The following is a 54,199-nucleotide window of genomic DNA, read 5'->3' as shown; positions in this document are numbered from 1 at the left end:
ACAGCCGGTCGTTTCGAAACATCTCGGGGTGCTGAAGCAAGCCGGCCTGGTGCGCGACCGTCATGAGGGGCGGCAGACGCATTATAGCGCGCAGCTCGGCGCGCTTGCGCCGCTCATCGACTGGACGAGCGAGATGGCCGGCTTCTGGCAAAGCCGCTTCAATGCCCTCGAAGATTTGTTGAAGAGGATGGATCAATGACAGACATATCGACCGAAACACGTTCCGTCGTCATCGAGCGGGAGATGCCTTTTCCGGCGGAAAAGATCTGGCGGGCGCTGACCCAGCCGCACCTGATTCAGGAGTGGTTGATGAAAAGCGACTTCAAGCCGGTCGTCGACCATCGCTTTAACTTCAACGCCGATTGGGGTGCGGTCGACTGCCGCGTTCTGGAAGTCGAGCCCCACAAGACCCTCGCTTACAGCTGGGGCGCCTATGGCCTCGAAACCGTCGTGACCTGGACGCTCACGTCCACGGGCGCGGGTACGCATCTGCGCATGGAGCAGTCGGGTTTCCGGTCGGATCAGCGGCAGGCCTATGGCGGCGCCAGGAGCGGGTGGCCGCAATTCTTCGACAAACTGGAGCAGGTGTTGGCGCGGATTGACTGATCCATCGCCGAGCGGGCGAGGCCGTCGGGCTGATTTCGAGGAGGCTTCATTGAACTTGAGCAACTGGTTTCGGCAGGTCCACCGTTGGCTGTCCATTGCCTTTACGCTGGTCGCCATCGCCAATATCATCGCCATGGTGCAGGAGGAGTCGGCGGTCTGGATTGGGCTCTTGGCGCTGCTGCCGCTCGGGCTGCTTCTCGTTACCGGTCTCACCTTGTTCGTACTGCCCTATGCCGCGGCACGGCGCGAGGTGGGAGGCATCGGCGGTTAGGAGGAAATCTATGGCGGGCAGAACGTCGAAAGGCGCGGAGAAGGTCACGAAAAAGACCGCCAAACTGGCGGGGGCGGCGCCGAAGCTTCTGTCGGGCGGCAACCCGCAAATCCCCAAGGGTTACGGCGATGCGCCCGTGCAAGCCTACATCGCCGCCATGCCGGACTGGAAAAGTGAGATCGGGCGTCGCCTCGATGCGCTGATCACCAGAACCGTGCCCGGCGTCTGCAAGGCGGTCAAGTGGAACTCGCCCTTTTACGGCATGGAAGGGCAGGGTTGGTTCCTCGGCGTCCATTGCTACGCCAGCTATATCAAGGTGGCCTTCTTCAAGGGCGCGTCGCTGCATCCTCTGCCGCCGGGCGAGTCCAAGCAGAAAGAGGTGCGTTACCTCAATATCCGCGAGGACGATCCCTTCGACGAGGCGCAGATCGCCTCGTGGGTAGAGCAGGCGAGCCGGTTGCCCGGCGAACGGATGTGAGGTTTTGATGCGCGGCGACGGGAGAACGACAAAGATGAAGAAGGCGACGGCAAGCATGAAGAAGACCGATTCCAAGGAAGGGAACGGGCAAGCCTCTCCCTCTCAACTGATTGATGCGAGGATCGAGGAGCTCAAGGATTGGCGCGGCGACATGCTCGCGCGGGTCCGGGCACTCATCAAGCAAGCCGAACCCGAGGTGGTCGAGGAATGGAAGTGGCGAGGGGTTCCTGTGTGGGAGCGCGCCGGCATCATCTGCACCGGCGAGACCTATAAGAGCGTGGTCAAGCTTACCTTCGCCAAAGGAGCGTCGCTTGAGGATCCGAACGGGCTTTTCAACTCCAGCCTCGACGGGAATACCCGGCGTGCCATCGACTTTCATGAAGGCGACGAGATCGACGAGGAGGCGCTGAAGGCGCTCATTCGAGCCGCGGCAGCGCTGAATACGTCGGTGCGCGCGGCCGGCTCGCGGAAGATCAAGCAGCGCGTGACGGGTCATCGGCCGCGTTAGTGAATTGGGCTTGCCTTGCGTTCGAGAAAGAGCTCGAGATTGTCGAGGCCGATCTCAGTGCCCTGAAGGCGAGCGCCGTTGTCGGCGTAGCCGTCGAGGAAAACCACTTGCTCGGTGAAGACCATTCTGGTGCCGCTGGGTTCGACGTTGAAGGCGACGGTGACGAGCGAGGCTGAGATGCGGGTTTGGCCGAGCTTCATCTCATAGGCATAGATGATGCGGGTATCCGGCACGATATCGATGTAGTGGGCGTCAAAGGCGTGCAGAAGCCCATCGGTGTCGGCGGTATAGTTCCTCTCTGTGCCGCCCGGCCTGAAATCGAGCGCATATTCCAGCGGCACCCATTCGCCGTGGCAGGCAAACCATTGCCGCTTCGACTCCGGCGTCGACCAGGCGCGAAAGACCCGGGCGACGGGCGCCTTCAGGCGGCGCTCGATGACGAAGGTGGTATGTTCGGCAGAGCGTGTCGTCATTCGGGGAGGGTCTCCGGCTCATCGGCGAGAAATTGATCCAGCCTGTCAAAGGCGGCGTTCCGGCGGGTCTTTCGCTGTTCCACCCAGCGCTCGACAGCGGCGAGCGCATCCTGCTGCAGGCGGTAGGTTCGCACCCGGCCGGATTTTTCGGACAGCACGAGCCCGCTCTCCTCCAGCACCTGCAGATGTTTCATCACCGTCGGCAGGGCGACGGCGAGCGGTGCGGCCAGTTCGGTGACCGAGGCCGGGCCGCGGCCGAGGCGGTCGATCATCCCGCGGCGGCTGCGGTCGGAAAGCGCGTGGAACATGCGGTCGAGATCCGCCTGGTTTTCGATCATTCCGCCGCATCCCGAAAGCGGGCGGGCAGCCTGTCCTGATAGGGATAGAACTTGAAATAAGGGCGGGCCTCTTCCAGCGCCCTGGCAAAGGACGGGCGCGCCAGCAGCCTGTTATAATAGGCGCCAAGGTTCGGCTGCTCCTGTGAGAACGGGACCAGCGTCTCGGCATAGAAGAGCGCCGGGGCTGCAGCGCAATCGGCCATGGTGAAGGCATCGCCTGTTATCCAAGGGCTTTCGCCCAGCTGCTTTTCGATCATCGCATAGGCAGTGGTGAGCGTCGCTTTGCAGGCGGCCATCTCTATTTCGTCTGCCGTGCCCTCTGGACGCCGGCGATGGCTGACGAGGGTCTGCATCGGCACTTGGACATATTGGTCGAAGAAGCGGTCCCAGAGGCGGACCTGCAGCGCCCGATCGATCTCCAGCGGCAGCAGGCGCACGGGGCCGGGGTAGTAATGGTCGAGATATTCGATGATGATCGTGGTTTCGGGAATGGTGCTGTCGCGCGCCTCGTCTCTCAACAGCGGCATCTTGCCGATTGGCCAGAAGCGGAAGAGATCGGCGCGCGAAGCCTCGTCGGACAGATCGACGAGGCGATTTTCGAACGGAGTCGTGTTTTCATAAAGCGCGATCAGCACCTTGTGGCAGAAGGAGGCGAGCGGATGCCCATAGAGCACGAGCGACATACGGCGACCTTTCTTATCCGGTAGAAAACTTTACCGAAAGACTAAGTATCAGGTTAGACAGCGCCGCGCAATAGATACTTCGCTGGTCATGCAACTATTCTCTCAGCCGATGTATCGAGCGATCACCAGGTGGCCCGGTGTCGGCTGACCGTCTTCCATGCGGACGTTGATCTCCGATACCTCGACGAGTTCGAAACCGGTCGCCGTCAGACGTTCCCTGACATAGGCATCGGCATGGGCGAAGCGCTGATGCGGTCCGACCATATAGGCGCGGCCGGCAAGCGTCTCTTCGGGAAGGGTTTCGGAGGAGAAGATGAACAGGCCGCCCGGTGTCAGGTTTTCGGTGGCGCCGAAGAAGAGCGGCTCGAGCGCGCCGAGATAGGGGAGCACGTCTGTGGCGGTGATGAGGTCGAACGCCTCCTCGTCGTTGTCGTCGAGGAAATCCTCGACCTCAGCGACGAATAGCGTCTCGTAAAGATCTTTTTCATGGGCGATCTCGACCATGTTCTCCGATATGTCGATGCCGGTCATGTCCTCGCACAGGTCCCGCAGCGCGCCGCCGGTGAGACCGGTGCCGCAGCCGAGATCGAGCAGCCGCTTGAACGGCCCGAGCTTCAATGCCTGCAGGCGCTGGCGCACCAGCATCGGCACGTGATAGCCGAGTTGCTCCACGAGTACGTCCTCGAACACCTCGGCATGCTGATCGAACAGGGTTTCGACATAGGCGTCAGGCGCCTTGACCGGGATTTCGCCGCGGCCCATCGCGGCGATGCGCACGGCGGCTCCGCCGTGATCCTCGGGATCGATCGCCAAAACGTCCTCATAGGCCGCCACCGCCGCGTCGACATCACCGGATTTCTCCAGCGCCAGCGCGCGGTTATAGGCCTCGGCAAGGGCTTCTTCGTCGATCTTCTTTGCCATCGCGGTTCATGTCCTTCTGTTTTCAGGCATGGCTCTAAGGCGGCTTTCGATGTTTTGCAATGGCGCGGCTACAGGCGCAGAATGACCGAAAAGAAGACGACGGGAGGAAATGCCATGAAAGCGGAGCAAGACAGGATACGACCGGCAAGGGAAGAAGAGGGTGAGCGCCCTTTGCTGCTGCCCACGACGCCGGGCGAGATCACCAATACACTTAGCCACTATTACCGCGGTGAGCTCGGGCGGATGACGAGCTGGCGCGACCGCATCGACCGGACGTCCAACTGGGCGATCACCGTGGTGGCGGCGCTGCTTTCGGTGTCGTTGTCGACGCCCACCTCGCATCACGGCGTGCTGTTGTTCGGTATCATGCTGGTGACGCTGCTTCTGATGATCGAGGCGCGGCGCTACCGCTTCTTTGATATCTACCGTGCCCGAATCCGGCAAATCGAACGAAATTATTTCGCGCAGATCCTGGCGCCTGACGCGGCGGCCCGGGGCGAATGGGCGACGGTCATCGCCAACAGCCTGCGCAAGCCGCGTTTTCTGCTCAGCTATCATGAGGCGATGCACCGGCGGCTTAAGCGTAATTACGGCTGGATGTACTTCATCCTGTTTCTGGCATGGTGTCTGAAGATCACGACGCCGAAGCTACAGACCGAGGGCATGCCAGCGCTGCAGGCGCAGTCTTGGACCTATGTCATCGACAACGCAGTGCTCGGGCCGGTTCCCGGCCTTGCCGTCATCATCGGCGTCGTCGTCTTCTACCTCGGCATCCTCGTCTTCGCGCTGCGCCCGGACCGTGACGAAGGCGAATTCGGCCACGGCGAAGCGCATGTCTGACGCGCTCAGATCAGTGCAGGATGAACTCGCCCTTCAGCGCCCGCCACTCGGTGGCCGAGATCAGCTTGCGGTGGACGTAGCGCACCGAATGCAACGGTCCGTCGAGCTTTTCCTGCCAGAACTTCAGAAAACCCCGCATTTCGGGAAAATCAGGGGCGAGGTCATAATCCTGCCAGACATAAGTCTGCAGAATCGTAGGGTGATCCGGCAAGCGGTAGAGGATCTGGGCGGTGGTCAGACCGTAACCCTGCAGTTGCTTTTCCATGTCCTTGTGCATCGTATTCAGCTTCTTCTCGTTCCCACTCGCGCTTTATTAGCGCTGGATGAAATGGAAGCATGCGAATGGTTAACGCAAGCTTAACAGATACGTTGCAGAGGAAGTATTCTTTTTTATTTTCAAGTGCTTGGCAGCATCACGGAGCGAGTGCTGCCAGGCCGGTTTGAGCAATTCCTGTCCCAGAAACGATTATACTTTTCGGCGTTATGCCTTACCGTTTCAGATGCCGCGTCAGGCGACGCTCAATCCAGGCCCAGAGATGGCGCAGCGCCTCGACGATGGTGAGATAGAAGATCGCCGCCCAGAGATAGGTCTGGTAGTCGAAGGTGCGGGAGAAGGCGTAGCGCGTTTCGCCCATCAGATCGAGTACTGTGATGATGGCCACCACGGCCGAGCCTTTGATCAATAGGATGATCTCGTTGCCGTAGGGGCGAAGCGCCACGATGAAGGCCTGCGGCAGGATGATCTTGCGGAAGGCGATGCTCCTATGGATTCCGAGGGCAGCCGCTGCTTCGCGCTGCCCGTGCGGTACGCTTTCGATTGCGCCGCGCAGAATCTCCGCCTGGTAGGCCGCGGTATTGATGGTCATGGCGAGCAGGCCGCAATACCACGCGTCTCGGAAGAACCACCAGAGGCCGACGGCTTCCAGCTGGGGGCGGAATACGCCGAGGCCGTAATAGACCAGGAAGAGCTGGGCAAGCAGCGGTGTGCCGCGGAAGAAATAAATATAGGCATAGGAAAGCCAGTTCAGCAGCTTGTTTTTCGACAAGCGCGCCATAGCAAGCGGCAGCGACAGGAGTGCGCCGCAGACCACGGAAATGGCTACAAGACTGAGCGTCACCCAGAGGCCGTGCAGATAGCGGGGGCCATAGCGGGTGAATTTCTCGATATCCCAGCCATTGATGACGGTGAAGATCAGCAGCGCTGCCAGCAGGCCCCAAAATGCGACGAAGATACAGCCGGCAAGACGTGCCGCCGTCATCGGCTTCGCCACCTGGCGCGGCGCGGGCTGCGGCGGGATCAATGTTTCGGCGTAGCTCATCGACGGACCTCCGAACGCTTGGCCCAGCGGTCGACATAGGCGAGCAGGAAGGAGGAGAGGATGGCGAGCACCAGATAGAGACAGCAGGCGATGCCATAGAAAAAGAAGGGTTCCTTGGTCACCCGCACGGCGACATTCGTCTGGCGCAGGATGTCGGCAAGGCTGATGATCGAGACGTAGGATGTGTCTTTCAGAAGCACCATCCAGAGATTTGTGAGGCCGGGTAGCGCGATGCGTATGAGCTGCGGCAGAACGATGAGGCGCAGAGTGCGGCCGCGATGCAGGCCCAGCGCGTCTCCGGCCTCATATTGGCCCTTGGGAATGGCGCGAAAGGCCGAGAGCAGTACTTCCGAGCAATAGGCGGAAAAGACGACCGACAGCGCGATGACGCCGGCGAAGAAAGCATTGATCTCGACAGGCGGCCCGACATAGCCGGCAAGCTCCAGGAGAGACTGGATGAGCATCTGCATGCCGTAATAGATGATGAAGAGCGTCAGAAGCTCCGGCAGGCCGCGAAAGATCGTCGTATAGATACCGGCCGCCAGCCGCAGGGACTTTTCGTCCGACTGCTGGCCGAGCGCGACGAGGAAACCGATGACGAGGCCGATGGGCAGGGTGACGATCGCCACCGATACGGTGACCTGCAGCCCAAGGGCGATCTCGTCGCCCCAGCCAGTATCGCCACAGGCAAGTATCGTCGACTGACCCAACCAGGTGAAGATGCCGACGGGTCCGCATAGCGGATCGAAAATGTGCACAAGTGAGCTCCAGAAGGAGCCAAGCGCGGAAAACAATCCGCCCATGCGAGAATTCCCCTCACGGCTTTTGCCGTTTTGATCTTGCCACCTTTGTCAAACAAAAATGGCGGAAGAGCAAGCCTTCCGCCATTCGCTTGATCGGCCAGATACTGAATTTCTTATTCGCCGTAAACGTCGAAATCGAAGTACTTGTCCTGGATCTTCTTGTATTCGCCGTTGGCGCGGATCGCTGCGATCGCTGTGTTGAGCTTTTCCTTCAGCGGATCACCCTTGCGGATGGCGATGCCTGCGCCTTCGCCGTTGATTTCCTTGTCGACCGGCAGGGTCGTCAGGATCTTGCAGCAGGCGCCGGCGTCGGACTTGACCCATTCGGAGAGAACGACGACGTCGTCGATGACGGCATCGACGCGGCCGCTGGAAACGTCAAGCTTGTATTCGTCGGCGGTGGGATAGAGCTTCAGCTCGGTATCGGCGAGGTGCTTCTCGGCGTAGTTGGCATGCGTCGTGGAAGTCTGTGCGCCGATCACCTTGCCCTTGAGGCCGGCAACGTCAGTGATCTTCGAATCCTTCGGCACGGCGATGGCCGGAGGCGTGTTGTAGTACTTGTTGGAGAAGTCAACGAGCTTCAGGCGCTCCGGCGTGATCGACATGGAGGAGACGATCATATCGAACTTCTTGGCGTTCAGAGCCGGGATGATGCCGTCCCAATCGGTGCTGACGAAGGAGCATTCCGCTTTCATCTCGGCACAGAGCGCCTTGGCGATATCGATGTCGAAGCCCTGGATGGTGCCGCTGGCATCGACGAATTCGAAGGGCGGATAGGTCGAATCGGTGCCGATCACGTATTTCTCGCCATCGGCCATGGCCGAACCGGCAAAGAGCGACATTGCCGCGATCGAGGCTGCCGCGAAGATACGGGTAGAGATATGCATGAGGATCCTCTCTGTTGGTAGCCATCGCGCTTTTTTCTCTTGGGCTGACGGCTGCTGTTCAACGGTGACGGGCACCGCCTTGCGGCGATAATCAGACTTTTTTTCACGGAAATGCAACAGAAATTCCCACCAGTTGTGCGGTGCAAATAACAGGTGAGATGAACGAAAGCAGACTGCAACATTCACCGGAGGTTAATCCGCTGATTCCTAGAAACGGAACAAATCGGCGGTTTGGCACTTTGCCAATTCGCCGTTTCGCCTCATTGCGAAACTAGGGCGAACCGAGGCCTGTCGGCCTTCAGGAAGCTCAAACAGGATCGAGGAAACCCGATGGGCAAGAAATCAAGATTGTTTGCAAGCGCAGCTTTCCCGCTGCTTTCTCTCTCATTGGCGCTGCAGCCGGCATCGGCAGTGGCGGCCGCGCGCGGCGCTACGACCGAGGCTGCGGCCGTGCGGCAGATCGAACAGGGCAGCTTCGAGGTGGCGCAGGACGCGCCCTCCGAAGAGGAACTCTTGAAGAAGAAGCGCAAGCAGAAGGGGGAAGCCCCGGCCGAACAGGCGCCGGCCGCCGAGCAGCCGAAGGAGGCGCCTGCCGAGAAGCCGAAGGCCGAGCGCAGGGAGGCGCCTGCGCCCGAACCCAAGGCGGAGCCGGAGCCGCCGAAGGCCGAAGCGCCGAAGGAGGAGCCCGCGCCGAAGGCCGAGAGCAAGCCGGAGCGGAAAGCCAAGCAGGCAGCCCAGCCGGAGGCCGAGCCGCAACAGGAAGAACAGCGGCCGGTAACGCAGGAAAAGCCGAGAAAGCCGAAGAAGCAGCAGACTGAGCAGGCCGAGCCGGAGGCTCAGCCGGCCCCTGAACAGCAGCCGGCGGCAAAGCAAGCCCAGCCGGAGACCGAACAGGCCCAGCCCGAGGTCAAGCCGGAAGGCGGCAAGAAGGGTCAGGACAAGGCCCAGAGCCGAGATAAGAGCAAGGCTAAGACCGAGACCGCCGCTCCCGAGGCGGTGACGCCCACCGAGGAACAGGCCAAGCCTGCAGTTGAGCCGGAAGCAAAACCCGCTGCCGAAGCGCCAGCCAAGAAGCCGAAGAAGGGCGAGGCTGCAGCCCCGGCGGTGAAGCCAGCCGAAGACAAGGCGGCCGCTCCTGAAGCTGCGCCCGCCGAAGCGCCGACGGAGGGCACAGCTGCAAAGCCTGCCGCCAAACAGCCCGCCGGTGAGCAACCCGTCGCCAAACAGCCCGCCGGCGAACAGCCCGCTGGCGAACAGCCGGCTGCGCCCGCCACCGACACGGCCCAGCCGCTGCCGGATGCCAGCGGCGGACAGCAGGTGGAGCAGGCCATTCCGGCACCGGAAAAGGTTTCTCCCGAGGAACTGGAGCGCCGGAAAAAGATCGCCGCAGATCCGGCCAAGAGCAACGAGACCGTCGTGCTGCCGGTCGAGAACGGTGCCGCCGTGCTTGACAGCGACAAGGATGCCGATCGCAGCAAGGGGCGGGAAGGTCGCCGTGACCGCGACAAGCTGCGGGCCGAAAGTCAGGAGGTGAAGGTGCCGACCTCGGATGCGGATGCGCAGGCTCCTGCCGCCGCTGCGGCGCCGGCGATCAAGCTCGAGGCGGTCACCAGCGAGAAGGGCACGAGGCTCGACACCCGGCCGCAATTTGCCCGTCCCGAGGGAGCGCGCATCGAGGATCAAACGGACGATAACCGGGTGATCATCCAGTACAACAATCAGGTGATCGTGCGTAGCGACGACGACAGGCGGTTCCTGCGCGACGGTGAACGGCCGATCTATGAAGAGCTCCCGGACAATCGCTATCGCGAGATCATCACCCGGCCGGAAGGCTATCGGATCGTCACCATCCGTAACCGCTACGGCGACATCATCCAGCGGTCGCGCGTCGATTCCCGCGGGCGCGAATACGTGCTCTACTACTCACCTGATCTCTATGAGGATCCTGATCGCGGCTATTTCGATGACCCGGGCGCTGATCTGCCGCCGATGCGGCTGCGTGTCCCGCTTAACGACTATATCATCGACACCAGCAGCGATCCTGACCGGGACTATTACGAATTCCTCAGCGAGCCGCCCGTCGAGCAGGTGGAGCGTGTCTATTCGCTTGACGAAGTGAAGTATTCTGCCCGCATTCGCGACAAGGTGCGCCGCATCGACCTCGATACGATCACCTTCGCGACCGGCAGCGCCGAGGTCCCGATGACCCAGGCGCGCACATTGCGCAAGGTTGCCGACGCGATCAGCCAGGTTCTGAAGAAAGATCCGAGCGAGACCTTCCTGATCGAGGGCCATACGGATGCCGTCGGTTCCGACCAGAGCAACCTGGTCCTCTCCGACCAGCGGGCGGAATCGGTCGCCAATGTGCTCTCCGACGTCTATGGCATTCCGCCGGAAAACATGGCGACGCAGGGCTACGGCGAACGTTACTTGAAGGTCAACACGCCAGGCCCCGAACAGGAAAACCGCCGCGTCACCATCCGTCGCGTCACTCCGCTGGTGCGTCCGGTCGCCGCCAACCAGTAGCTGATCCGCCCCTCCCTGGCGTCAGGGAGGGGCGCTGACCTCCTCTTCTCTCGCCGGGAGAAGGGGAAGTGGCCTTCTTACCTTCTCTATCGGCCGGCTTTCGTAGCCGCGTTTTCGATCACGTCGGCGACTTTCTCCGGCTGGGATGCGAAGACGGCGTGGCTGCCCTTGATCTCGGTCATGTCGCTGCCGGCTCGTTTGGCCATGTCACGCTCCAGCTCGGGATTGATGGAGCGATCCTCGGTGGCGACTACCGACCAGCTCGGCTTCGTCCGCCATGCCGGACTTCCGACTTTGGCCGAAAAGGCCTGCTTGGCGGCGAAGACCTGCGATCTTGCCAGGAAATCGGCCTCGGCCTTCGGCAGATCGGCCGCGAAAGCCGCGGCGAAGGCGCCCGGATCGAGATAGAGATATTTGCCGTCCTTCGTTTCCTTGATATCCATACTGCCGGCCGGCCTCGAGCTGGCGAGGCTCAGCAGGCTTTCCCCCTTGTCGGGCTGGAACGCTGCGACATAGACGAGGCCAGCGACATGTGGATCGTGACCAGCTTCAGTGATTACCATGCCGCCATAGCTGTGGCCGACGAGCAGGACCGGTCCCGTCTGGAGGTCGAGAACCCGCTTCGTTGCCGCCACGTCGTCGTCGAGCGAGGTGAGGGGCTCCTGGACGACGGTGACGTTGAAGCCGCGCTTTTCGAGGATCTCGGTCGCTTTTCGCCATCCCGAGCCATCGGCCAGCGCGCCGTGGACGATCACGATGTTCTTGACCGCCGCAGCCTCGGCAGCAAAGGCGATTCCGGCGGTGGCAAATGCAAGGCTTGCGATGAAAATCAGATGCTTATTCATGGGGTCACTCCTTTTGGTGATGTTGAAGGGCGGGATTTGAAATTCTTAGGGTTCAGCCGAAGGTGAAGGCGTAAGCCTGGACGCCCGGATCGAGGAAGCGGATTTCGAAGGTGCGGGCGGTGACGGCGCCGGACTCGCGAACGAGCTGGTAAAGCCGCGTTGCGGTGACCGTGCCATTGCCGTCGGCGTCGATGTCAGAGCCATGATCGGCTCCGGGCGCCTTGCCATCGAGCCTCACCTGGAAACGGACCGGTTTGGCGTCGGCGCCGGGTCCGAGCACGAGGTGCAGATCGCGGGCGCTGAAACGATAGGCGATGCCGCCCCCCGGCTGGTCGAGCGTTGCGTGATCCTTACCGACGGTCCAGGCGCCAGACAGGCCCCATGCATTGATGCCGGGCTTGGCGATCGAGTAGTTCTGCGTCGTATCGGCCTGCAGCCCTTCGGGAGAGACGAAATTTTCGGCCTGTGCGTAGCCGAGATAGGTCTCGGCGGAGCCGATGTTGGCTAGGTCGGGACCCGCTTCCACACCCTTGGCATCGGGCGCAACCGGGGCCGTTTCCACCATCTGGTTGCCCGTTTCGCGCAGCAGGTCCTGGATGGCCTTTTCAGTCCTGCCGTAATTGCCTTCGCCGAAATGGTGATAGCGGATCTGACCTTTGGCATCGATCAGATAGGCGGCAGGCCAGTAGCTGTTCTCGAAGGCGCGCCAGATTTTGTAGTCATTGTCGATCGCAACGGGATAGCCGATCTGAAAGTCGCCGACAGCCTTCTCGACGTTGTCGATCTTCTTTTCGAAGGCAAATTCCGGCGCGTGCACGCCGATGACGACCAGGCCCTGATCCGCATATTTTTCCGCCCAGGCTCTGACATAAGGAATGGTGCGAATGCAGTTGATGCAGGAATAGGTCCAGAAGTCGACGAGCACCACCTTGCCCCGCAGCTGCTCCTTGGTCAGAGGCTTCGAGTTCAGCCATTCGACCGCGCCGTCGAACGAAGGCGCGTAAGCTTCGACGGGCAGATCACTGTGGAAAGGCTTGCTTCCATCGGCCGCGGGAATGATTGTGTCGCTGCTCGCCACCTCAGAGGGCGTGCCGGCGACGGGCTTGGCATGCAGCCTGTCCAGCAGGGTCTGTTCCAGCGAGGCGGTGCTGGCATAGGAAAGGCGCGCCAAGAGGCTGGTGTCGAGACCGAGCGCGATCACCGCCACGCCCGCCAACACGGTAGCGCCGACAGCTTGGCGGATTCGATCGCCAACGCCGAGCGAGCGCTTCATCGCGGCGAAGATTTTACCGCCGATCAGCAAGGCGACGGCAAGCGACGTCGCAGCACCGGCGGCATAAGCAATCAAGAGGGCGGTTGTCTGCAGGTTGGCGCCCTGCAATGCCGCGCCGGTCAGCACAAGGCCGAGAATTGGTCCGGCGCAGGGCGCCCAGAGCAGGCCGGTGGCGACGCCGAGGATGAGCGCGCTCCTGACCGACGGCGCAGTGCGTCCGCCACCGCTGGCGTTCAGAAGATTGTTGCCGAGGTCGACGATCGGGCGGGCCAGCGTGCTCGCGAAGCGCGGCGACAGCAGGCTCACTCCGAAGAGCCCGAGCAGGACGATCGCGGCGAGGCGGCCATATTCATTGGCGCGAATGGCCCAGCTACCGCCGACGGCGGCAAGCGTGGCGACAAGCGCGAAAGTGGCGGCCATGCCGGCCAGCATTGGCAGTGTGCTCTTGACGAAGGGCTGACCGGCGCGGGCGAAGACGAAGGGGAGGATGGGGAGAATGCAGGGGCTGAGGATGGTCAGCACGCCTCCAAGATAGGCAATGATCAGAAGTGTCATCATCGTTTCCTTTGAAACCGATTGATCGGGCTCTGGACGGCGATGCGCCTGAACCAGCAACGGCTGGGAGATAGCCTGGCGGAGGTATCTCCGATGTGTCTGGTTTGATGCGAAAATGTACCGAACTATCGCGCTGGAGTGCCCGCGATACAAAAGAATACAAACTGCCTTTCCGCACAGGCGGCGGTGAAAACGGCCATAGCCCGCCGGATGCCCTGCCGAGGCGGCGCTTTTGTATCAGAATGTATCTCGGCAGGCGGAGGTTACACTCGCATTCAAAATCCGCAGCCTGTGACATATGGGCGATACAAGCCGAACGTCATCTGAGCGCCGTGATCCATTCGACAGGAGAGACAGATGTCAGAGCAAATCAATCATCACCGCCGCCGTTTCTTCGGCATGACGGCAATCGCACTTGCAGCCGTCGAATTCGGCGTGGCCGGAGCGGCCGCAGCCCAACAGCCGCAGTCTTCTAGCGCAGCGCTGCCTGGCGTAAAGGCCGGGACCAATACGTCGTTCGAAGCGCTGAAGCAGGTCAGAACCGATGTGCTCGATATCGGCTATGCCGAGGCTGGAAAGGCGGATGGCCCGGTCGTGCTGCTGCTTCATGGCTGGCCCTACGATATTTACAGTTTCGTCGATGTCGCGCCGCTGCTTGCCTCGGCCGGCTACAGAGTGATCGTGCCTTATCTGCGTGGCTACGGCACGACCCGCTTCCTCGATGACAAGACACCGCGCAACGGCCAGCCTTCGGCGCTTGCCGCCGACATGATCGCCCTGCTCGATGCGCTCAAGATCGAAAAGGCTGTCATTGCCGGTTACGACTGGGGCGGACGGACCGCCAATATCATGGCCGCGCTGTGGCCCGAGCGCTGCAAGGCGATGGTATCGGTGAGCGGCTACCTGATCGGCAGCCAGGAGGCCAACAAGAAGCCGCTGCCGCCGAAGGCGGAACTTGCCTGGTGGTACCAGTTCTACTTCGCCACCGAACGCGGCCGCCTGGGCTATCAGAGCAACACACACGACTTTGCAAAGCTCATCTGGCAAACGGCGTCGCCGAAGTGGAATTTCGACGATGCGACCTTCGACAGATCCGCTGCCGCCTTCGACAATCCCGACCACGTCGAGATCGTCATCCACAATTACCGCTGGCGCCTGGGGCTTGTCGACGGCGAGGCGAAATACGATTCCTATGAGAAGAAGCTTGCCGCTCTGCCGATGATTTCGGTGCCGACGATCACCATGGAAGGCGATGCAAACGGTGCGCCGCATCCGGAACCTTCCGCCTACGCCGGAAAATTTTCCGGCAGGTACGAACATCGCACGATCGGTGGCGGCATCGGCCACAATCTGCCGCAGGAGGCGCCGCAGGCCTTCGCCCAGGCGGTCATCGACGTCGACCGCTTCTGATTGGCGGCAAAGCTTCGTTGCTCGCGCGGGCGGAATATGCGTAGGTCGCATCTGGCACTTCGATAAGAGCGAGGCGGCGGGCGCGGCCGCAATCGTGAGGAATAGGCAATATGGATCATGTCGATCACATCCTGATCGTCGACGACGATCGTGAAATCCGCGAACTGGTCTCGGGCTATCTGCAGAAGAATGGCCTCAGGACCAGCGTTGCCGCGGATGGGCGGCAGATGCGCAGTTTCCTGGAAGCCAACGCCGTCGACCTGATCGTGCTCGATGTTATGATGCCCAGCGACGATGGGCTGGTGTTGTGCCGGGAACTGCGCGCCGGCCGGCACAAGGCGATACCAATCCTGATGCTGACGGCCCGTACGGACGAGATGGACAGAATCCTCGGGCTGGAGATGGGCGCCGACGATTATCTCGCCAAGCCCTTTGCCGCGCGCGAGCTTCTTGCCCGCATCAAGGCGGTGCTGCGGCGTACCCGCATGCTGCCGCCCAACCTGCAGATCAGCGAGGCGGGACAATTGCTGACCTTCGGCGACTGGCGGCTCGACACGGTCGCACGTCACCTTCTAGACAAGGAAGGGACCGCGATTGCCTTGAGCGGTGCCGAATACCGCCTGCTTCGTGTCTTCATCGACCATCCGCAGCGCGTGCTCAACCGCGACCAGCTTCTGAGCCTGACGCAGGGCCGCGACGCCGAACTCTTCGATCGCTCGATCGATCTTCTTGTCAGCCGCCTGCGGCAGCGCCTGGGGGACGATGCGCGCGAGGCGACCTATATCAAGACGGTGCGCAGCGAAGGTTATGTCTTCTCGGTGCCGGTCGAAATTTCTGAGCCGCGCCGATGAGAGCCGATATTCCCATCCTGGCGAACCTGACGTGGCCGAGAACTCTGCGATCGCGGATATTTCTCATTCTTTTGATCGGTTTGGCCTTCGCCTATGGGCTCTCCTTCAGCGTTCTCTATATGGAGCGCTACATGTCGGCCAAGGCGGTGATGCTCGGCACGCTGGAGAACGACGTTGCGACATCGATTGCCGTTCTCGATCGGCTTCCGGCAAGTGAGCGCGGCGACCTTCTGGACTGGCTGAGCCGCGGCAACTACCGTTTCGAACTTGGGACTGGCCTTGCCGGTGCGCCCGACAGCTCCAGCAAGGCGAGGGAGATCGCAGGAAAGATAGAGGCGGCCGCCGGGCATCGCTTTCCAATCCGCGTCGAACGGATTCCGGGTGAGGTGAGCCGGCTGCAGGCGCACCTTACGCTGAGCGACGGAACTCCTCTGACGATCGATGTCACACCGAGAGGCGTGATGCCGATCGCCGCATGGCTGCCTTATGTTTTCGCGATCCAGATGGCGCTGCTCATTCTCTGCACCTGGTTTGCGGTCCGCCAGGCGATCCGGCCGCTCGGCGAGCTCGCCGCTGCTGCCGATGCGCTCGATCCTGATAAGGACGGTCAGGCTTTGAGCGAGGCCGGTCCGAGCGAGGTGGCGCATGCGGCAAGAGCGTTCAATGCGATGCGGGAGAGGATCGCCGATTATCTCGAGGAACGGGTGCAGATACTGGCGGCGATCTCGCATGATCTGCAGACGCCGATCACCCGCATGCGGCTGCGCGCCGACATGGCGGAGGATTCACCTGAGAAGGACAAGCTGGTGCATGATCTCGCCGAGATCCAGCGTCTCGTCCAGGACGGCATCGCCTATGCGCGCAGCGCCCACGGCAGCGGAGAGAAGAACGCCCGCATCGATCTCGCCTCGTTCATCGACAGTATAGCCTACGACTATCAGGACACTGGAAAGGCCGTTACGGTCGTCGGTCTGGTTGAAGGCGCCGCCTTCACCAGGCCGCACGCCCTTCGCCGTATCCTGTCGAATTTCATCGACAATGCCTTGAAGTTTGCCGGCGCCGCCGAGATCAGCGTCGAGCGAGGCGCTGACAATTCCGCCGTCATCAGCGTTATGGATCGCGGACCCGGCATTCCGGATGATATGCTCGAAGCCGCGATGCAGCCCTTCTTCCGGCTCGAGCAATCCCGCAACCGGGAGACGGGCGGCACAGGTCTCGGGCTGGCAATCGCCCAGCAACTGACGGCCAAGATCGGCGGATCTCTGAGGCTCTACAATCGCTCCGGTGGCGGACTGGCGGCGGAAGTCACCATCAGATGATGTCCGCGTATGCGTGAAAATTGCATGATATTTGTAAGGCAAGATGTATGGAATAGCCGACGCTACATTCTGTGACATTTCCGAAAATTTCAGAAACATGGGCGATACATCCGCCGGTCACACCACCCTCCGTCAACCCTGCCGCACAAGGCGGCCCAGTCGCTGAAAGCGACGCAACACAAGGAGTGTTCCATGACAAAGATCGACAGGGTGCTTTATACCGGCAAGACCCACACCACCGGCGGGCGCGAAGGCGCTTCCCACAGCGACGACGGTGAACTGAGCATCAAGCTGTCGCCTCCCGGCAGCAAGCGCGCCGGCACCAACCCAGAACAGCTTTTTGCCGCCGGCTGGTCGGCCTGCTTCATCGGCGCGATCGGCTTTGCCGCCGCCAATCGGAACGTCAAGCTGCCGGCAGACCTTGCCGTCGACGCGGAGGTCGATCTCGGCACGGGCAATGGCGGCTATTTCCTGCAGGCCCGGCTGAAGGTCAGCATGCCCGGCATTGAAACCGATGTCGCGAAGGCGTTGATCGAGGAAGCCCATCAGACCTGCCCCTACTCGAAGGCGACACGTGGCAATATCGATGTCGATTTGATCGCCGCCTGACTGGTTGTAACGGCTCGCCGAAGGCTGCCGGCAAGTAAGACAACAAGGGCGAGGCCGTCGGCCTCGCCGATGGAGGGTTTGATGAGATTGATGATCATCTGCATTCTGGGAGCGGCGGTTTTTGCGGCGCCCTGCATCTACGACGTAAGCTCGCAGGAGCCGTCGCCGCTCGCGGGCCTCGTGGCCGCGACGTCCCCGGGCCAATAAGGAGAAAGAGTATGAGGCTCTATCAAAACGAGATTTCATCGGCGACATCGAGGGTCCGGATCGCGCTCGCCCTGAAGGGACTGACGGCCGAAGCGCATCCGGTTACCATCCTCGGCGAAGAGGCCGAGAGCCGGCAGGCCGGATATCGCAGCGTCAACCCGCAGGGGCTGGTACCGGCCTTGCTGACCGATGGCGGTGTTCTTATCACCCAGTCGATGGCGATCGTCGAATATCTCGACGAGGTTCAGCCTCAGCCGCCGCTCCTGCCTGATAACGCCGAAGACAGGGCGCAAGCCCGCGCGATCGCACTTGCGATCGCAGCCGAGATCCATGCGCTGCTACCGCCGCGGATCGGCCTGCATCTCAAGACGGCCTTCCAGGCGGATGCTGATACCATTGCCGCCTGGAACCGTCACTGGATCGGCGAGGGGATGGGCGCCGTCGAGAGGATGATCGCCGGCCGCAGGAAGGGCGCCTTTGCCGTCGGGGATCGGCCTGGTATTGCCGATATCTTCCTCTTCCCGCAGGCAATCAGCGCTCGTCGCCAGGGCTTCGATCTCGTCCAATGGCCCAATATCGCGGAAATCGTCGCAAAGCTTGAGACAATACCGGCATTCCAGGAGAATGCGCCGGCGCCGAGGAAATGATGCGAATCATGAAAGCGGCCGCAGGGAGCGGCTGCTTCTCAAATCAACGATCGACCCTTGCCTGCAGATGCGGGGGATAACGATCGCCTTCGACCTTGATCGTGGCGAGGGCGCTTTCGATGCTGGCGAGATCCTCGGACGTCAATTCCACTTGCACGGCCCCGATGTTCTCCTGGAGGCGATGCGACTTGGTGGTGCCGGGGATCGGCACGATCCAGGGCTTCTGCGCCAGCAGCCATGCGAGTGCTACCTGAGCGGAGGTGGCCTTTTTCCGCGCGGCGATATCCGCGAGCAGATCGACGAGGGCCTGGTTGGCCTTTCGCGCCTCCTGCGAAAAGCGCGGCACGATATTGCGGAAATCCTTGCTGTCGAAGGTGGTCGTCTCGCTGATCGCGCCGGTGAGGAATCCCTTGCCGAGCGGGCTGAACGGAACCAAGCCGATGCCGAGTTCTTCGAGCGCCGGCAGGATGTCCTGTTCAGGGTCGCGCCACCAGAGCGAATATTCGCTTTGCAGCGCAGCCACCGGCTGAACGGCATGGGCGCGGCGGATCGTCTGGACGCCTGCTTCAGAGAGGCCGAAATGCCGGACCTTGCCTTCCGTGATGAGCGCTTTAACGGTGCCGGCGACGTCCTCGATCGGCACGTCTGGATCGACGCGATGCTGGTAGAACAGGTCGATGGCGTCGGTTTTCAGGCGTTTCAGCGCCTGGTCGGCAACCGCTCGGATGTGCTCCGGCCTGCTGTTCATGCCGCTCTGGCCGCCATTGGCATCGAAGTCGAAGCCGAATTTCGTGGCGACGACCACTTCGTTGCGGAATGGCGCCAGAGCCTCTCCCAGCAGCTCTTCGTTCTTATAGGGGCCATAGGCCTCGGCCGTGTCGAAGAAGGTCACGCCGCTTTCGAAAGCCTGCCGGATCAACACGATCGCTTCCTGAAGGTTGGTCGCCGGGCCGTAGCCGTAGCTCAATCCCATGCAGCCGAGACCGATGGCCGAGACCTGAAGTCCGCTCTTTCCGAGTTGACGGATCTGCATCGCCGTTTCCTTTCAGCCTTGATATTCAGTGTCGGTGACATGCTCCAGCCAATCGACGACCTTGCCGTCGAGCTGTTCCTGGATGGCGATATGAGTCATCGCGGTCGTCGGCGCCGCGCCGTGCCAATGCCGTTCGCCCGGCGCAAACCAGACGACGTCTCCCGGACGGATCTCTTCGACGGGGCCACCTTCGCGCTGGACGCGGCCGCAGCCCGCCGTGACGATCAGCGTCTGACCGAGCGGGTGGGTGTGCCAGGCGGTGCGGGCGCCGGGTTCGAAAGTGACGCTGGCGCCGGCGGCGCGAGCGGGACCGGTGACGGAAAACAGCGGGTCGATGCGCACCGTGCCGGTAAACCAGTCTTTCGGCCCCTTGGCCGAAGGCTGCGAACCGTTTCGTTTGATTTCCATGATCGTGCTTCCTGTGTCTGCGGTCCGGACAGGATTGTCCGCGTTCTAGAACAGGTAGCGCGTGGCTTTGGCTCGGATTAGATGGTAACAGCGGCAAGGACCTATGAGAAAGTTTCATAAATGCCGCGCCCAGCCATTGATGATCTCGTCGTCTTTCTTGCCGTTGCCCGCGCACAGAGTTTCACGAAGGCGGCAGGGAAGCTGGGCGTATCGCAATCAGCGCTCAGCCACACGATCCGGGGGCTGGAGGAGCGGCTTGGGCTGCGATTGCTGACGCGCACGACGCGCAGCGTCTCGCCGACGGAGGCCGGTCAGCGCCTGCTCGCCACCATCGGTCCGCGGATGGACGAGATCGAGGCCGAACTCGCAGCTCTCAGCGCTTTCCGCGAGAAGCCGGCAGGCACCATCCGCATCAATGCCGGCGAGCATGCCGCGGAGACGGTGCTCTGGCCAGCTTTTGAAAAGCTCCTGCCTGACTATCCCGATATCAATGTCGAGATCATCGTCGATTACGGCCTGACCGACATCGTCGCCGAACGCTACGATGCGGGCGTGCGGCTGGGGGAACAGGTGGCGAAGGACATGATCGCGGTGCGCATCGGCCCTGACATGCGCATGGCGGTGGTCGGCGCTCCCGCCTATTTCGAAAGAAGGCCGAAACCTCTAAGGCCGCAGGATCTTATGGACCACAACTGCATCAACCTGCGCCTGCCGACCTATGGCGGCATCTATGCGTGGGAGTTCGAGAAGGACGGACACGAGCTGAAGGTTCGCGTCGAAGGACAGTTGGTGTTCAACAATATTGCGCTGCGGCTGAACGCGGCGCTCGCCGGAGCGGGGCTGGCCTATATGCCGGAGGATGCCGTGGAATTGCATGTTGCCAGCGGCCGGCTCACGCGCGTGCTAGAAGACTGGTGCCCGCCGTTTCCCGGCTACCATCTCTACTATCCGAGCCGCCGGCATGCTTCGGCGGCTTTCGCGCTGGTCGTGGATGCCCTTCGCCTTCGGCGATAGAGGCCTGTTTCCCGGCCGACAGCCCACGCATGCAGATCAGCGCCGACGACCTTCCCAAACGGACCTCCATAGCTCTTTGAAGCCGCGGCAAATGGGACTGCGCGGCCGATTTGACATTCTATCGGTCGCCGCTACTTCAAATAAAAACTGAAGGAAACAATGAATGAATACTGCTGTGCCTGCCACGAAAGCTCGGACCGGAGTGTCCGGTTTGGACACAATTCTGGCGGGCGGACTTTCCACGGGCCACGTGTTTCTACTGGAAGGGAATCCGGGAGCGGGCAAAACCACCATTGCCCTGCAGTTCCTGATCGAAGGCGCACGGCTTGGTGAGCGCGGACTCTACATCACCCTTTCGGAAACGGAGAGCGAATTGCGGGCCGGCGCCGCGTCGCATGGGATGCTGATCGACGGCAATATCGAGGTCTTCGAGGTCGTGCCGCCGGAAAGCCTGCTTGATGCCGATCAGCAGCAGAGCCTGCTTTATTCGTCGGATCTCGAACTTGGGGAGACGACAAAGGAGATTTTTGCCGCTTTCGAACGCGTCAATCCTCGCCGCGTGGTTGTTGATAGCCTTTCCGAGATAAGGCTGCTTGCACAAAGCTCGCTTCGCTACCGTCGCCAGATCCTGGCGCTCAAACATTATTTTGCCCGACGGGGCGCGACGGTCCTTCTGCTCGACGATCTCACCTCCGACGTGCTCGACAAGACGGTGCACAGTGTCGTTCACGGCGTCATCCATCTCGAGGAACTGGCGCCGAGTTACGGTTCCGAGCGCCGACGTCTAAGGATCATAAAATATCGCGGACAAGCCTTCCGGGGCGGTTATCACGATTTCATCATTCAGACCGGCGGCGTCATGGTGTTTCCCCGTCTTGTTGCCGCCGAACACAGATCGACGTACCTCCGTGATCAGATTTCCTGCAATATCCCGAAGCTGGACCTTCTTCTTGGGGGCGGCCTTGAACGAGGTTCCAGCACGCTTATCCTCGGTCCTTCCGGCACAGGCAAAAGCACGTTTTCGTTTCAGTTCCTGGCGGCGGCGGTCGCACGGGGCGAGAAGGCGGCGGCCTTCATCTTCGACGAGGAGCTCGGCTTGCTCTTTGCGCGCCTGAAGGCGCTCGGAATCGATCTCGAAGCGATGAGGGATGCGGATCAAATCCACATCGAACAGCTCGATGCCGCCGAACTGTCGCCGGGCGAATTCGCCCACCGGGTGCGCGACTGCGTCGACAAATCGGGAGCAAAAACAGTCATCATCGACAGTATCAACGGATATCAGTCTTCAATGCCGGATGAGAACTCGCTGATCCTTCACATGCATGAGCTGCTGCAATATCTGAACAGGCGTGGCGCCAACACCTTTCTGACCGTCGCCCAACATGGATTGGTTGGTGACATGAAGGCACCCGTCGACGTTACATATCTCGCCGATACCGTCATTCTGTTGCGCTACTTCGAGGCTGCGGGAAAGGTACGGCGGGCGGTTTCGGTGATCAAGAAGCGGACCGGCTTTCACGAAGATACCATCCGGGAGTACCGCATCGACGCTTCCGGCCTGACGCTTGGAGAGCCCCTCATCGGGTTCCAGGGCGTTCTTCGCGGCGTGCCTGAATTCATCGGCACTTCGGCGCCGCTGCTGTCGAGCGATGGTGGGGATAGCGGCAATTCCTAATTCCGGCAAACCGAAAGCACTGATCTACGCCCCCGCCGGGCGTGACGCCTGGGTGGCTATTTCGCTGATCGAAGAGGCCGGACTAGCATCCATTGCCGCAGCCGACCTCTCCATGTTCGCCTCGTCACTCAGCGATGACATCGCGTTCGGCGTTCTGACGGAAGAAGCGGTTCGCTCGAGCGATTTGAAGGCGATCGCCGCCTGGGTGTCGGCACAGCCGAGCTGGTCGGACCTGCCGTTCATCGTGCTGACCACGCGGGGTGGCGGGCCTGAACGAAATCCGGGTGCCGCCAGGCTTTCCGAGGTACTCGGCAACGTCACCTTCCTCGAAAGGCCGTTCCATGCAACGTCCTTCATCAGCGTTGCCCGGACTGCCCTGAAGGGACGTCAGCGCCAGTACGAAGCGCGCGCGCAGCTCGAGGCCCTCAGCGAGGGAGAGCGGCGGCTGCAGACGGCGCTCGCCGCTGGTCGTCTCGGGGCATGGGAGCTGGAACTGTCCTCGACGGCCTTGTCCGTCTCGGCGACATGCAAGGCGATTTTCGGCCGAGATCCAGACGATGAAGTGACTTACGACGATTTGATCGCAAGCATCCATCCCGAGGACCGGAATCTGGTGCAGGCAAGCCTGCGCCAGACGATCGACACCGGGCGGGACTATTCGATCGAGCACAGGACGATTTGGCCGGATGGATCCTTGCATTGGACAGAGGTCCACGCGCAACTCTATGCCGACAGATATGGTTCCGCCAAGAAGCTCGTCGGCGTCTGCTCCGACACCACGGCTCGCAAGACCGCCGAGGAAAATCTGAGACGGCTCAACGAAAATCTCGAAGAACGCGTCAGGGAGCGGACGAGGGAGGTCAACGCTGCCCATCAGACCCTGATCGAGGAGGTTGCCCAGCGTGAACGCGCCGAGGAGCAGCTTCGCCAATCCCAGAAAATGGAGGCAATCGGCCAACTCACGGGCGGCGTCGCCCATGATTTCAACAACCTGCTGATGGTCGTTCTTGGAAATCTGGAGCTGCTGGGAAAGCATGTCGCCGGAGATGCCAAGGCGACGCGTCTGGTCGAGGGTGCACTGCAGGGCGCACGGCGGGGAGCGGCGCTGACGCAGCGATTGCTGGCTTTTGCAAGACAACAGGATCTGCAGGTCAAGCCCGTCGATCTCGCCGAGCTGGTTTTTGGGATGAACGACCTGCTGCGGCGCTCGGTCGGCCCCTCGGTCAGCATCGAGACCATGCTGCCGGCTGCGTTGCCGCCGGCGCTCGCCGATGCGAACCAGCTGGAACTGGCGCTGCTCAATCTTGCGGTCAATGCCCGTGATGCGATGCCGGAAGGAGGCACGCTGTGCATATCCCTGCGCGAGGAACAGGTGATAGGTAATGATCGCGATGTCGGCGAGGGCAGCTATCTTGTGCTTGCGGTCGCCGATAGCGGCATCGGTATGGATGCGGACACGCTGAAGAAGGCAGTCGATCCGTTTTTTTCGACCAAGGAGCTCGGAAAGGGGACAGGTCTGGGCCTGTCGATGATCCACGGGCTTGCCGTCCAGCTCAACGGCGCTCTTGTTCTGAAAAGTGACGTCGGGGTAGGAACGACCGCGGAATTGTGGCTTCCGGCGACCGGACTGCGCCCCGAGCGGCCGGTCGATGAATTGCCTGCACCTCAAGCCGCGTCGAGGTTGAGGATTCTTTTGGTTGATGACGATGCGCTGATCGCGATGAGTTCGGTCGACATGCTGGAAGATCTCGGCCACGAGGTCGTCGAAGCAAATTCCGGCTCCGAGGCGCTCGAGCTCATCAGGAGCGGTGAGCATTTCGACCTGATGATCACCGATTATTCGATGCCCGGCATGACGGGCGCGCAGCTCGCCCAGTCGGCGCGGGGCCTGTACCCGCACCTGCCGATCGTTCTGGCGACAGGTTACGCCGATCTTCCCGCCGGCACGGACATTGATCTTCCGAGATTGGCAAAGCCCTATAATCAGACTCAACTCGCCAAGGAAATTACCAAGGCAATGGCAAGCGCGGCGCCTCCGATTTTGAGACCTGGCCGCAATGCAGGTGCTTCAGGCGCTAACCTGTCCAAGGCCGACGACAGCCGCGATGAAATCGGCGATGGCGCCTGTGTTGTCTAGATCGAAGACCGGCAGGGACGTATCTGGTACGGTGTGATCGGCGGCGATCGCGCAGATATGAGGATCGGTCGGCGCCAGCGGCTCGCGATTGGCGGCCTCCAGGCGTCGCGCCTCGATCTTCGGGATCGGCTCGCGCTTATAGCCTTCGATCAGAACGAGATCGCAAGGGGCAAGCCGCGCGAGGATTTCCTCGAACGCGGGTTCGGGGGCGCCGCGGAGCTCATGCATGATGGCATAACGAGTGCCGGAGACTATGGTGACCTCATGGGCGCCGGCCTGGCGGTGGCGATAGCTGTCGGCCCCGACCTTGTCGATATCGAAATCGTGATGGGCGTGCTTGATCGTCGAGATCCGGTAGCCGCGGTTGGTGAATTCCGTCACCAGCCGGACGGCAAGCCCGGTTTTGCCCGAGTTCTTCCAGCCGGCGATGCCGAAGATTTTCGGTGCGGTCATGTGCGCAGGGCCTCCAGCCAGCGTTGCGCCTCGATGAGATCGTCAGGCGTGTTGATGTTGAAGAAAGGGTCGAGCAGGCTGGCGCGGGTCGGATGCAGCGGAAACGCCACTTCCGTAACGTCATGCCGCAACAGGAAGTCACGCACGCGGCGTTTCTCGTCGGAAGCGATCCAGGCTTCCAGATCGGCGGCCAGTGTCACCGGCCAGAGACCGAAGACCGGATGGCTGCGGCCCTCGGAGGCGGCAATGGCGATCTGCGACGGGCGCTCCAGGGCTGCGGCCAGACGGGCGACGAGATCGATGGGAAAGAACGGGCAATCCACAGAGACGGTTACGACATAGGAAATCGCCGGAAGGCCAGCGCCGTAGACCATGGCCGCGTGGATGCCGGCCATCGGCCCGGCCTTGCCAGGAATGCGGTCGGGAACCGCGGCCACGTCCTCGGCGACTGCGTCAGCGTTGACAGCAACTGAGATGACCTGCTGCGAGAGACGGAGCAGCACATGGCGAAGCAGGCTCTCGGTTCCGAGCATCAGCTCCGCCTTGTCGCGGCCCATTCGCTGCGAGCGGCCGCCGGCCAGCACGACGCCTGCTATAGCGGATCTGTCCAACGAGAACTCAGCCATCATCCTGCCTCGGAATTCTTCACACCGGCACGCGCGGTTCGGACTCCTGCGCGACCGGCGAAACGTGGCGCTTGGCCTCACGATAGAACGTATAGAGGCCGGAAGCGATGACGATTGCAGCACCGGCGAGCGTCCAGCTGTCCGGCACTTCCGCAAAAAAGAAGAAGCCGAGCAGCGAGGAGAAGATCAGGCTTGTATAGCGGAAGGGCGCCACGAAGGAGATTTCGCCGGTCCGCATGGCAAGGATAACCGACTGGTATCCCACGAGCACGAGCACCGAGGCGAGCAAAAGATGCCCGAGCGAGGTCAGGCTGACCGGCTGCCAAGCGCCGAGCACCGGGATGAGCAACGCGCCGAAGAAGGAAATTGAAGTCGCCGTGATGACGGTGATCATCAGCGATGGAATCTGCGGATCGATCGACCGGGTGGCAAGATCGCGGCCGGCCGTCGTCATGACCGCACCGACGCAGAGGAGGGCGGCGGCGGTGAACCCTTCGGGGCCGGGGCGGATAATGATCATCACGCCGACGAGGCCGACGATGATCGCCGACCAGCGCCGCCAGCCGACAGGCTCCTTGAAGAAGAGCGCGGCGCCGAAGGTGACGACCAGCGGCAGTGACTGCAGGATCGCTGAGGCATTGGCGATCGGCATCATGCCGAGCGCGGTGATATAGGTGACGGCAGAGAGCATCTCGCAGATGATGCGGAGAATGATCATCGGCTTCAGCACGACGCGCCAGGAGCGCAGCGCGCCCATTTTCCTGGCGATCAGGTAGACGAGCAGGCTTGTGAAAAGGCCGCGCAGGAACATGATCTCGCCCGCATTCATATGGGCGATCACCGATTTGGAGAGTGCGTCGCTCGCGGAAAAGCCGGCCATCGCCATGCTCATATAGATGGCGCCCTCGGTATTGCGTGACCGCGACATGAAGAGATTCCCTTTACCTGTGCGGTCCTTCTTAGTCGGGAAGATACATGAAGGGAATCGGATGAATGTCACACCCGGGATAAATCGATGATGCAGCGCACAATGACGCTGACGTTACGGCAGGCGACTATTTGGAACTTGCGTCAAATGCCGATCTAGCTCGCGAATCCGATGTGGCCATTATGATTTCCTTCCCAACCCGGTTGCGAAACTGATCGCCGATCAAGACCATCGCATTCGGCGAGTTTTGCCTTTGCGCGCGGGAAACGGGTGGCTGTATCGACTGATGTCTGAGATCTGGGATGCCTCGACAACTGAGGAGAAACGGACATGACACTTCTGAACGACAAAACCGCGATCATCACCGGCGCAAGCTCGGGCATCGGCCGTGCGGCCGCGAAGGTCTTTGCACGCCAAGGCGCGAGACTGGTAATCAACGGCCGGCGGCAGGAGGCACTCGATGCCGTCGTCGCCGAGATCGAGGCAGAGGGCGGGGAGGCTGTCGCCATTGCCGGCGACGTCAGGGACGAGGCGCTGCAAGCAAGGCTGGCCGAAACAGCGGTTTCGCGGTTCGGCAAGCTCGATATCGCCTTCAACAATGCCGGTGGACTCGGCGAGATGGGGCCGGTCGGAGGAGTGTCACTGGAGGGCTGGCGCGAGACGATCGAGACCAATCTGACGGCCGCCTTCCTCGGCGCCAAGCACCAGTCGGCGGCGATGGGAGAGGGCGGCGGTTCGCTGATCTTCACCTCCACCTTCGTCGGCTACAATGCCGGCATGCCCGGCATGGGCGCCTATGCGGCGAGCAAGGCCGGCCTAATCGGTCTCGTGCAGGTGCTGGCCGTTGAACTCGCGTCCCGCAAAATCCGCGTCAACGCGCTGCTGCCTGGTGGGACCGATACGCCTGCCAGCATCACTAACGCGCCCGATGCCACCGCGGAACTGCTCGCCTTCGTCAATGGGCTTCATGCGTTGAAACGCATGGCGCTGCCAGAAGAGATCGCCAATGCGGCGCTCTTCCTGGCGTCCGACCTGTCTAGCTTCGTGACGGGGACGGCGATGTTGGCGGATGGTGGGGTGTCGATCAGCCGGACGTAATTGGGTGAGGGGCGTTCATTTTGTCTTCGCTGGTGCTCAGCGAAGTCAGGCAATGAAGGGCGTGCCGTGTGGCCCCCTCATCTGCCTGCCGGCATCTTCTCCCCGAGGGGAGAAGGGACTCGTGGCGGCGCCTTGCTCCCTCTTCTCCACAGCGGAGAGAAGATGCCCGTCAGGGCAGATGAGGGAGCGAGGAGCGTCGGCGGCAAGCGAAAGGTATATGGCTGCTTCAGGTTCCAGCTTCAATGCCTTCCCAGCCCGCCTAGGACATAATCAACCCGCCATCCACATTGATCGTTTGGCCGGTGATGTAAGCGGCGTCGTCGCTGGCGAGGAAGGTCACCAGGCCGGCGACGTCCTCGCCGGAGCCGGCGCGTTTCATCGGGATGCCCTCGACCCATTCCTTCATCAGCTCGCCCGGGCCGTAATTGCCGAGCAGCTTGCCCCAGGCCAGGTCGTTGTAGGCCCACATGTCGGTCTCGATGATGCCGGGGCAGAAGGCGTTGACGGTGATGTTATCGGTCGCGACTTCCTTGGCGAGGCTCTGGGTGATGCCAACGACGCCCATTTTCGAGGCGGCGTAGTGCGGCGTGAAGATGAAACCGTCGCGGGCCTGGCCGGAGGCGGTGTTGATGATCCGGCCTCCGCGCTTGTGCTTGCGCATTCTTGCAATGGCCTCCTGGGCGCAGAGGAAAACGCCCTTGGTGTTGACGGCCATGACCTTGTCCCACTCGTTTTCGGTCAGATCCTCGACGCGGGCGATAGTGATGACGCCTGCGTTCTGGATAGAGACGTCGACGGTGCCGAATTCCTTTTCGGCGGCATCGTAGAGCGCGATGACGCTCGCCTTGCCGGTAACGTCACCGATGAAGGAGATCGCCTTGCCGCCTTCGGATCTGATCCCTTCGGCAACGCCATGGACCAGATCCTCATTTGCCGAAACGACGAGATTGGCGCCTTCGCGCGCAAAGCGCCTGGCGATGGCGGCGCCGATACCGCGGCTGCCCCCGGTGATGACGACAGTCTTGTTTTCGAAGCGTTTCATGCTCTTTCCTCGTATTCTGACACAAACAACAAATCTGGAAGCGGACGACGGCTGCTCGGCGTGAAGGGCGGGCAGACGACGATATCGCGCGCCGTCGTGCCCGTTGGTCCCTTCAGCGCCTCGGTCTCAGCCAGGGAGGGAGGCGAGACCGTTCATTTTTCAGCTGCCGACTCTTCGTTGTATCACCAGCAGCAGAAACCGCCGTCGACGAGAAGATCGACGCCGGTCACGAAACTCGCCGCATTCGACAGCAGGAACACCGCCGGACCCACCATCTCGTCAACCGTTGCCATGCGCTGCATCGGCGTCTGCTCTTCGAAGAGCTTGGCCTGATGGACCATCTCGGGGCGGGTGTTCATCGGCGTTGCCGTGTACCCGGGGGAAATGGTGTTGACACGAATGCCGCGGCCGACCCATTCCATGGCCAGGGATTTCGACATGTGGATGACGCCCGCCTTGGAGGCGTTGTAATGCGCCTGGCTCAGCCCGCGGTTGACGATCACACCAGACATGGAGGCGATGTTGACGATGGAGCCGCGTCCATTCTTCAACATGGCGCGGGCCTCGGCCTGGCAGGACAGGAATATGCCCTTGAGGTTGATATCCATCAGCGTCTGATATTGATCCTCCTCCATTTCTTCCGCCGGATTGGCGTTGGCGATGCCGGCAGCGTTGACGGCAAGCGTCAGGGCGCCGAGATCGGCTTCGGTGCGTGCGACGGCATCTGCAAGAGAGGATTTGCTCGTGACGTCAGCCGCGATCTGGATCGAGCGGCGGCTGGCGGCGCGGATATATTCGGCTGTCCTCGCCAGTCCGTCGTCGGTCCGGCGGTCGAGCAGGGCTACGTCGGCGCCGCACTGCGCAAGGCCGATGGCAATACGCTGCCCGATGCCGCTCCCTGCGCCGGTGACGATGGCAACCTGGCCGCTGAGATCGAAAAGCTTCGGGGCGTTCAGAGTGATGTCGGACACCGCTCTTCCTTTCTCTGTTGTTTTGTTTTCACGCAATTCCTGACGCAAAACCGCTGCACACTTTTGCTGGAATTGCTTTAGATGGTAGCGAGCTCCATGACCGAAACGTCATTCGCCTGGTCACGATCGAGGATCCCTGCTTGCTTGCCTTGTGCGAGCACGAGAATGCGATTGGAGACGCCGAGCACTTCCTCGAGGTCCGAGCTTACAACGATGACCGCCACGCCCTGTTTGGCGAGATTTACGATAATGTCGTAGATGCCGGCGCGGGCGCCGACATCAATGCCTCTCGTCGGTTCGTCGAGCACGACGACCTTCGGATCGCGCATGAGCCACTTGGCGATCACGACCTTCTGCTGATTGCCGCCTGATAGGTCCGAGGCGTATTGCTCGGCCCGGCCCTTGACGCCGAACTTGGCGACGGCCTTTTCCGCAAAGGAGCGCTTGATGCGCGGTGTGATCCAGCCGCCGCCCAGTTTGTCGAGATTGGCGTAGACGATGTTCTCGCTGATCCGGTGCCCGACGACGAGGCCTTGCTCCTTGCGGTCTTCGGGAACCATCACGATACCCCTCGCGATCGCGTCCGCGGGATCGCGCAGGCTCAGTTCCTCGCCTTCCAGCCTGATCGAACCGGCGCTGATCGGATCTGCGCCCGAAATCGCACGCACCAGTTCGGTGCGGCCGGCGCCGACCAGCCCGGCGATGCCGAGAATTTCGCCGGCCCGCACCTCGAAGGTAACGTCACGGAACGAGTCGTCCGGCGAACTCAGGCCGGAGACTTGAAGCACTGGGCGATCTGTCGGAACGGGCAGGGCGGGGAACAGGCGGTCAAGCGGGCGTCCGACCATGCTCTCGACAATGGTTCGCACCGGGGTGGCGCTGTCTGCGAATTCCTGCACCCGCTCGCCGTCGCGAAGGACGACGATGCGGTCGGTGATCTTCTTGATCTCTTCCATACGGTGGGAAATGTAGACGATGCCCACGCCTTCTGACCGAAGCTTGCGAACCTGTTCGAACAGAGCTTCCGTCTCTGCGCCGCCGAGGGCGGCTGTCGGCTCATCGAGGATCAGCAGCTTTGCGTTGAGCGCCAGCGCCTTGGCGATCTCGATGAGTTGCTGATTTGCGGTGGAAAGGCCGGCGACCTTCCGCGTTGCTGGTATGTGAAGGTTCAAGCGAGCGAGCTGGTCCTGGGCGCGGCGAACCATCTGGGCACGATCGACGACGCCGTTTTTCATCGGCCAGCGTCCGATGAAGACGTTTTCGGCGACCGAGAGTTGTGGCAGAAGCTGCAGTTCCTGGTGGATCAGGACAATGCCCTTGTCGATCGCCTCCCTGGGATTGGCCGGGGCATAGGGCTGCCCCAGCCATGTCATCGATCCTTCGGACGGCGTGCGGGAACCGGCTATGATGCCCGACAGCGTGGACTTGCCTGCTCCGTTTTCACCCAGAAGAGCAACCACTTCGCCGGGATAGACGTCCAGGCTGACATTCTTCAGCACTTGGAGCGGCCCATACCACTTGGATATGCCCCTCAGGGAAAGAACGGGATCAACCATGGCACACCTCCTCAAGACCTCGGCTTTATCAGGGATGGTTGGCGATGAAGCCTGCGACGTTTTCCTTGGTTGTCAGCGTGGCATCCATGAGCTGGACCGGGGGTACCTTCTCGCCGGCGACAAGCTTGGCGGCATTTTCAACGGCGTCGCGGCCCATCTTCTGTGTCTGCTGAGTGGCCGTAACGTCGAAGACGCCCTTGCTGAGGGCTTCGAGCGCTGCGGTGTCGCCGTCGAAGCCGCCAACCACGATCTTCTGGGAAGGTTTCGCGACCTTGATCGCCTGGGCGGCGCCGAGTGCAAGAGCATCAGCCTGAGCGAATACGATCGAAACGTCCGGGTTGGCCTGCAGCATGTTCTGCATGATCTGGAAGCCTTCATCCTGGCTCCAGATGTTGGAGTACTGCTCGGCGACGACCTTCACATCCGGGTTGGCCTTAAGAGATTCACCGCAGCCCTTCGAGCGATCGACTTCCGGGGTCGTGCCCTTCTGGCCATGAATGATGACCATCTTCCCCTTGCCACCGGCTTCCTTCAGGATATAGTCGCAGACGGCCTTGGCAGAGGCGACGGAATCCGTTGCGAGGAATGTGTCGCCCGGGGCCCCCTCCGCGTTTCGATCAACGTTAACCACCGGGATGCCGGCATTCTTGGCGAGCTTGACCGGAACGCTCGCAGCGGCCGCACCTGCCGGAATGTAGATAAGCGCGTCGATTTTCTGGGTCAGAAGATCCTGGATCTGGTTGACCTGTGTCGGCCCGTCGCCCTTGGCGTCGACCGTGATGACCTCGATGCCGCGCTTCTTGGCTTCGGCCTCGACCGATTGCTTGATCTGGTTGAAGAAGTTTGCCTGCAGGTTGGCGACGGCGAGGCCGAGCTTCTTCAGTTCCGCCGCGTGTACCGGACCGAGCATGAGACCGAGCAGTGCGGCAGATGCGAGCATGGTGCGCGCTATTTTCATTGTAGTTCCTCCGTTGTTAATGGCACCCTCGGGTATGTCCTCCCCCTCGGGTTATTGATCCGCCCCGATCTTTCAGGGCGGAATTCCGGGTCCGCCAAAGCGGCGGAGCCTGCTCGTCAGGCTCGACGCCGACGAATGGTTTCAGCGCCGACCGCAAGCACGATGACGATGCCGATGATCACCTGCTGAAGAAACGGTGAGACGTTGAGAAGATTGAGACCGTTGCGCAGCACTCCGATGATGAGAACGCCGATCAGAGTTCCTCCGATGCCGCCCGCACCGCCGGAGAGCGAAGTCCCGCCGATGACAACTGCGGCGATGGTGTCGAGCTCATAGCCGAGGCCGCTGGAGGGCTGGACGGAATCCAGACGGGCGGCGAGCACCACGCCTGCAAGTCCCGCAAGGACCGCACTCACGACATAGACGCTGATCGTTACGAGCGGGACGTTGATGCCGGCCAGGCGCGCGACTTCGGGGTTTCCGCCCACCGCATAGAGCATGCGACCTTCGGACCGGAAGTGCAGGAAAAGCCATGCCGCCAGAACAACCGCAAGCATAAGAAAGACTGTGGCAGTCATGACGCCAAAGTGGCGATCGATCGCCAGCATCATGAACCAGTCGGGGAAGCCGACGATTTGCTGGCCGTCGGTGATCATGTTGGCAACGCCGCGGGCCGCCGACATCATTGCCAGAGTGGCGATAAAGGCCGGAACCCTGAACTGCGTCACCAGAAGTCCAACGATCAGTCCGCAAACAGCCGAGGCGACCAGCGCAAAGGCGATGCCGACGGGCAGGGGCAGGCCGGCGACGTTTGCGGTCCAGCCCATGACCATCATCGCCAGGGCGAGCGCCGAGCCGACGGAGAGATCGATGCCGCCAATCAGGATGACGAAAGTCATGCCGACCGCCATAATGCCGAGAACGGTGATCTGGTCGAGAATGTTCAGGCCGTTTCGAACCGACAGAAACGTGTCCGTGCTGAAGCTCAGAAAGATGCATAGCGCGAGCAGACCCACGAGCGGGCCGGTAGCTCCCTTGAGCTTGCCCAGCCACGCACCGGACGAAAGCCTGTGTTCATTGATATCGAGCGCCACCATTGCTCCTCCCTATGCTTTAGGCCTGTATCCGTTATTCGTTCAGTGCAGAATAAATATTCATGCCTGCTGGAAAATTCATTAACAACTTGCTTTCCGGCTGTCAATAACATTTCCGGTGATGTACTCTCTCGAGAGCTTCGCCAGAGGGGTTGACTAATCGATCTGTTGTGCAAAAATATTGGTGACTGAATATTTATGCACATGAGGAGCCCATGGATACGACAGAACTCGAGCGCATCGCCCGCGAAATCCGATTGCGCGATCTCCAGGCGGTTTTTGAAGCTGGCGCCGGCCATATTGGTGGAGAGATGTCGGTCATCGACATTTTGACCGCCCTCTATTTTCGTGTGCTGAATGTCTGGCCTGATCAGCCCAAACACCCCAACCGCGACAGGTTCGTGCTTTCAAAGGGGCATACGGCTTGCGCTCTCTACGTGACGCTCGCAAAACGCGGCTTCATTCCGGAAGAGGAGATTTCCACCTTCTTGCAGCCGCATTCGAGGCTGAACGGACATCCGAATTGCAATAAGGTTCCTGGCGTCGAGACGAACACGGGGCCGCTCGGCCACGGTCTTCCGGTCGCAGTCGGAATGGCGAAGGCCGCCAAACTCTCGGGCGGGAAGTTTCACACCTACGTCGTCACCGGAGACGGTGAGATGCAGGAGGGGTCCAACTGGGAAGCGATCATGGCGGCCGCCCAGTTCAAGCTCGATAATCTGACGCTGGTCATCGATCACAACAGGTTCCAGCAGGGAGCTGCACTCGCCGAAACCAATGATCTCGCCCCTCTTCGTCCGAAGCTTGAAGCCTTCGATTGGGAAGTCACCGAAATCAATGGGAACAAGATGAGCGAAGTCGTTCCTGCTCTCGAACACCGGGGATCAAGGCCACATTGCATCGTCGCCCACACCAACAAGGGCCATGGAATCTCGTTCATGCAGGACCGGGTCGAGTGGCACCACAAGGTTCCGAGTAGGGAACAATACGAAATCGCATTGGCAGAATTGTCGGAGGCACTGTGATGAACGCGCCAGTAAACCCACCCAAGCTTCACGATTGCCGCGACGCATTCGCCTCCACGCTCGAGCGGCTGGCTGCCGAAAACGAAACGATCGTTGCCGTCTGCAATGATTCCGTCGGTTCCTCTAAGCTCGGCGGCTTCAAGTCGAGGTTTCCGGAGCGCCTCGTCAATGTCGGCATCGCGGAGCAGAACATGGTCGGCGTCGGTGCAGGGCTTGCCAATGGCGGACGGCTGCCCTTCGTGTGCGGCGCTGCTCCGTTTCTCACGGGCCGGTCGCTGGAGCAGATCAAGGCCGACATTTCCTACTCGAACGCCAACGTCAAGCTGGTCGGCATTTCGTCCGGAATGGCATATGGCGAACTCGGTCCGACTCATCACTCGATCGAAGACTTCGCCTGGACGCGCGTCCTGCCCAATCTCCCGGTCATCGCGCCCTGCGACCGGATCGAAACCGCCGCTGCCGTTGCCTGGGCGGCAACCTACAGCGGGCCCTGCTTCCTGCGTCTGTCACGGGTCGGTGTGCCTGACCTTCTTCCGGAAGGGCATACGTTCGAACTGGGCAAGGCTAATCTCCTTCGCCAGGGTTCCCAAGTCACTCTGATCGCCAATGGGACATTGACGCATCGCATCGTGAAGGCTGCCGAGATTCTTGCAGACCGTGGCATCGATGCCAGGGTGCTCAATCTCGCAACGGTTCGTCCCATAGACGAGGAGGCCATCATCGCCGCCGCCAGGGAAACCGGAGCGATCGTCACGGCCGAAGAGCACTCAATCTTTGGCGGGCTCGGCTCCGCGGTGGCCGAAGTGGTGGTCGACCATGCTCCAGTGCCGATGAAGCGTCTCGGGGTTCCCGGCGTCTACGCCCCGACCGGTTCAGCGGAGTTCCTGCTCGACGAATTCGGGATGGCGCCGTCCGCAATCGCCGACGCCGCGCAGTCGCTGATCGAGCGCAAGTAATTGGGATCACGTGACCGGCCGGAGCGCATTTTTTGCCGCGGCGTCACCTGATCCGGGGAGGATAGAATGCGGGCAATTCTGGCAATCGACCAGGGCACGACCAATTCAAAGGCAGTTCTCGTTTCCGAAAAGGGAGAGATCGTCGGCAGAGGTTCGGCTCCTGTCGGCATCTCCTATCCGAAGCCGGGGTGGGTCGAACAGGACCCGCGCCGGCTCTACGCATCGGTCTGCGAAGCGGTCGATGCCTGCCTGAAGACCGGCCTTGATGTGGTTATCGAGGCCGTGGCAATTTCCAACCAGCGCGAATCCGTCACCGCCTGGGATGCCGATACCGGAGATGCGCTTGGGCCGGTGGTCAGCTGGCAGTGCCGCCGGACGGCGCAGGATTGTGAACGTCTGAATGCCGAAGGCCACCTTGACCGGGTGCAGGCGCTGACCGGCCTGCCATTGGATCCGATGTTCCCCGGTTCGAAATTCCGCTGGTTGCTCGACCGTATTCCGGCCGGACGATCGGTGCGGCTGGGAACGATCGACAGCTGGCTCGTCCACTGCCTGACAGGCGGGCGCCGGCATGCCTGCGATGCTTCCAATGCCGCCAGGAGCCAGCTGTTCGATCTCAGGGAGCAGAGATGGAGCGAGGAGCTCGGCGGGATATTCGGCGTCGATATCGCGCTGCTGCCCGAGGTGCTCGACAGCTCCGCCGATTTCGGCAGAACCCAAGGATTGCCGGGAGTGCCTGACGGCACGCCCATCATGGCCGCGATCGGCGACAGCCACGCTGCCCTCTTCGGTCACGGAGCCTTCAAGCCGGGCGACGGCAAGGTGACCTTCGGGACGGGCTCCTCGGTCATGACGACGCTCTCGCACTTCATTCCCCCACGCAACGGCGTCACGACAACAGTCGCATGGCGTCTCGGGGGAAAGCCGACATTTGCTTTCGAAGGCAATATTCTCGTTTGCGCCGCCAGTCTCCCCTGGATGGCCGATATTCTCGGCCTTGAGGATGTTGCGGCCCTCGTCGACCTTGCGGCGAGCGCCGAGCCGGGCGGACCCGGCTTCGTACCGGCATTCGTTGGACTGGGGGCGCCTTACTGGAATGCCGATGCCCGCGCCCTGTTCTCCCAGATCAACTTCAACACGACTCGCGCGCAAATGGCCCGGTCGGTGACCGATTCCATCGCTTTCCAGGTGCATGACGTGATTGCTGCCATGCGAACGCAGAGCGGCGGCGAGCTGGGCGCGCTCTATGTGGATGGCGGACCGAGCCAGAACCGCTTCCTGATGCAATGTGTTTCGAACCTCATTGAACATCCGGTGATCCAATGCGAAGCACCCGAGGCCTCGGCTCTGGGCGCTGCCTATCTGGCGGGGCTGTCACTCGGCTTTTGGAGCGATCTCGACAGTGTCGCGGAACTGCCGCGGAACACGCAAACCATCGAGCCGCAACCCGTCGATCGCGGGGTGCTTCTCGATACCTGGAATGATGCGCTCGCCCGCTCGACGTCCCGCGAAACACAGGCTAAAGGTGAATAAAAATTCAATCTGGGATTAGCGATGACTCGCCTCAACGAACTCCGCCTCATTTCAAGGGTCGCCCAGATGTACCACATAGAGGGGCGGCGACAGGCGGAGATCGCAGAACACCTTCGACTGTCGCAGGCGACCGTGTCGCGCATGCTGAAGCGCGCCGAGGCCGAAGATATCGTGCGAACCAGCGTGATCCCTCCCGTCGGCACCTATAGCGAGCTTGAGGGCGCGCTTCGCGAGAAATACGGTCTGCCGGAGGCGATCGTCGTCGAGTGCACGGAAGATCGGGACGGGGCCATCATGGCCCGTATCGGAGAGGCAGCGGCTCATCTCTTGGAGGTGACGCTGGCGCCAGGGGAGATCATCGGCGTTTCGAGCTGGAGCCAGACCATCTTCAAGATGGTCGAGAACATCCATCCCCAGAAGAGCGCTCAGGCGAAATTCGTCGTCCAGACCCTTGGAGGCATGGGCGATCCTTCGGTGCAGACGCATGCGACGCAGCTGACCACGCGGCTTGCGCGGCTGACCGGCGCCGAACCGAAGCTGCTGCCCGTACAGGGCGTTACGACATCAAGGGAAGCAAAACTTCTGATGCAGGCCGACCCATTCGTGCGCGAGACGATGGACCTGTTCGGCAGCATAACGCTTGCGATCGTCGGCATCGGAGCCGTCGAACCGTCCGAACTTCTCGCGCGGTCCGGCAACATCTTTTCGTCCCGCGAGCTCTCCGATCTCGCGGAAGCGGGAGCTGTCGGCGATATTTCGCTTCGCTTCTTCGATAGGAACGGCAAGCCGGTGAAGACGCCGCTTGACGACCGGGTCATAGGGCTGCCGCTCGAGGATCTCGAACGGGTGGACCGGGTGATTGCTCTTGCCGGCGGGGCCAAAAAGACCGACGCGATCGCAGGCGCGCTCCGCGTCGGGGTCATCGACATGCTTGTGACCGACAAGTTTACCGCGCAGCGATTGATCGACTGAAGGGGTGGGGTGGAGTGCCCGCCTCGTCCTTCGAGGCTTCGCCCGATGGGCTGCGAGGCTCTCTTGGCGTGACGGCGTGCCGTGTGGCACCCCTCTGTCCTGCGGGACATCTCCCCCACAAGGAGGGAGATCGGCTGGGCGTGACGACTTCCCAAATAACGAAAGCAACGTGTTTGTCGCTGTCGAATGAGAGGGAGCGACGGTCAGGCCACTTGCCAATCTCCACCCTTGTGGGGGAGATGGCCGGCAGGACAGAGGGGGGTGCCACACGGCATGCCCATCCACTCTCATCCTGAAATTCACATCCGCGTCGCACAACCCCACTACACAGCAACGGCAACGTAGAAGGATGAGGCTCTCTTGGGTGTTGGCGCCTGAGGACAGGCTCCCTTAGGTCAATGCGCCGTTCCATCGACGATCACATGATCGTGGTCCAGCGAGCATTTCTCAATCCGGGCTTCGACCCTGTAGATCTCCCGCAGCATCTCGGCGGTAACGACCTCCCTCGGCGCGCCGCAGGCGCGCATGCGGCCACTAGCGATGACCAGCACCTTGTCGGCGAAGCGCAGTGCCTGGTTGAGGTCGTGGATGGCGATCAGTACGAGCATGCCCTTGGCGCGCGCCCGGCGGCGCATGAAATCGAGAACTTCAATCTGGCGGTGGAGGTCGAGGGCGCTGGTGGGTTCGTCCATCAGCATGATTTCGGGCTCGCGGACGAGCGCTTGGGCGATCGAGACGAGCTGGCGTTGGCCGCCAGAGAGGGCGCCGAGATCGCGGAAGGCGATGGGGGTGATATCGAGCGCTGCCATGATCTCGTCGATGTAACGCAGGTCGCTGTCGCCGACGGCCCAGGACTGGCCCTGCTTGCGGGCGAGCAGGATGGATTCGTAGACGGTCAGTACCGCATTGGCCGATGTATCCTGCGGCATGTAGCTGATGGCGTTTTTTGCCTTCGAGCCTTCGACGACGACATGGCCCGGGCCCTTGAGCAGGCCGGTGATGCGCTTGAAAAGCGTCGATTTACCGGCGGCGTTCGGGCCGATCACCGCGACAACCTCGCCCGATGTCATGACCGGCGTCGTCACGTCTTCGACGAAGAGCTTGCGGCCGTGATAGGCGCCGACCGATTGCAGTTGAAGCGCTACCATGACCGGCTCCTGTTCGAGAGGATGAGCGAGAAGAAGAAGGGCACGCCGACCAGCGCGGTGATGATGCCGATCGGGAAGACGACGCCCGGGATGATCGACTTCGAGACGATCGACGTCAGCGACAGCAGCAGAGCGCCCGAGAGGATCGAGCCCGGCAGGAAGAAGCGCTGGTCCTCGCCGAGGATCATGCGGGCGATGTGCGGCCCGACGAGGCCGACGAAGCCGATCGTGCCGACGAAGCTCACGGGGACCGCGGCAAGCAGCGAGACGACGAGCATGGTTTCCAGCCGGATGCGGCGGACATTGACGCCGAAGCTTGCGGCTTTGTCTTCGCCGAGGCGGATGGCGGTCAGCGCCCAGGCATTGCGGGCAAAGAGCGGCAGGGCTGCCAACAGGACGGCGAGCGTCACCCAGATCTTCGGCCACGTCGCCTTGGTGAGGCTGCCCATCGTCCAGAAGACGACGGCCGACAGCGCCTGTTCGGAGGCGAGATATTGCAGGAAGGCGAGGGCGGCATTGAAGGTGAAGACCAGGGCGATGCCGAGCAGCACCACCGTCTGCACCGAGACGCCGCGGGCCTGGGAGACGAAATGGATGAAGAGCGTGGCGATCAGCGCCATGACGAAGGCATTGACCGGCACCAGCAGGCCGGCCGCGACGGGCAGAAGCGGAACGCTGGTGACGATCGCCAGCGCCGCGCCGAAGCTTGCCGCCGCCGAAATGCCTAAGGTGAAGGGACTGGCGAGCGGATTGGCGAGGATCGTCTGCATCTGCGCGCCGGCGACGGAGAGCGAGGCGCCGACGACGATCGCCATGACGGCGACCGGCATGCGGATGTCCCAGACGACGGCGCGGATCTGATCGGAAACGGAGGCGGGGTCGAGGAGGGCGGACACGACCTCACCGAGGCTGTAGCGAGCCGGGCCCCAGGCGAGATCGACGGCGAAGGACAGGCAGAGCGCTGCAGTCATGGCGAATAGGATCAGCAGCTTGCGCCGGGCAAGCGCGCGATAGCGCTCCCGCCCGGCTTCGGCTTCGATCGATATGGCGGCGATCTCGGCCATCGCGGATTACTGTCCGGCCTTGGCGTCGACCCAGTAGCCCGGCTGATAGGCGACCGGCAGGAATTTCTCATGGAATTCCTTGAAGGTGGCATCCGGATCGAGATCGGCGAAGAGGTTCGGATGGAACCATTTGGCCAGCTGCTGGACGGCGACGAACTGGTAGGGGCTGGTGTAGAACTGATGCCAGATCGCGTGCACATTGCCGCCGGCCACCGCCTTGGAGCCGGTGAAGGCCGGGTTTTCCATCAGCGTGATCAGCGCCTTGCGGCTGTCGCCGAGGGTGGCTGCGGCATTCGGGCCGACATTGACGAAATCCTTGGCGTCCTTGGTCTGGCTCCAGTTGGAACCGGTGACGACGATGACCTCGGGATTGGAGGCGACGACCTGTTCGGCGTTGATGGAGCCGGTATAACCGGGCAGGAAATCGGAGCCGAGATTGTGGCCGCCGGCCAAATCGACCATCAGGCCGAAATTATCCGGGCCGAAGGTGCCGCAGCACTCCACCAAGCCGGCGGCGCGATACATGAAAACGTTCGGCTTCGGCGGGTTGGTGGCCTTCAGCCTGTCGGTCACGCGCGCCATCTGCTCCTTCCAATAGACGGCAACGGCTTCGGCGCGGTCCTCATGGCCGAAAAGCCTGCCGAGGATCTTCAGGCTCGGCTCGGTGTTGGCGAGAATATGCTCGCGGAAATCGATGTAGACGATCTTCACGCCGATGCCGGCGAGCATGTCTTCGAGCTTCACTTCGTCGGCGGCCGTCTTGTTGCCGATCGGCAGCAGCAGCACATCGGGATGAAGCTTGACGACAGTCTCGGTCTGCAGCGTGCCGTCGGTCAGGTTACCGAGGAAGGGCAGGTCCTTGCCCTTGGGAAACTTCTCGACATAGGCGTTGAAGCCATCCTTGTCGGTGGTCCAGAGATCGTTGCGCCAGCCGACGATCTTGGCGAAGGGGTCGTCCTTCTCGATCGGCGCGACGGCGTAGAGCATGCGGCCTTCCCCGAGGATCACACGCTCGACCGGCTTGTCGAAGCTCACTTCGCGGCCCGCCACATCCTTGACGGTGAAGGATTGGGCGACCGCCGAAAGCGGCATCAGGCTCGCAATCGCGGCAGCGGAAACTGCGAACATTTTCACGAAATTCATCTGGAAATTCCCCTGGCCTCTGAATAATGTCCGCAGGCATAAGAAATATGACTTTGTGAATCAAGTTATATGTTTTAGAGCATTTCCAAACTGATACGACCCGGGGTGCCTCCGATGAATTCCATGAACACGAACTACACGATCCGCGATGAAATCCGCGACTTCTGGTCGGAACGAGCGGCGACCTTCGACCAGAGCGTCGGCCACGAAATCTTTTCCGAAGCGGAGCGGAAGGGCTGGCGGCGCCTGATCCGAAAGCATCTCGGCGAGGGGCAGGGGCGCGCGGCCCTCGATCTCGCCTGCGGCACGGCCGTGATCTCGCATCTGATGAACGATGCCGGCTTCAATGTGACAGGGCTCGACTGGTCGGATGCGATGCTGGCGCAGGCGCGCGCCAAGGCGAAGAAGCGCCGCACCGATATCCGCTTCGTCTCCGGCGATGCCGAGAATACGTTGGAGCCGCGGAACAGCTATGACGTTATCACCAACCGGCATCTCGTCTGGACACTTGTGGACCCGGCTTCTGCCTTCAAGGAATGGTTCGCGGTGCTGAAACCGGGCGGCAAGGTGCTGATCCTCGACGGCAATATGGGCAAGGAAACGTGGGTCAAGGGCTTGCAGAAGCTCTGGACCAGGATTACCGGTAAGCCGGTAGCGAGCCACATGTCGCCTGAGATGATGGCGCGGCACCAGAGCATACGTTCACGCGTGCATTTCGCCAAGGAGATGCCGGCCGAAGCAGTGGTCGATCTTCTCCGTCAGGCTGGCTTTACGGACATCGTGGTCGACCGCAAGCTCGCGGATATTCACTGGGCGCAGGCGCGCAAGATGCCGTTCCTGCGGGGGTTGGAGCGCATGGTGCAGGAGCGGTTTGCGATTTGTGCGCGTAAGCCGGGGTGATTTGGGAGCGTGGCGTTGCGGCAATTTCCCTCGTCTCCCCAGTGGGGAGAAGATGCCCGGCAGGGCAAGGGACGCGACGAAGAGAGCGAGTGCGCTGAGCGTTAGCGGAGGGCAATACAGGGCGTGCCGTGTGGCCCCTCATCTGCCTGCCGGTATCTTCTTGCTGGGGAGAAGCGGAATCGCCGCAGCGCCTCGCGTCCTCTAGAACTTGGTTGTGGAATGGCGGTCGTGCCACCTGATCCCTTCTCCCCTCGGGGAAAAGATGCCGGCAGGCAGACGAGGGGGCTGCATGGCATGCCCTCTCTTCCCTCATTCCTGTGACGAGCACAGGAATGAGGGAGGGTGAGGTGGGCGTCTCGCCAACTTATCATCCCCCGGTGACACTCATATGCCGGGCGACCGCCGGTCTGTTATGCGTGCGGTCGATGATGAAGTCGTGGCCTTTCGGCTTGCGGGTGATGGCCTCGTCGATGGCGGCGTGGAGGAGGGCGTCGTCTTCGGTGGCGCGCAGTGCGGCGCGGAGATCGGCGGCGTCGTTCTGGCCGAGGCACATATAGAGCGTGCCGGTGCAGGTGAGCCGAACGCGGTTGCAGCTCTCGCAGAAATTATGGGTCATCGGCGTGATGAAGCCGAGGCGGCCGCCGGTCTCGGAAACCCTGACGTAACGCGCCGGGCCGCCGGTCTGGAAATCAATGTCAGTTAGCGTGAACTGACGTTCGAGGTCGGCGCGCAACTCTGAGAGCGGCAGGTATTGATCGGTACGGTCCTCTTCGATCTCGCCCATCGGCATGGTTTCGATGACGGTGAGGTCCATGCCGCGACCATGGGCGAAGCGCAGGAGATCGGGCATCTCGGCATCGTTGAAATTTTTCAGCGCCACGGCATTGAGCTTGATCTTGATACCAGCGTTCTGCGCCGCGTCGATGCCTTCCAGGACCTTGTCAAAATCGCCCCACCGGGTGATCTTGCGGAACTTGTCGGGATCGAGCGTATCGAGCGAGACGTTGATGCGGCGCACGCCGCAATCATAAAGCTCGGCGGCATGGCGGGAAAGCTGTGAGCCGTTGGTCGTCAGCGTCAACTCATCGAGACCGGAGCCGATCTTTTCGCCGAGCTTGCGCACGAGATACATGATGTTCTTGCGCACCAGCGGCTCGCCGCCGGTCAGCCTGATCTTGCTGACACCCTTTGCGATGAAGGCCGAACAGAGGCGGTCGAGCTCTTCGAGCGTCAAAAGATCCTTCTTCGGCAGGAAGGTCATATTCTCCGCCATGCAATAGGTGCAGCGGAAGTCGCAGCGGTCGGTGACGGAGACGCGGAGATAGGTGACCGCCCGGCCGAAAGGGTCGATCATCGGATGCGCATCTGCCGTGAGCGGCGATGCGTTGCCTATCGTTCCGACTCTCTTATTCACCAATTCCTCCGCGGCGGGGATTTGAAGCGCGCCGAGCGGGATGGGCCCCGTTTTCAAGCGACATCTTTCTATTTGTGCATATGTGATTGCCCCGTCAAGGGAAACGGATTTCGCACACGCCAATTTGCGCTTGCCTCGAAAAAGCCGAACGCCTACTTCTCCAAGGGAAAGAGGGTGATAGAGATGAGCGATATCTGGCCGAGCGAACTTCGCGTTTCTAAGGACCGGCAGCGGCTGGTGGTGACCTTCAACGACGGCCAGAGCTTCGATCTTTCGGCCGAACTCCTGCGCGTTCTGTCACCGTCGGCCGAGGTGCAGGGCCACGGGCCGGGACAGAAGGTGACGGTGCCGGGCAAACGCAATGTCGCGATCGTCTCGATGACGCCGACCGGCAATTATGCGGTCCGAATCGGTTTCGATGATATGCACGATACCGGCATCTACACCTGGACCTACCTGCGCGAACTGGGCGAACGGGGGGCGGAGCTGTTTTCGGCCTATGAGGACGAACTCCGGGAAAAGGGCATGAACCGCGACACGGCGGAAAAGCCGCGCTGAATCTCAATATATTGCCATCGGGGGACACATGGCGAAAGCGAATCGAAAGAACTGGCTGCGCGCCAAAGGCAGCGCCGCCGGCAGCAAGGTGACCTTCCTCGAACTGTTCTTCGATCTGGTCTTCGTCTTTTCGATCTCGCAGCTTTCGCATGCGCTTGCCGCCCATTATACGCCTCTCGGCGCTGCCGAAGCGGCAGTGATGACCTTCGCCGTCTGGTGGGTGTGGATATTCACCGCGTGGGTGACGAACTGGCTCGATCCCGACAAGATGCCGGTGCGCGGCATGCTGGTCGTGCTGATGATGCTGGGCCTAGTGCTTTCCGCCTCCATCCCCGAGGCCTTCGGCGACAAGGGACTGCTTTTTGCCGGCGCCTATGTGACGATGCAGGTCGGCCGCTCGCTGTTTGCCACCTATGCGATGACGCGTGTCGACCGGGCCAATACGCTGAATTTCGCGCGCATCACAAGCTGGCTTGCGGTCGCCGCCGTCTTCTGGATCGCCGGCGGGCTCTTGGAGCATGAAGCCCGGCTTATCGCATGGCTGATAGCACTTGCGATCGAATATGCCGGGCCAGCCGCGGGCTTTGCGGTGCCTGGGCTTGGCCGATCGAGGCCTGGCGACTGGGACGTTTCCGGCGCGCACATGGCTGAGCGCTGCGCGCTCTTCGTCATCATCTGCCTCGGAGAGGCGATTCTCGTTTCAGGCCGCACCTTTTCCGAGCTGGCGATTTCGGGTCTGACCAGCCTGATCTTCGTGACTGCCTTTATCGGCACGGTCGCCATGTGGTGGCTCTATTTCCGCTTCGGCCACGGGCGCGCCGCTCATCGCATCGAGCATGAGGAGACGCCGGGGGCTCTGGCGCGGCAGGCTTTCACCTACGCGCATATCCCGATCCTGGCCGGCATCATCGTGCATGCGGTGGCGGTCGAATTCATGTTCTCGCATCCGCACGAGACGGGTGACTTCGGCGTCGCGGCGGCGGTGCTCGGCGGCTCCGGTCTGTTCCTCGCCGGCAATCTCTGGTTCAAGGGCGCGACCAGCGGGCAGATGCCACTGTCGCATCTTGCCGGCCTCGTGTTGGTGATCCTGCTAGCTTTCGCAGCGCCCTTCCTCGAGGTCTATCTGCTCGGCATCCTGGCGACGCTAGTGCTGATCATCGTCGCTGCCTGGGAATATCGCTCGCTGAGCGGCACATCGACGGCGCCGTCGCTGCATTGAACCTCAAGCGCCTCGCCTCGAACTTGGTTCATGCGAGGCGCTTGAGGGTCTTTTATGCATGTCGTCCTTCTAAAACCGCTGCCCACTTTTGGGCGACATGCATCAGTCATCGTCGCGCAGATCTTTCAGCAGCACGGTGATGATGCGCTCCATCGAGGTGGCCGTCGCCATGCATTGTTCGATCGGCTCCTCAGAGAGGGTGCGTTCGATGAGATCGGTCTGGATCGCCATCGCCGCCTCGGTCACTTTGCGGCCTTCGCCGGTGAGATAAAGGCGCAGCACCCGCTTGTCGCGATCGTCGCCGCGCCGCTCGATCAGACCCCGTTGCTCCATCTGCGGCAGCAGCATGCTCATATTGGAGCGGCCGACGAGGAGCTTGCGCGCCAGTTCCTGCTGCGAAATGGCCTCGAAACGGTAGAGATTGACCAGAATATCGAGGTGTGGCGGCTTGATATCGAGATCGGCAAGCGAGCGGGTCAGGGACTGCTGCATCAGCTGGCAGGCGCGCGCCACCGCGATCCAGCTGCGAAAACGCGGATGATCCCAGGGCAGGGATTGATTTTTGTTCATCGTTGTACTTTATTGTTCAGTGTTGAACAGTCTTTTGGATTCCCACTATGGCAAATTTCGCGCTTGAGGTCACCCGCCTCGGATTTCGGGTTCTGCAGGCGATATCGCCGCGGCTGGCGGGCAGGGCGGCATTCATGCTGTTCTGCCGCACACCATCGCCGCGGCCGAAGGGAGAGAAGGCAAAGACGGCACATGCGGCTGGTGCGGCGCGGCTTGCCGGCGCGGAACGCTTTGTCCTCAGGCTCGCGGGCGGCACCAAAGCGCATGCCTATCGCCTCAACGGCGGAGCGATCGGTCAGCGCAAGCGCTACCTCGTCACGCATGGCTGGGGCTCGAGCGCCGTCTACATGGCAGATCTCGTCTCGATGCTGGCGGCGACAGGTGCCGAGGTGGTGGCGCTCGATTTTCCCGGCCATGGGCACGCGGGTGGCCGTTTCCTGCATATGGGGCTTGCGGTCCAGGCGATCGCGGCAGCAGGGGAGCGCTTCGGTGCATTCGACGCGGCGATTGGCCATTCCTTCGGGGGCGCGGCGCTGATGGTCTCGGCGGCGGGCCTGATCCCGGATGCTGCGCCCGTTACCGGGGAGCTACTGGTGCTGATCGGCGCGCCGAGCGAGATGGCCTGGCTTTTCACTGATTTCGGACGGATGATCGGGCTTCGCGCCGCCGCGCAGGCTGCGTTGGAGAATGAGGTTCATCGTGTCACTGGGCGAAGACTCGGAGATTTCGACGCCAACAATACGGCGGGCTCGACCGGCCGGTCGGTCCTGGTGATCCACGCCGAGGACGACAAGGAAGTGCCAGCGGCCCATGCCCGGCGTTACGGCGCGGCGAGTAAGAGAGTGCGGCTGTTCTGGGCGAAAGGTTTCGGCCATCGGCGCATCATCGGCGCGCCTCCGGTGCTCGGCGCGATCGCGGCCTTTCTCGCAGGCGGCGCGGACGAGGGAACCGACGAAAGCATCAAAAAAGATGCGGAGATCATTCCGCTATTTGAGCTTCCGGCGAGACGCGCGGCATTGTAGCGTCCGTGGCAAAGATCAGCCGCGGCGGGACGCTTCATGAAAATCATCAGCAGCATCGAAGAGCTCAATACCATCTATGGCGCCGGCCTATCACAGGCTTCGGTCGACAAGGTGACCAAGCGGTTGACGCCGCTTTACCGTCAGATGATCGAAATCTCGCCGTTTGCGGCGCTTGCGACCGTCGGGCCGGAAGGGCTTGATTGTTCGCCACGTGGCGATCTCGGCGGCGTAGTGCGCGTCGTCGACGACGAGACGCTGTATCTGCCGGATTGGCGCGGCAACAACCGTGTGGATTCGCTCTCCAATATCGTACGTGATCCCAGGCTCGCACTGATGTTTCTGATCCCCGGCTCCAACACCACGATGCGCATCAACGGCCGCGGCGTCGTCTCGAACGACGAGGCGCTCCTTTCGAGTTTCGAGATGGACGGCAAACATCCGCGCACCGTCATCGTCATTTCGATCGACGAGGTCTATTTCCAGTGTGCGCGCGCCGTGATACGCGCCGAACTCTGGAATGCCGGGCATTTTACCGATCCGGCGAGCTTGCCGACGCCGGGCCAGATGCTGAAGGCTGCCGTCAGCGATTTCGATCAGGAAACCTACGACCGGGAATGGCCGGGACGGGCGGCGAAGACGATGTGGTGAACCGCTGTCATCTCATTGTGACGGGGCAATTTTGACAGAGTTCGCCCTTTACTCGATGTTATCCTCGGCCTTGTGCTGCCTTGTGCCGAGGATCTGCTGCACCGGCGGCAGATGCTAGGGCCAACCCGAGCACGACGAAAGAAGGGTTGTCACCTTGTGGCGACAGCGTGCTTATCATGGGGGTTCCGCGTCAGGCCTTGTAGATCAGCCAGCTCTTGCTGAAGTCCTTCTGCATGCCGTCCTGATAGAGGACGATACAGTTGCGGCCGGCGTTCTTAGCGCCGTAAAGGGCGATGTCGGTCTTGCTGTAAAGCTCGCCGGCATCCTCCGCATTCGAGGCCATGCAGATGCCGATCGAAACGGTGATCGGGCCGTAATTCACCCGCGTGCGGGAATTCTTGAACGGCGTAGTTTCCAGCGTGCGGCGGATGCGTTCGGCGATCGCCGTCACTTCCTCGGCTGTGTTGCCCTCGATGATCAGGGCAAATTCCTCGCCGCCGGCACGGGCGACGAAGACGTCTCGCCGGACATTGCTGCGGATGACGGAGGCGACGGTGGCGAGAATCTTGTCGCCGACGGGATGGCCGTAGGTGTCGTTTATCTTCTTGAAGTTGTCGATGTCGGCGAGCAGCAGGGCGGTTACCGGCCGCATGCCGGGATTGTTGAAGACCGCTGACAGCCGGTCATCGAAGGCGCGGCGGTTGGAAAGGCGCGTCAGTGAATCGGTGTTGGCGATGCGCTTGTATTCATCGAGTTCCTTGCGGACTTGGTCCATCTCCTGCGAGCGCTGGACGACGTCCTCGACGGTGCGTTCGCCATGCGCCATGGTATCGCCAGTCGCCTGGCTCAAAAGTTCGATAGCGCTTTCGATCAATTCGGCGCTGGCATTGCTCTTGGAGGTGATGCGCTTATGGGTCTCGCCGAGCAGCCTTGTATAGCTTTCGAGCGAACTTTGCTCCTGCCTCAGGATTCGCAGCAGGCCGTCGAGTTCGCCTGATATGCGCGTATGGGCATCGTCGAAGACGCGTGCGGGGCTGCTGGTGAAATACTGCGCGCCCAGCGCATCGAGTTCGGCCTGGGTCGCCTGGCTGCCGAGAGCTGCGAGTTCACGGGTGAGCGCCGGATTGGAGCCGATATAGGCCTCGTAGAAGAGTTCGTAATTGCGGGGTATCGGCGCGACGCCCATCGAGCGCATTGCGTAGGTGATCTGGCCCGCTACGTCGGGAACCTGCACCTTGGGCGCGACAGCCGTATTCATCCGGCAAACTCCTCATTTCTTCGAAGGCAATATTTATTTGTTAGCTTAAATTTCTTGGGAAAAGATTAAAGCGACATATACCAAAGATTACATATGAAAACTTCGCGGTCGGTCAGTACTTCAAGTACGTCTATGATTTTTCAAGGAAAAACGTATCCTTATCGGGACAGTGCATACCCGTTGCGCGGGAGGCGGTATTTAAAAAACTTACAGTTCTTTTCTCCTATCTTGTCGACAGCAAGTTTTGGTTGTTTCCTATTTCCGGAAGCAATGCGGAATGACAGTTCACCGCCAAACCCGACACCGCCAAAAAGCCAGGACGTAAGATCATGGAAAGCGGCCGCGCCATTTTTTCGCCATCCTCGTTTTCATCGTCTTCGCAGGCGGTGCCTTGCTGCTGGAGCATGCCCGTCTCTTTGCCGGCCGGCGCATTCCGGACGGAGATTCTGGCGCGGGTGGATGATGGAGATGTGATAAGCGCCGCAGATAATCAGTAAGCGCGCAAATATCGGAAGGTCGCGCCGTGCGGCGCCTTATCCGGCAGGCGGATGAGGGGCTTTACGGCAAGCCGTCAGCTTCCCCTTCACCTGACTTCAAAGACACACCAGACATCACCCCAAATTCAATTCCTGGAAGAAATCATTGCCCTTGTCGTCGATGACGATGAAGGCGGGAAAGTCTTCGACCTCGATCTTCCAGACCGCTTCCATGCCGAGCTCAGGATATTCCAACACTTCGACCTTGCGGATGCAGTCTTTGGCGAGGCGGGCGGCGGGGCCGCCGATCGAACCCAGGTAAAAGCCGCCATGTTTCTTGCATGCCTCGCGCACGGCGCGCGAGCGGTTGCCCTTGGCGAGCATCACCATCGAGCCGCCGAAGGACTGGAACTGGTCGACGTAGCTGTCCATGCGGCCGGCCGTCGTCGGGCCGAAGGAGCCGGAGGCATAACCGGCCGGCGTCTTGGCGGGGCCGGCATAATAGACCGGGTGATTTTTCAGGTAGTCGGGCATGCCTTCGCCCTTCTCCAGCCGTTCGCGGATCTTGGCATGGGCGAGGTCGCGGGCGACGATAATGGTGCCCGTCAGCGAAAGGCGCGTCTTGACGGGGTGCCTCGATAGTTCGGCGAGCACTTCGGCCATCGGCTTGTTGAGGTCGATATGCACGGTCGATTCCGACAGTTTCGCTTCGTCGATCTCCGGCATGTATTTCGACGGATCGGTTTCGAGCTGCTCGACAAAGATGCCATCGCGGGTGATCTTGCCCTTGGCTTGGCGGTCGGCGGAACAGGAGACGCCGAGGCCAATCGGCAGCGAGGCGCCGTGGCGGGGCAGGCGGATGACGCGCACGTCATGGCAGAAATACTTGCCGCCGAACTGAGCGCCGACGCCCATCTGCTGTGTCAGCTTGTGGATTTCCTTTTCCATTTCGGTGTCGCGGAAGGCATGGCCGCTCTCGGAGCCTTCGGTCGGCAGTTCGTCGAGATAACGGGTCGATGCAAGCTTGACGGTTTTCAGGTTCATCTCCGCCGAGGTGCCGCCGATGACGATCGCCAGATGATAGGGAGGACAGGCTGCCGTCCCCAACGTCAGGATCTTCTCCCTGAGGAAGTCGATCATCCGGTCGTGGGTCAAAAGCGAAGGCGTACCCTGATAGAGGAACGTCTTGTTGGCTGAACCGCCGCCCTTGGCGACGAAGAGAAAGTCGTAGGAGTCCGTGCCTTCCTCATAGATATCGATCTGCGCCGGCAGGTTATTCCTAGTGTTCTTCTCTTCGAACATCTTGATCGGCGCGAGCTGCGAATAACGCAGGTTCTTCTTTTCATAAGCGTCGAGCACGCCTCTCGAAAGCGCCGCCGCATCACCGCCCTCTGTCCAGACCCTGCGGCCCTTCTTGCCCATAATGATCGCCGTGCCGGTGTCCTGGCACATGGGCAGCACGCCGCCGGCGGCGATATTGGCGTTCTTCAGCAGATCATAGGCAACGAAACGATCGTTGTCGGTCGCTTCAGGATCGTCGAGGATGGCGGCAAGCTGCTTCAGATGGCCGGGGCGCAGGAGGTGGTTGATGTCGGCAAAGGCGGTTTCGGCAAGCAGCCGGATTCCCTCGGAATCAACCGTCAGGATTTCCTGGCCCTTGAAATTGTCGACCGAGACGTAATCGCTGCTGATCTTGCGATAGGGGGTGGCATCCTTGCCAAGCGGGAAGAGATCGTCAGCCATCCAAGTGACCTTTCTGGTGGGCGTGCGTCGCTAAAATTGGACCCGGTCTAAATCTGCTGCGAAGCAAATGCAATTAGGATGGGGCGGAGTCTGGAGCTGGGGCCATATCGTGCCACATTTTGCAACCTGCCCGGCACACGCAATAAGCGAGGCGAAAGCGAGATCTGTCGCGAAGCGGCCGACTTCAGGTTGCCTTCAGTTCAAGCCCGGTTCATATTCCCGGCAGCGTTAACCTGCCGGGGCTTCCAATGACAAATGCAAAGCCAACTGCTGTCGACGACCTTCTCGTTTTTTTCGAACATGACTGGATCAGGGGCGATCTGCTGCGCCTCGCCAGCGATCCCGAAGGAGCGGCCATGTATGTTCGCTTCGTCAATGGCGTCCGCATCGACGCCAAACATGGGCCTGACCACGAAACGATCATTGAGGGCAAGTACGGAACCTTCAAAGTGACACCTGACGGTCACTTCACATATGAGCTGGATTACACGCTCGACGTGGTGAAGAATTTGGGTAAGTCCGATCAGCTCATCGAAAAGCTGAATTACAAGATGTCCGATGGCTCCGGGGGCACGGATCTCGGCGTGCTGACCCTGGCGATCGACGGCGTCAACGAAGACGAAAAATACCACGAGGTCCTGGATTTCGATGATATGGGAGTCTTATCCAGGGCAGATGATTTCTCTCTTCCCAATTACCGTGGCTTTGCGCTCTCCGTGAACGGCAGCCACGACCTGACGCTTCTGAACGGCATCGTCTATGATACCATTCCGGGCGTCGACGCCATTACCGAGGACGGTTTCAGCGATACCGTTCTGTCGCCGGGTTCTGCGCCCGTAACCCTGAAGATGGTCGATGGCGGGGAGTTCACCTTACAGAGCGTTTCGATCGCCGAATTGTCGGCGTCGCCCTTTCACCTGACGCTCACAGCCTTGAGCGACGGCCAGATCGTCTATCAGCAGGAACTCGAGGTTACCGGGCCCAATCTCGAGGTCGATATCGAAGACATCGAAGAAATCCGCTTCGACTTCATGGGCAATTCGGTGGTGATGGACAATTTTTCGCTGTTGGTTTGAGGCTTGTCTGGTGTGCCGTGTGTGCCCGTCACCCTAACCCTCTCCCCGTAAAAACGGGGCGAGGGGACGTGCCCTGCGAGAGATTGGCGAGGGACGAAGGGGTTGCGGCTACCTCCCTTAGCCCCGCAAGCGGGAAGGTGCCGGCAGGCGGATGAGGGGCTGCGTATCGCGCCCTTTTACTTCGGCCCGATCATCGTTTCCGGGCGCACGATCGCGTCATACTCTTCCGACGTCACCAGGCGGCTGGCAAGCGCTTCTTCCTTCAGCGTCGTACCGTTCTTGTGCGCCGTTTTGGCGATCTTGGCGGCGGCGTCGTAGCCGATCTTGGGGGCGAGGGCGGTGACCAGCATCAGCGAGCGCTCGAGGCCGGCCTTGATATTGTCCTCGCGCGCCTCGATGCCGACAACGCAGTTGTCGGTGAAGGAGACGGCGGCGTCGGCAAGCAGTTGCACCGACTGCAGGAAATTATAGGCCATCATCGGATTGTAGACGTTGAGTTCGAAATGGCCCTGGCTATCGGCAAACGTCAGCGCGGCGTGGTTGCCGAAGATATGGATGCAAACCTGCGTCAATGCTTCGCACTGAGTCGGATTGACCTTGCCGGGCATGATCGACGAGCCTGGCTCGTTTTCCGGCAGTGCCAGTTCACCCAGGCCGGCGCGCGGGCCGGAGCCGAGCAGGCGGATATCGTTGGCGATCTTGAAGAGGGCGGCAGCCGCCGCATTGATGGCGCCATGCGAAAAGACCATGCTGTCATGCGAGGCAAGCGCCTCGAATTTGTTCGGCGCGCTGACGAAGGGCATGCCGGTGATATCTGCAATCTCTTCGGCGACTTTCTCAGCAAAGCCGACCGGCGCGTTGAGGCCGGTGCCGACGGCGGTGCCGCCCTGGGCCAGCTCGCAGAGGCCGGGCAGGGTCATTTCGATGCGCTTGATGGCCGAGCCGACCTGGGCGGCATAGCCGGAGAATTCCTGGCCGAGCGTCAGTGGTGTGGCATCCTGAGTATGGGTGCGGCCGATCTTGATGATGTGGCTGAACTCCGTGACCTTCATATCCAGGGCGGCATGCAGGTGCTTCAGCGACGGCAGCAGGTGATGGGCGATCCGTTCGGCGCAGGCGATGTGCATGGCCGTCGGATAGGTGTCGTTCGATGACTGGCTCATATTGACGTGATCGTTCGGATGCACCGGCTTCTTGGAACCCATGACGCCGCCGAGCATTTCTATGGCACGATTGGAGATCACCTCGTTGGCATTCATGTTGGACTGTGTGCCGGAACCGGTCTGCCAGACGACCAGTGGAAAGTGCTCGTCGAGCTTGCCGTCGATCACTTCCTGGGCGGCGTCGACGATGGCCTTGCCCAGCGCCGAATCGAGCTGGCCGAGCGACATGTTGGCGCGGGCGGCCGCCTGTTTCACGATGCCGAGCGCGCGGACGATCGACAGCGGCTGCTTTTCCCAGCCGATCTTGAAATTGCCGAGCGAACGCTCGGCCTGGGCGCCCCAATATCGGTCGGCGGCGACATCGATGGGGCCAAAAGTATCGGTTTCGGTGCGGGTTGCGGTCATGAGCCTTGCCTTCCTCTCGCATGCTGTTTTCTGGCATCTTCGAAAGATGTGGTCTTATAGGTTGGAAACCAGGGTAAGAAAACAGGATGCTGTCCGAAATATTGATACTCACAGTCATGTTTGCGCCGGCCGAGCGGCGTGCTTTTTCGGCCACGTTGGAAATTTTATGCATCGGCGCGTTTTTGCCGTACTGGTCCGGCGGCGAAAATTCGGTAAAAAATTAACTAATAATTTCATAATTTTGTGTGAACTGCTGTGCGGCGCCGCGCAGGATTTTTCTCACATGAAATTGAGTCCGCCAGCGCTGGCGGCGAAGGCCGGTTTCTGATCAATGAGGCCCTACGCTGCTTGAGTTTCGCGGGATTTGAGCTGAGAACAGCATGACATCGGGACTGGAATATATATGACGTTCGTTTTGAAAAGCGCGGTATCCGCATTGGCAGTTTCCTGCGGCCTGGCAATGATGGCCGCTCCCGCGCATGCCTATACGCTGATGGATATGCTGCGCGGCGACAGGCAGCGGACCCAGAGCACCATTTTCATG

Annotated in this window: 57 protein-coding genes (2 of these 57 cut by a window edge); 28 read left to right on the top strand and 29 right to left on the bottom strand. The window is 61.2% G+C overall.

Features of this window, described 5'->3' with window-relative positions:
* The 5 genes in view from ACQ7C1_RS16625 to ACQ7C1_RS16605 are tightly spaced (at most 49 nt apart) and all read left to right on the top strand, a layout consistent with a single transcriptional unit that may run on beyond the window.
* Positions 1-199, top strand: the 3' portion of a protein-coding gene (locus ACQ7C1_RS16625; RefSeq protein ID WP_430959063.1) for an ArsR/SmtB family transcription factor. 125 nt of this gene lie to the left of the window's left edge; the window shows 199 of its 324 coding nt (coding positions 126-324); its start codon lies off the left edge, out of view; the stop codon is at positions 197-199.
* The gene (locus ACQ7C1_RS16620) at positions 196-606 is read left to right on the top strand and encodes an SRPBCC family protein (RefSeq protein ID WP_183706714.1); all 411 of its coding nucleotides are present in this window, start codon (positions 196-198) and stop codon (positions 604-606) included. The genes ACQ7C1_RS16625 and ACQ7C1_RS16620 overlap by 4 nt, the downstream gene beginning before the upstream one ends.
* 49 nt (positions 607-655) lie before the next feature.
* A complete protein-coding gene (locus ACQ7C1_RS16615; protein ID WP_183706715.1) occupies positions 656-877 on the top strand; it encodes a hypothetical protein in 222 nt (73 codons plus the stop codon).
* A gap of 10 nt (positions 878-887) precedes the next feature.
* Positions 888-1,355, top strand: coding sequence for a DUF1801 domain-containing protein (locus ACQ7C1_RS16610; protein ID WP_430959062.1), 468 nt, complete (start codon positions 888-890; stop codon positions 1,353-1,355).
* A gap of 34 nt (positions 1,356-1,389) precedes the next feature.
* A complete protein-coding gene (locus ACQ7C1_RS16605) occupies positions 1,390-1,863 on the top strand; it encodes a DUF1801 domain-containing protein (RefSeq protein ID WP_430959061.1) in 474 nt (157 codons plus the stop codon).
* Here the strand turns inward: ACQ7C1_RS16605 and ACQ7C1_RS16600 are convergent.
* The 4 genes from ACQ7C1_RS16600 to ACQ7C1_RS16585 form a co-directional block, all read right to left on the bottom strand.
* Positions 1,860-2,336: an SRPBCC family protein gene (locus tag ACQ7C1_RS16600; protein WP_097601455.1), complete on the bottom strand. Its 477-nt coding sequence runs from the start codon at positions 2,334-2,336 to the stop codon at positions 1,860-1,862. The two genes, ACQ7C1_RS16605 and ACQ7C1_RS16600, sit on opposite strands and share 4 nt — an antisense overlap.
* Positions 2,333-2,674 (bottom strand): ArsR/SmtB family transcription factor, encoded by a 342-nt coding sequence (locus ACQ7C1_RS16595; RefSeq protein ID WP_430959060.1) that lies wholly within the window; start codon positions 2,672-2,674, stop codon positions 2,333-2,335. The genes ACQ7C1_RS16600 and ACQ7C1_RS16595 overlap by 4 nt, the downstream gene beginning before the upstream one ends.
* Positions 2,671-3,357, bottom strand: coding sequence for a glutathione S-transferase family protein (locus tag ACQ7C1_RS16590; protein WP_430959059.1), 687 nt, complete (start codon positions 3,355-3,357; stop codon positions 2,671-2,673). The genes ACQ7C1_RS16595 and ACQ7C1_RS16590 overlap by 4 nt, the downstream gene beginning before the upstream one ends.
* 102 nt (positions 3,358-3,459) lie before the next feature.
* Complete coding sequence (locus ACQ7C1_RS16585; RefSeq protein WP_430959058.1) at positions 3,460-4,278, bottom strand: methyltransferase; 819 nt, start codon at positions 4,276-4,278, stop codon at positions 3,460-3,462.
* Between the two features lie 114 nt (positions 4,279-4,392).
* Between ACQ7C1_RS16585 and ACQ7C1_RS16580 the strand changes: the two genes are divergently transcribed.
* Positions 4,393-5,118 (top strand): DUF2270 domain-containing protein, encoded by a 726-nt coding sequence (locus ACQ7C1_RS16580; RefSeq protein ID WP_430959057.1) that lies wholly within the window; start codon positions 4,393-4,395, stop codon positions 5,116-5,118.
* 10 nt (positions 5,119-5,128) lie between these two features.
* Here ACQ7C1_RS16580 and ACQ7C1_RS16575 read toward each other — a convergent pair whose 3' ends face one another.
* The 4 genes from ACQ7C1_RS16575 to ACQ7C1_RS16560 all read right to left on the bottom strand — a co-directional run bounded on the left by ACQ7C1_RS16575 (position 5,129) and on the right by ACQ7C1_RS16560 (position 8,127).
* Positions 5,129-5,395, bottom strand: a complete 267-nt coding sequence (locus ACQ7C1_RS16575; RefSeq protein WP_085778420.1) for an usg protein — start codon at positions 5,393-5,395, stop codon at positions 5,129-5,131.
* A gap of 211 nt (positions 5,396-5,606) precedes the next feature.
* On the bottom strand, positions 5,607-6,437 hold the full coding sequence (locus ACQ7C1_RS16570) for an ABC transporter permease (RefSeq protein WP_430959056.1): 831 nt from the start codon (positions 6,435-6,437) through the stop codon (positions 5,607-5,609).
* Positions 6,434-7,240 (bottom strand): ABC transporter permease, encoded by an 807-nt coding sequence (locus ACQ7C1_RS16565; RefSeq protein WP_183706531.1) that lies wholly within the window; start codon positions 7,238-7,240, stop codon positions 6,434-6,436. Before ACQ7C1_RS16565 ends, ACQ7C1_RS16570 begins: the two co-directional genes overlap by 4 nt.
* Before the next feature lie 113 nt (positions 7,241-7,353).
* Positions 7,354-8,127: a transporter substrate-binding domain-containing protein gene (locus ACQ7C1_RS16560; RefSeq protein ID WP_085778417.1), complete on the bottom strand. Its 774-nt coding sequence runs from the start codon at positions 8,125-8,127 to the stop codon at positions 7,354-7,356.
* Between the two features lie 330 nt (positions 8,128-8,457).
* On the opposite strand from ACQ7C1_RS16560, the gene ACQ7C1_RS16555 reads away from it, so the two are divergent.
* Positions 8,458-10,653: an OmpA family protein gene (locus ACQ7C1_RS16555; RefSeq protein ID WP_430959055.1), complete on the top strand. Its 2,196-nt coding sequence runs from the start codon at positions 8,458-8,460 to the stop codon at positions 10,651-10,653.
* Positions 10,654-10,739: 86 nt separating this feature from the next.
* Here the strand turns inward: ACQ7C1_RS16555 and ACQ7C1_RS16550 are convergent, their stop codons facing one another.
* Positions 10,740-11,498 carry an alpha/beta hydrolase gene (locus tag ACQ7C1_RS16550; RefSeq protein ID WP_430959054.1) on the bottom strand — a complete coding sequence of 253 codons (759 nt, stop codon included), beginning with the start codon at positions 11,496-11,498 and terminating at the stop codon, positions 10,740-10,742.
* A 52-nt stretch (positions 11,499-11,550) separates the two neighbouring features.
* Entirely contained in the window at positions 11,551-13,326 is a 1,776-nt protein-coding gene (locus ACQ7C1_RS16545; protein WP_430959161.1) for a cytochrome c biogenesis protein DipZ, read from the bottom strand.
* A 357-nt stretch (positions 13,327-13,683) separates the two neighbouring features.
* On the opposite strand from ACQ7C1_RS16545, the gene ACQ7C1_RS16540 reads away from it, so the two are divergent.
* The 5 genes from ACQ7C1_RS16540 to maiA all read left to right on the top strand — a co-directional run bounded on the left by ACQ7C1_RS16540 (position 13,684) and on the right by maiA (position 18,369).
* Positions 13,684-14,736 (top strand): alpha/beta fold hydrolase, encoded by a 1,053-nt coding sequence (locus ACQ7C1_RS16540; protein WP_430959053.1) that lies wholly within the window; start codon positions 13,684-13,686, stop codon positions 14,734-14,736.
* 110 nt (positions 14,737-14,846) lie between these two features.
* Entirely contained in the window at positions 14,847-15,587 is a 741-nt protein-coding gene (locus ACQ7C1_RS16535; RefSeq protein ID WP_430959052.1) for a response regulator, read from the top strand.
* Entirely contained in the window at positions 15,584-16,906 is a 1,323-nt protein-coding gene (locus tag ACQ7C1_RS16530) for an ATP-binding protein (RefSeq protein ID WP_430959051.1), read from the top strand. Before ACQ7C1_RS16535 ends, ACQ7C1_RS16530 begins: the two co-directional genes overlap by 4 nt.
* A 192-nt stretch (positions 16,907-17,098) precedes the next feature.
* Positions 17,099-17,515 (top strand): organic hydroperoxide resistance protein, encoded by a 417-nt coding sequence (locus ACQ7C1_RS16525; protein ID WP_183706546.1) that lies wholly within the window; start codon positions 17,099-17,101, stop codon positions 17,513-17,515.
* Between the two features lie 218 nt (positions 17,516-17,733).
* Positions 17,734-18,369 (top strand): maleylacetoacetate isomerase, encoded by a 636-nt coding sequence (gene maiA, locus ACQ7C1_RS16520; RefSeq protein WP_183706548.1) that lies wholly within the window; start codon positions 17,734-17,736, stop codon positions 18,367-18,369.
* A gap of 43 nt (positions 18,370-18,412) precedes the next feature.
* Here maiA and ACQ7C1_RS16515 read toward each other — a convergent pair whose 3' ends face one another.
* Together ACQ7C1_RS16515 and ACQ7C1_RS16510 are read right to left on the bottom strand one after the other, a co-directional pair.
* Positions 18,413-19,402: an aldo/keto reductase gene (locus ACQ7C1_RS16515; RefSeq protein ID WP_430959050.1), complete on the bottom strand. Its 990-nt coding sequence runs from the start codon at positions 19,400-19,402 to the stop codon at positions 18,413-18,415.
* Between the two features lie 12 nt (positions 19,403-19,414).
* Entirely contained in the window at positions 19,415-19,810 is a 396-nt protein-coding gene (locus ACQ7C1_RS16510; RefSeq protein ID WP_430959049.1) for a (R)-mandelonitrile lyase, read from the bottom strand.
* Positions 19,811-19,930: 120 nt separating this feature from the next.
* Between ACQ7C1_RS16510 and ACQ7C1_RS16505 the strand changes: the two genes are divergently transcribed.
* The 3 genes from ACQ7C1_RS16505 to ACQ7C1_RS16495 all read left to right on the top strand — a co-directional run bounded on the left by ACQ7C1_RS16505 (position 19,931) and on the right by ACQ7C1_RS16495 (position 24,636).
* Entirely contained in the window at positions 19,931-20,824 is an 894-nt protein-coding gene (locus ACQ7C1_RS16505; protein ID WP_430959048.1) for a LysR family transcriptional regulator, read from the top strand.
* A 163-nt stretch (positions 20,825-20,987) separates the two neighbouring features.
* On the top strand, positions 20,988-22,499 hold the full coding sequence (locus ACQ7C1_RS16500; protein WP_430959047.1) for an ATPase domain-containing protein: 1,512 nt from the start codon (positions 20,988-20,990) through the stop codon (positions 22,497-22,499).
* Entirely contained in the window at positions 22,474-24,636 is a 2,163-nt protein-coding gene (locus tag ACQ7C1_RS16495; protein WP_430959046.1) for an ATP-binding protein, read from the top strand. The genes ACQ7C1_RS16500 and ACQ7C1_RS16495 overlap by 26 nt, the downstream gene beginning before the upstream one ends.
* On the opposite strand, the gene mobB is transcribed toward ACQ7C1_RS16495, so the two are convergent.
* The 3 genes from mobB to ACQ7C1_RS16480 are packed head-to-tail and all read right to left on the bottom strand — an operon-like array spanning position 24,568 to position 26,643.
* Positions 24,568-25,089: a molybdopterin-guanine dinucleotide biosynthesis protein B gene (mobB, locus tag ACQ7C1_RS16490; RefSeq protein ID WP_430959045.1), complete on the bottom strand. Its 522-nt coding sequence runs from the start codon at positions 25,087-25,089 to the stop codon at positions 24,568-24,570. The two genes, ACQ7C1_RS16495 and mobB, sit on opposite strands and share 69 nt — an antisense overlap.
* Positions 25,086-25,715, bottom strand: a complete 630-nt coding sequence (mobA, locus tag ACQ7C1_RS16485; protein WP_430959160.1) for a molybdenum cofactor guanylyltransferase MobA — start codon at positions 25,713-25,715, stop codon at positions 25,086-25,088. Before mobA ends, mobB begins: the two co-directional genes overlap by 4 nt.
* A 19-nt stretch (positions 25,716-25,734) precedes the next feature.
* Positions 25,735-26,643 (bottom strand): DMT family transporter, encoded by a 909-nt coding sequence (locus ACQ7C1_RS16480; RefSeq protein ID WP_430959044.1) that lies wholly within the window; start codon positions 26,641-26,643, stop codon positions 25,735-25,737.
* Positions 26,644-26,973: 330 nt separating this feature from the next.
* On the opposite strand from ACQ7C1_RS16480, the gene ACQ7C1_RS16475 reads away from it, so the two are divergent.
* Positions 26,974-27,741: an SDR family oxidoreductase gene (locus ACQ7C1_RS16475; protein WP_430959043.1), complete on the top strand. Its 768-nt coding sequence runs from the start codon at positions 26,974-26,976 to the stop codon at positions 27,739-27,741.
* A gap of 259 nt (positions 27,742-28,000) precedes the next feature.
* On the opposite strand, the gene ACQ7C1_RS16470 is transcribed toward ACQ7C1_RS16475, so the two are convergent.
* The 5 genes from ACQ7C1_RS16470 to ACQ7C1_RS16450 form a co-directional block, all read right to left on the bottom strand.
* The gene (locus ACQ7C1_RS16470) at positions 28,001-28,783 is read right to left on the bottom strand and encodes a glucose 1-dehydrogenase (RefSeq protein WP_430959042.1); all 783 of its coding nucleotides are present in this window, start codon (positions 28,781-28,783) and stop codon (positions 28,001-28,003) included.
* 182 nt (positions 28,784-28,965) lie between these two features.
* A complete protein-coding gene (locus tag ACQ7C1_RS16465) occupies positions 28,966-29,754 on the bottom strand; it encodes an SDR family oxidoreductase (protein ID WP_430959041.1) in 789 nt (262 codons plus the stop codon).
* Positions 29,755-29,831: 77 nt separating this feature from the next.
* A complete protein-coding gene (locus ACQ7C1_RS16460; RefSeq protein WP_430959040.1) occupies positions 29,832-31,310 on the bottom strand; it encodes a sugar ABC transporter ATP-binding protein in 1,479 nt (492 codons plus the stop codon).
* Positions 31,311-31,338: 28 nt separating this feature from the next.
* The gene (locus tag ACQ7C1_RS16455) at positions 31,339-32,268 is read right to left on the bottom strand and encodes a sugar ABC transporter substrate-binding protein (protein WP_085778401.1); all 930 of its coding nucleotides are present in this window, start codon (positions 32,266-32,268) and stop codon (positions 31,339-31,341) included.
* A gap of 116 nt (positions 32,269-32,384) precedes the next feature.
* Positions 32,385-33,365 carry an ABC transporter permease gene (locus ACQ7C1_RS16450; RefSeq protein WP_430959039.1) on the bottom strand — a complete coding sequence of 327 codons (981 nt, stop codon included), beginning with the start codon at positions 33,363-33,365 and terminating at the stop codon, positions 32,385-32,387.
* Between the two features lie 212 nt (positions 33,366-33,577).
* Here ACQ7C1_RS16450 and ACQ7C1_RS16445 point away from each other — a divergent pair, with 212 nt between their 5' ends.
* The 4 genes from ACQ7C1_RS16445 (at position 33,578) to ACQ7C1_RS16430 (ending at position 37,848) form a co-directional block, all read left to right on the top strand.
* Complete coding sequence (locus ACQ7C1_RS16445) at positions 33,578-34,387, top strand: transketolase (RefSeq protein WP_097601479.1); 810 nt, start codon at positions 33,578-33,580, stop codon at positions 34,385-34,387.
* Positions 34,387-35,343, top strand: coding sequence for a transketolase family protein (locus tag ACQ7C1_RS16440; protein ID WP_430959038.1), 957 nt, complete (start codon positions 34,387-34,389; stop codon positions 35,341-35,343). Before ACQ7C1_RS16445 ends, ACQ7C1_RS16440 begins: the two co-directional genes overlap by 1 nt.
* 66 nt (positions 35,344-35,409) lie before the next feature.
* Positions 35,410-36,876, top strand: a complete 1,467-nt coding sequence (locus ACQ7C1_RS16435; protein WP_430959037.1) for an FGGY family carbohydrate kinase — start codon at positions 35,410-35,412, stop codon at positions 36,874-36,876.
* A 21-nt stretch (positions 36,877-36,897) separates the two neighbouring features.
* On the top strand, positions 36,898-37,848 hold the full coding sequence (locus tag ACQ7C1_RS16430; RefSeq protein WP_097601482.1) for a sugar-binding transcriptional regulator: 951 nt from the start codon (positions 36,898-36,900) through the stop codon (positions 37,846-37,848).
* A gap of 395 nt (positions 37,849-38,243) precedes the next feature.
* Here the strand turns inward: ACQ7C1_RS16430 and ACQ7C1_RS16425 are convergent, their stop codons facing one another.
* Genes ACQ7C1_RS16425 through ACQ7C1_RS16415 form a run of 3 tightly spaced genes read right to left on the bottom strand, consistent with a single transcriptional unit; the run spans position 38,244 to position 41,203 of the window.
* Positions 38,244-38,996 carry an ABC transporter ATP-binding protein gene (locus tag ACQ7C1_RS16425; protein ID WP_430959036.1) on the bottom strand — a complete coding sequence of 251 codons (753 nt, stop codon included), beginning with the start codon at positions 38,994-38,996 and terminating at the stop codon, positions 38,244-38,246.
* Positions 38,990-40,060 (bottom strand): FecCD family ABC transporter permease, encoded by a 1,071-nt coding sequence (locus tag ACQ7C1_RS16420; protein ID WP_430959035.1) that lies wholly within the window; start codon positions 40,058-40,060, stop codon positions 38,990-38,992. The genes ACQ7C1_RS16425 and ACQ7C1_RS16420 overlap by 7 nt, the downstream gene beginning before the upstream one ends.
* Before the next feature lie 6 nt (positions 40,061-40,066).
* Entirely contained in the window at positions 40,067-41,203 is a 1,137-nt protein-coding gene (locus ACQ7C1_RS16415) for an ABC transporter substrate-binding protein (RefSeq protein WP_430959034.1), read from the bottom strand.
* A gap of 114 nt (positions 41,204-41,317) precedes the next feature.
* Between ACQ7C1_RS16415 and ACQ7C1_RS16410 the strand changes: the two genes are divergently transcribed.
* Positions 41,318-42,103, top strand: a complete 786-nt coding sequence (locus ACQ7C1_RS16410) for a class I SAM-dependent methyltransferase (protein ID WP_430959033.1) — start codon at positions 41,318-41,320, stop codon at positions 42,101-42,103.
* 367 nt (positions 42,104-42,470) lie between these two features.
* On the opposite strand, the gene moaA is transcribed toward ACQ7C1_RS16410, so the two are convergent.
* Entirely contained in the window at positions 42,471-43,517 is a 1,047-nt protein-coding gene (gene moaA / locus ACQ7C1_RS16405; protein WP_430959032.1) for a GTP 3',8-cyclase MoaA, read from the bottom strand.
* Between the two features lie 183 nt (positions 43,518-43,700).
* On the opposite strand from moaA, the gene ACQ7C1_RS16400 reads away from it, so the two are divergent.
* On the top strand, positions 43,701-44,075 hold the full coding sequence (locus ACQ7C1_RS16400) for a gamma-butyrobetaine hydroxylase-like domain-containing protein (RefSeq protein WP_020921463.1): 375 nt from the start codon (positions 43,701-43,703) through the stop codon (positions 44,073-44,075).
* Positions 44,076-44,103: 28 nt separating this feature from the next.
* On the top strand, positions 44,104-45,294 hold the full coding sequence (locus ACQ7C1_RS16395) for a low temperature requirement protein A (protein WP_430959031.1): 1,191 nt from the start codon (positions 44,104-44,106) through the stop codon (positions 45,292-45,294).
* 102 nt (positions 45,295-45,396) lie between these two features.
* On the opposite strand, the gene ACQ7C1_RS16390 is transcribed toward ACQ7C1_RS16395, so the two are convergent.
* Positions 45,397-45,864, bottom strand: coding sequence for a MarR family winged helix-turn-helix transcriptional regulator (locus tag ACQ7C1_RS16390; protein WP_430959030.1), 468 nt, complete (start codon positions 45,862-45,864; stop codon positions 45,397-45,399).
* Positions 45,865-45,911: 47 nt separating this feature from the next.
* Here ACQ7C1_RS16390 and ACQ7C1_RS16385 point away from each other — a divergent pair, with 47 nt between their 5' ends.
* Both ACQ7C1_RS16385 and ACQ7C1_RS16380 read left to right on the top strand, forming a co-directional pair.
* The gene (locus ACQ7C1_RS16385) at positions 45,912-46,886 is read left to right on the top strand and encodes an alpha/beta hydrolase (protein ID WP_430959029.1); all 975 of its coding nucleotides are present in this window, start codon (positions 45,912-45,914) and stop codon (positions 46,884-46,886) included.
* Between the two features lie 36 nt (positions 46,887-46,922).
* On the top strand, positions 46,923-47,534 hold the full coding sequence (locus ACQ7C1_RS16380; RefSeq protein WP_221112528.1) for a pyridoxamine 5'-phosphate oxidase family protein: 612 nt from the start codon (positions 46,923-46,925) through the stop codon (positions 47,532-47,534).
* Between the two features lie 190 nt (positions 47,535-47,724).
* Here ACQ7C1_RS16380 and ACQ7C1_RS16375 read toward each other — a convergent pair whose 3' ends face one another.
* From ACQ7C1_RS16375 to ACQ7C1_RS16365, 3 genes are all read right to left on the bottom strand, one after another.
* Positions 47,725-48,792: a GGDEF domain-containing protein gene (locus tag ACQ7C1_RS16375; protein WP_085778392.1), complete on the bottom strand. Its 1,068-nt coding sequence runs from the start codon at positions 48,790-48,792 to the stop codon at positions 47,725-47,727.
* A 223-nt stretch (positions 48,793-49,015) separates the two neighbouring features.
* The gene (locus ACQ7C1_RS16370; RefSeq protein WP_430959028.1) at positions 49,016-49,198 is read right to left on the bottom strand and encodes a hypothetical protein; all 183 of its coding nucleotides are present in this window, start codon (positions 49,196-49,198) and stop codon (positions 49,016-49,018) included.
* A gap of 205 nt (positions 49,199-49,403) precedes the next feature.
* The gene (locus ACQ7C1_RS16365) at positions 49,404-51,011 is read right to left on the bottom strand and encodes a fumarate hydratase (RefSeq protein ID WP_183700137.1); all 1,608 of its coding nucleotides are present in this window, start codon (positions 51,009-51,011) and stop codon (positions 49,404-49,406) included.
* 248 nt (positions 51,012-51,259) lie between these two features.
* Between ACQ7C1_RS16365 and ACQ7C1_RS16360 the strand changes: the two genes are divergently transcribed.
* A complete protein-coding gene (locus tag ACQ7C1_RS16360) occupies positions 51,260-52,087 on the top strand; it encodes an Ig-like domain-containing protein (protein ID WP_183700139.1) in 828 nt (275 codons plus the stop codon).
* A gap of 176 nt (positions 52,088-52,263) precedes the next feature.
* Here the strand turns inward: ACQ7C1_RS16360 and fumC are convergent, their stop codons facing one another.
* The gene (gene fumC / locus ACQ7C1_RS16355; protein WP_430959027.1) at positions 52,264-53,655 is read right to left on the bottom strand and encodes a class II fumarate hydratase; all 1,392 of its coding nucleotides are present in this window, start codon (positions 53,653-53,655) and stop codon (positions 52,264-52,266) included.
* Between fumC and ACQ7C1_RS16350 the strand changes: the two genes are divergently transcribed.
* Together ACQ7C1_RS16350 and ACQ7C1_RS16345 are read left to right on the top strand one after the other, a co-directional pair.
* Positions 53,654-53,983, top strand: a complete 330-nt coding sequence (locus ACQ7C1_RS16350) for a hypothetical protein (protein ID WP_183700460.1) — start codon at positions 53,654-53,656, stop codon at positions 53,981-53,983. The two genes, fumC and ACQ7C1_RS16350, sit on opposite strands and share 2 nt — an antisense overlap.
* 75 nt (positions 53,984-54,058) lie before the next feature.
* Positions 54,059-54,199, top strand: the beginning of a protein-coding gene (locus ACQ7C1_RS16345; protein ID WP_430959026.1) for a L,D-transpeptidase family protein. It continues 1,761 nt past the right edge of the window; 141 of the gene's 1,902 nt are visible here — the first part of the coding sequence; the start codon lies at positions 54,059-54,061; its stop codon lies off the right edge, out of view.

It is taken from the genome of Rhizobium sp. Nf11,1, assembly GCF_050587665.1.
In the GTDB taxonomy this organism is placed as follows: Bacteria; Pseudomonadota; Alphaproteobacteria; order Rhizobiales; family Rhizobiaceae; genus Rhizobium.
This window is presented reverse-complemented; position numbering and strand designations above follow the sequence as displayed.

What these genes read in the sequence shown, in the direction of transcription:
- ACQ7C1_RS16620 (WP_183706714.1), top strand. Translation starts at nt 196, where the DNA reads ATGACAGACATATCGACCGAAACACGTTCCGTCGTCATCGAGCGGGAG.
- ACQ7C1_RS16610 (WP_430959062.1), top strand. Translation starts at nt 888, where the DNA reads ATGGCGGGCAGAACGTCGAAAGGCGCGGAGAAGGTCACGAAAAAGACC.
- ACQ7C1_RS16605 (WP_430959061.1), top strand. Translation starts at nt 1,390, where the DNA reads ATGAAGAAGGCGACGGCAAGCATGAAGAAGACCGATTCCAAGGAAGGG.
- ACQ7C1_RS16600 (WP_097601455.1), bottom strand. Translation starts at nt 2,336, where the DNA reads ATGACGACACGCTCTGCCGAACATACCACCTTCGTCATCGAGCGCCGC.
- ACQ7C1_RS16595 (WP_430959060.1), bottom strand. Translation starts at nt 2,674, where the DNA reads ATGATCGAAAACCAGGCGGATCTCGACCGCATGTTCCACGCGCTTTCC.
- ACQ7C1_RS16590 (WP_430959059.1), bottom strand. Translation starts at nt 3,357, where the DNA reads ATGTCGCTCGTGCTCTATGGGCATCCGCTCGCCTCCTTCTGCCACAAG.
- ACQ7C1_RS16585 (WP_430959058.1), bottom strand. Translation starts at nt 4,278, where the DNA reads ATGGCAAAGAAGATCGACGAAGAAGCCCTTGCCGAGGCCTATAACCGC.
- ACQ7C1_RS16580 (WP_430959057.1), top strand. Translation starts at nt 4,393, where the DNA reads ATGAAAGCGGAGCAAGACAGGATACGACCGGCAAGGGAAGAAGAGGGT.
- ACQ7C1_RS16575 (WP_085778420.1), bottom strand. Translation starts at nt 5,395, where the DNA reads ATGCACAAGGACATGGAAAAGCAACTGCAGGGTTACGGTCTGACCACC.
- ACQ7C1_RS16570 (WP_430959056.1), bottom strand. Translation starts at nt 6,437, where the DNA reads ATGAGCTACGCCGAAACATTGATCCCGCCGCAGCCCGCGCCGCGCCAG.
- ACQ7C1_RS16565 (WP_183706531.1), bottom strand. Translation starts at nt 7,240, where the DNA reads ATGGGCGGATTGTTTTCCGCGCTTGGCTCCTTCTGGAGCTCACTTGTG.
- ACQ7C1_RS16560 (WP_085778417.1), bottom strand. Translation starts at nt 8,127, where the DNA reads ATGCATATCTCTACCCGTATCTTCGCGGCAGCCTCGATCGCGGCAATG.
- ACQ7C1_RS16555 (WP_430959055.1), top strand. Translation starts at nt 8,458, where the DNA reads ATGGGCAAGAAATCAAGATTGTTTGCAAGCGCAGCTTTCCCGCTGCTT.
- ACQ7C1_RS16550 (WP_430959054.1), bottom strand. Translation starts at nt 11,498, where the DNA reads ATGAATAAGCATCTGATTTTCATCGCAAGCCTTGCATTTGCCACCGCC.
- ACQ7C1_RS16545 (WP_430959161.1), bottom strand. Translation starts at nt 13,326, where the DNA reads ATGACACTTCTGATCATTGCCTATCTTGGAGGCGTGCTGACCATCCTC.
- ACQ7C1_RS16540 (WP_430959053.1), top strand. Translation starts at nt 13,684, where the DNA reads ATGTCAGAGCAAATCAATCATCACCGCCGCCGTTTCTTCGGCATGACG.
- ACQ7C1_RS16535 (WP_430959052.1), top strand. Translation starts at nt 14,847, where the DNA reads ATGGATCATGTCGATCACATCCTGATCGTCGACGACGATCGTGAAATC.
- ACQ7C1_RS16530 (WP_430959051.1), top strand. Translation starts at nt 15,584, where the DNA reads ATGAGAGCCGATATTCCCATCCTGGCGAACCTGACGTGGCCGAGAACT.
- ACQ7C1_RS16525 (WP_183706546.1), top strand. Translation starts at nt 17,099, where the DNA reads ATGACAAAGATCGACAGGGTGCTTTATACCGGCAAGACCCACACCACC.
- maiA (WP_183706548.1), top strand. Translation starts at nt 17,734, where the DNA reads ATGAGGCTCTATCAAAACGAGATTTCATCGGCGACATCGAGGGTCCGG.
- ACQ7C1_RS16515 (WP_430959050.1), bottom strand. Translation starts at nt 19,402, where the DNA reads ATGCAGATCCGTCAACTCGGAAAGAGCGGACTTCAGGTCTCGGCCATC.
- ACQ7C1_RS16510 (WP_430959049.1), bottom strand. Translation starts at nt 19,810, where the DNA reads ATGGAAATCAAACGAAACGGTTCGCAGCCTTCGGCCAAGGGGCCGAAA.
- ACQ7C1_RS16505 (WP_430959048.1), top strand. Translation starts at nt 19,931, where the DNA reads ATGCCGCGCCCAGCCATTGATGATCTCGTCGTCTTTCTTGCCGTTGCC.
- ACQ7C1_RS16500 (WP_430959047.1), top strand. Translation starts at nt 20,988, where the DNA reads ATGAATACTGCTGTGCCTGCCACGAAAGCTCGGACCGGAGTGTCCGGT.
- ACQ7C1_RS16495 (WP_430959046.1), top strand. Translation starts at nt 22,474, where the DNA reads ATGGTGGGGATAGCGGCAATTCCTAATTCCGGCAAACCGAAAGCACTG.
- mobB (WP_430959045.1), bottom strand. Translation starts at nt 25,089, where the DNA reads ATGACCGCACCGAAAATCTTCGGCATCGCCGGCTGGAAGAACTCGGGC.
- mobA (WP_430959160.1), bottom strand. Translation starts at nt 25,715, where the DNA reads ATGGCTGAGTTCTCGTTGGACAGATCCGCTATAGCAGGCGTCGTGCTG.
- ACQ7C1_RS16480 (WP_430959044.1), bottom strand. Translation starts at nt 26,643, where the DNA reads ATGTCGCGGTCACGCAATACCGAGGGCGCCATCTATATGAGCATGGCG.
- ACQ7C1_RS16475 (WP_430959043.1), top strand. Translation starts at nt 26,974, where the DNA reads ATGACACTTCTGAACGACAAAACCGCGATCATCACCGGCGCAAGCTCG.
- ACQ7C1_RS16470 (WP_430959042.1), bottom strand. Translation starts at nt 28,783, where the DNA reads ATGAAACGCTTCGAAAACAAGACTGTCGTCATCACCGGGGGCAGCCGC.
- ACQ7C1_RS16460 (WP_430959040.1), bottom strand. Translation starts at nt 31,310, where the DNA reads ATGGTTGATCCCGTTCTTTCCCTGAGGGGCATATCCAAGTGGTATGGG.
- ACQ7C1_RS16455 (WP_085778401.1), bottom strand. Translation starts at nt 32,268, where the DNA reads ATGAAAATAGCGCGCACCATGCTCGCATCTGCCGCACTGCTCGGTCTC.
- ACQ7C1_RS16450 (WP_430959039.1), bottom strand. Translation starts at nt 33,365, where the DNA reads ATGGTGGCGCTCGATATCAATGAACACAGGCTTTCGTCCGGTGCGTGG.
- ACQ7C1_RS16445 (WP_097601479.1), top strand. Translation starts at nt 33,578, where the DNA reads ATGGATACGACAGAACTCGAGCGCATCGCCCGCGAAATCCGATTGCGC.
- ACQ7C1_RS16440 (WP_430959038.1), top strand. Translation starts at nt 34,387, where the DNA reads ATGAACGCGCCAGTAAACCCACCCAAGCTTCACGATTGCCGCGACGCA.
- ACQ7C1_RS16435 (WP_430959037.1), top strand. Translation starts at nt 35,410, where the DNA reads ATGCGGGCAATTCTGGCAATCGACCAGGGCACGACCAATTCAAAGGCA.
- ACQ7C1_RS16430 (WP_097601482.1), top strand. Translation starts at nt 36,898, where the DNA reads ATGACTCGCCTCAACGAACTCCGCCTCATTTCAAGGGTCGCCCAGATG.
- ACQ7C1_RS16425 (WP_430959036.1), bottom strand. Translation starts at nt 38,996, where the DNA reads ATGGTAGCGCTTCAACTGCAATCGGTCGGCGCCTATCACGGCCGCAAG.
- ACQ7C1_RS16420 (WP_430959035.1), bottom strand. Translation starts at nt 40,060, where the DNA reads ATGGCCGAGATCGCCGCCATATCGATCGAAGCCGAAGCCGGGCGGGAG.
- ACQ7C1_RS16415 (WP_430959034.1), bottom strand. Translation starts at nt 41,203, where the DNA reads ATGAATTTCGTGAAAATGTTCGCAGTTTCCGCTGCCGCGATTGCGAGC.
- ACQ7C1_RS16410 (WP_430959033.1), top strand. Translation starts at nt 41,318, where the DNA reads ATGAATTCCATGAACACGAACTACACGATCCGCGATGAAATCCGCGAC.
- ACQ7C1_RS16400 (WP_020921463.1), top strand. Translation starts at nt 43,701, where the DNA reads ATGAGCGATATCTGGCCGAGCGAACTTCGCGTTTCTAAGGACCGGCAG.
- ACQ7C1_RS16395 (WP_430959031.1), top strand. Translation starts at nt 44,104, where the DNA reads ATGGCGAAAGCGAATCGAAAGAACTGGCTGCGCGCCAAAGGCAGCGCC.
- ACQ7C1_RS16390 (WP_430959030.1), bottom strand. Translation starts at nt 45,864, where the DNA reads ATGAACAAAAATCAATCCCTGCCCTGGGATCATCCGCGTTTTCGCAGC.
- ACQ7C1_RS16385 (WP_430959029.1), top strand. Translation starts at nt 45,912, where the DNA reads ATGGCAAATTTCGCGCTTGAGGTCACCCGCCTCGGATTTCGGGTTCTG.
- ACQ7C1_RS16380 (WP_221112528.1), top strand. Translation starts at nt 46,923, where the DNA reads ATGAAAATCATCAGCAGCATCGAAGAGCTCAATACCATCTATGGCGCC.
- ACQ7C1_RS16375 (WP_085778392.1), bottom strand. Translation starts at nt 48,792, where the DNA reads ATGAATACGGCTGTCGCGCCCAAGGTGCAGGTTCCCGACGTAGCGGGC.
- ACQ7C1_RS16370 (WP_430959028.1), bottom strand. Translation starts at nt 49,198, where the DNA reads ATGCTCCAGCAGCAAGGCACCGCCTGCGAAGACGATGAAAACGAGGAT.
- ACQ7C1_RS16365 (WP_183700137.1), bottom strand. Translation starts at nt 51,011, where the DNA reads ATGGCTGACGATCTCTTCCCGCTTGGCAAGGATGCCACCCCCTATCGC.
- ACQ7C1_RS16360 (WP_183700139.1), top strand. Translation starts at nt 51,260, where the DNA reads ATGACAAATGCAAAGCCAACTGCTGTCGACGACCTTCTCGTTTTTTTC.
- ACQ7C1_RS16350 (WP_183700460.1), top strand. Translation starts at nt 53,654, where the DNA reads ATGAGCCTTGCCTTCCTCTCGCATGCTGTTTTCTGGCATCTTCGAAAG.
- fumC (WP_430959027.1), bottom strand. Translation starts at nt 53,655, where the DNA reads ATGACCGCAACCCGCACCGAAACCGATACTTTTGGCCCCATCGATGTC.